Below are 53,315 nucleotides of genomic sequence, written 5' to 3' on the forward strand. Positions count from 1 at the left end.
GAAGTGGTCGCCCTGATGAGCGACAACGGTGCGGGGAAGAGCTCGCTGGTCAAGACGATCTGCGGGGTCTACGCGCCCGATGGCGGGTCGATCACGTTCGACGGGCAGGACATCGGCGGGCTGGACCCGCGCGAGGTCCAGGCGCTGGGTATCGAGACCGTGTACCAGGACCTGGCGCTCGCTCCGGAGTTGGACACCCCAGCGAATCTCTTCCTCGGGCGTGAACGACTTCGCTCCGGCGTGCTCGGGCGGTTGGGAGTCCTCGACAGCCGGTCGATGCTGGCCGAGGCGCGTCGTCTCCTGACGGACCTGAACGTGGCGATCAAGGACCTTCGTGCTCCCGTGGCGGCCCTGTCCGGAGGACAGCGGCAAAGCGTGGCGGTGGCGCGTGCGGTTACCTGGGGCGATCGGCTGGTGATCATGGACGAGCCGACCGCGGCGCTGGGTGTGCCGCAGACGAGGGCAGTACTCGACCTCATCCGTGTGGTCCGGGACTCGGGAAGGTCCGTCCTGTTGATCAGCCACAGCGTTCCCGACGTCCTGGCCGTCGCTGACCGGGTCGAGGTGTTGCGCCTGGGGCGCAGGGTCGCACGGCTGGATGGGCGGAACACGACAGAGGAGCAGATCGTGGGGGCCATGACGGGGGCTTTCGAGCAGGAGGACGCCGCATGACCGCCGTGGATACTGCGCCCAAGGGGCAGGAACAGCGCCGGCAGAGCAGCCGCAGCTCGCTGTGGCGGGTGCTCACCGGTCCCAAGGCCGACATCACGATGGTCCTGGCCGCGATGGTCGTGATCTTCGCGGCGATCGACGCGCGCGCGTTCTTCAATTCCTACAACATCTGGAACATCTTCATCGGCGCGTCCCTCCTCCTGGTGATGGCCGTGGGCGCCACGTTCGTGTTGATCACCGGCGGCGTCGACCTGTCGGTCGGTTCTGTCCTGGTCTTCTCCGGTGTGGTGTCCGCCAAGGTGATGATCGCGCTCGGGCCGGAGGGGTGGGGTGCCTCAATCATCGGGATTCTGGTCTCCGTCGCCGCCGGCGCCGCATGGGGTGTGATCAACGGGATCGTTGTCACCAAACTCCGGGTGCCTGCGCTGATCGCGACGCTGGGATCGTACGGCGCAGCGCAGGGCCTGGCCCAGGTGATCTCCAACGGCAACGACGCCAAGGACGTCCCGCCGGAGCTTGTCGACACGCTCGGCGTCGGTCGCCTCGCCGGTGTTCCCTGGCTGGTCGTTGTCGCGCTCCTGGTCTCGCTGGTGGGCGGACTGGTGCTGGCCTTCACACGTTTCGGGCGCAGGACGTACACGATCGGATCGAATGCCGAGGCTGCCCGGCGGGTGGGAATCCGGGTCGACCGGCACCTCATCTCCGTGTACTCGATCGCCGGCTCACTCGCGGGTCTCGCGGGCATCATGAGCTACTCCCAGTACGGCTCCACCACGCTCGCCGGCCATGCCACCGACAATCTCAGCGTGATCGCCGCCGTCGTCATCGGCGGGACGAGTCTCTTCGGCGGCATCGGCACCGTGTTCGGCACCGTCGTCGGCGTCCTGATTCCCGCGGTACTCGCCAACGGTCTGGTCATCGCCGGTCTCAACTCGTTCTGGCGTGACACCGCCGTCGGAGTCGTGCTCGTCGTTGCCGTCTACCTTGACCAGTGGCGCCGACGGCGCCGTCCCGGCACCTAGTCCTTATGACGTCGCCGTCCTCCGCCCGACGACGACTGGCGAAATCGGGCACCGTCGCCTCGCCCGGAAACAGAAACCATCCTCATGGCTCCGTCGTGTCGGGCGCCAGGAAAGGACATCCCATGCAGATCAACCGAAGGGCCGCGGCATTGTCGCTCGCGGCGCTGACTGCGACTATGTCGCTGGCCGCCTGTGGATCCAACGACAGTGCGAGTGCGGACGGCGGGTACGACATCGCACTGATCCCCGGCGTGGCCAACGACGCGTACTACGGCTCGGTCGCCTGCGGGGTGAAATCGGTGGCCGACGACAGCGGCGCCCGGGTCGAGGTACAGGCTCCCAAGTCGTTCTCGCCGACCGACCAGATCCCTCTTCTGGAAGCGGTGATCGCCAAGAGCCCGGACGCGATCATCATCGCCCCGACCGATTCCAAGGCGCTCTACGCCCCGCTCAAGAGAGCTGTCGACCGAGGTATCAAGGTCGTCCTCGTCGACACCACACTGGACGACCCGTCTATCGCGGAGGCCGAGGTCACCAGTGACAACGTCGAAGCGGGCAAGGTCGCGGCCAAGACGATGGCAGACTTGCTCGGTGGGAGGGCCGGAAGTGTGCTGACTGTGAACCTCACCGCAGGGGTGACGACCACCGACCAACGCGAACGGGGGTTCGCCGATGCGATCAAAGCAGTCACGGGTGTGAAGTACCTGGGGCAGCAATACACCGACAACAGTGTGCAGAAGGCCGCCTCTGTGGTGTCGGCGACACTTGCCTCCAACACGGACCTGGCCGGCATCTTCTCGACGGCCGCCTTCAACACCGAAGGAGCGGTCTCCGCGCTGAAGTCCGCCGGTGCGAGCGACAAGGTGACGATCGTGGGCTTCAACGCCAACCCGCCGGGCGTGGAGCAGATCCGCAACGGCGAGGTGGCCGCGCAGGTCGTCCTGAAGCCCTACGACGAGGGGATCGAGGCTGCCCGGCAGGCCATCAACGCCCTCCAGGACAAGGAGGTCACCAAGAAGGTGACTACCGGTGCACTCGTCGCCACCGCGAAGAACCTCGGCAGCGCCGAGGTCAAGAAGTATCTCTACAGCTTCGACTGCCCGACCGCCTGACCGACTATTGGAGAACTGATCCATGGATTCCCGTACCGGCAAGAAGGTCCGCCTGGGCCGCGTCCTCGATCCGGTCGACGGCCGTGGCGTGGTCGTGGCCGCCTCGCACGGCGTGATGAGCGGACCGCCCGCCGGTCTGCGTACGCTGCCCGAGATCCGCAAGGTGTTCGACCAGCTCCAGCAGGCGGACGCGGTGATGGTCAGCCCGGGCATGCTGCCCCACCTCGAGGACCACTTCGTGGGCCGGGACCGACCGGGACTGGTGCTGCACCTGGACTGGAAGAACGTCGGCCGCCGAACCTACACGCCGGGCAAGGACGGCCGCAGCGAAGGAGTTCTCGCCCAACTGGCCTCGATCGAGGAGGTTGCGGCGGCAGGCGTCGATGCCGTGATGACCTATCTGTACGTCGGGCAGCGCGACTCCACTCTCGAGCGAGCGGAGATCGATCGCAACGCACGGATCGTCCGCGACTGCGAGAAGTGGGGGATCGGCGTCATCATCGAACCTCGATCGGCCCTGGAGGGTGACGACGAGGCCGCGCTGAGTACGGAGGTCATGAGCCTGTACTGCCGCATCGCCGCGGACATCGGCGCGGACGTCGTCAAGGCGCTCTGGAACGGCTCCGCCGAGTCGTTCCAGCCGGTCGCCGAGACCTGCTTCGCCCCGATCCTGGTGGCCGGGGGACCGGGCGGTGAGGACGGCACCGCCACCTTGCGGTTGGCCGAGGACTCCATCGCGGCCGGGGCCGCGGGAGTGATGTTCGGACGGCGCGTCTTCCGGGCGCCGGATCCTGCCGCCGTACTCGCCGGCCTGCGGTCAGTCGTCCACGGTGGCGAGTCGGCCGAGACCGCCGGCGAGCTTCTGTGACGTTGCGAGGCAATCCATGCTGCTGATCGTGGGAGAGCCCATCGTCGCCTACCAGCGAGACGTCACCGATGACGCCGCAGCCGCCTTCTCGGGTCCGTGGCCGAGCGGCTCGCCGGCCATCTGCGCCTACGTCGCCGCCCGGCTCGGACTTGCCACCACTTTCGTCGGCGCGGTGGGCGCGGACCGCCACGGCGAGGTGATGCGGGAAGGACTTCGATCGGCCGGTGTCGATGTGAGTCACCTGGCCATCCGTGCCGACGAACCAACCGCGTGGGCGCGGATCACGTACCGCGGAGGCGAGCGCACCTTCGAGTTTCACGTCGACGACAGCGCGGCCACGACCGTCACCTCGGCGGATCTCGGTGAGCTGCCGGAACGCGCGCGATGGCTGCATCTGTCGGGAAGCGCGCTCATATTCGGCGGCACTCTTCCCGACGCAGCCTTCGAGGCCCTGGAGCGTGCCCGGCGCTCCGGCGCCCGGGTTTCGGTGGATCCCAATGTGCGGCCGGAGTCGCTGGCGCCGGAGTTGCTCGAACGGCTGCGCGCTGCGATCCGGGCCGCGGACGTCGTACTGCCAAGTGCCGGCGAACTCGGGGCCCTCGGCATCGAGACGGCAGAACTCACTGCGGCTGGTGCGGTGGTCTGTGTCACCGACAGCAAGAACGGTGCCACCGTCCACGCTCCCGGCCATCCCGACGTGCGCGTGCCCGTTGAACCGGTCGCCGCGGTCGACACGGACGGCGCCGGTGACTCCTTCGCCGCCGGGTTCATCGCGGCAGCTGCGGATGATGGCGACCCGGTCACCGCGGCGCGGTTCGGCGCACAGGTGGCCGCTGCCGCGATCGCCGAGCACGGGCCCATGACGGCGACATTCCAAGGCCTACAGGCCGTCCGATGACTCGTCGACTGCTGTGCGTCGGTGTGGCGGCCTCGCTCGACCGATACCTCTGGCTACCCCGATACGAATTCGGCAACGTGAACCGGCCCAGCCGAGTGCTCGAACTGGCGGGCGGTAAGGCGTTCAACGTCGCCCGGGCCGCAACCGGCCTGCAGGTCGCGACGCACGTCGTCGCCCAGGTCGGTGGGCACACCGGTGAAGCCCTGCGGACGCTGGTCCAGCGGGACGGCATCTGCGCGGAGCTGGTCGTCGGCTCGAGCAATACCCGTCAGTGCACGTGCCTGCTCGACGAAGCGACCCATCGTGTCACGGAGGTGTACGAACCCGTACCTCCGCGCACCGCACAAGACGACGCCCGCATGGACGCCGCGTTCACACGCGCCCTGCACCAGCTGACCCTCGGAGACTTCCTCGTGATCTCAGGCCGGCTGCCAAGCGGAGGCGACCCGCGGCTGTTCGCGAATTGGGTCCGACTCGGTAAGCAGTACGGCCTGACGGTGATCGTGGACTCCGAGGGCGAGGCGCTCGCCAACGCCTTGCAAGAATGCCCCGACATCGTGAAGGTCAACGTCGACGAGGCCGCCACCGCACTGGCTCCCCATGCGTCTCACGAACCCACCGCACTCGCAACTCGTCTTGCCCAACTGACTGGAGGCCTGGCCATCGTGACCGCCGGTGCGGAGGGCGCCTGCGCCGCAACCTCCAGCGAGGTAGGGGCCCTTTGTCCACCAGAGATAGAGAACGGGGCACCCGCCGGCAGCGGCGACTCCTTCATCGCGGGAATCGTCGCCGTACTGCAGGAACCCGGCACCAGACTGGCCGACCTCCCCAAGGTGCTACAAGCCGGAACGGCCGCAAGCCGGGTCAACGTTCGCCACTTCATCGCCGGCGACGTCACGATGGATGCTTGGCTTGAAGAGCGGGATCACCTCCGATTGACCCGCTGAAAGATTACCCGGATCGGGTGTTGACTGGGGTGACCCGGTTCGACGGAGGGACTGCCCCCGGTTTGGTTGACTCCTGATCTGTGAGGACTTTGGGGTCCTTGCTGGAAGGATGTCTGTCATGCCGAAAGCGTCTCCTGAGGAGTTCCGTCGTGACGTGGTCGCTGTCGCCCGTAAGGGCGAGGCGCCGCTGACGCAGATCGCGAAGGACTTCGGGATCTCTCAGTCGTGTCTGACCCGTTGGCTAGGAAAATGGCCGATATCGAAGACGGCAACCGCCAGGGTGCGACGCAGCAGGAGTCGGCCGAGCTGCGCGATCTGAAGAAGCGCAACCGGCAGTTGGAGCAGGAAAATGAGATCCTGCGCCGGGCTGCGGCCTACTTCGCCCGTGACATCAACCCGAAATGAGTTACCCGCTGGTCCTTGATCTAGCCGTCGACGGTATCGCTGTCGTGGTGACCTGCCGGGTGCTCGGCTTCAGCAAACAAGCCTTCCACAAATGGCGCGCATGCTCTGTCACACAAGGAGATTGGGATGATGCGCACCTGATCGACGCGGCCGCGAAGTTCACGGCGACGACCCTGGCTTCGGCTACCGGTTCATCGCCGGCGAACTCCCGGGCAAGGGCATCTCCGCGGGCGAGAACCGAGTCGCGAGGCTGTGCAGCCAGGAGCCGATCTGGTCGATCCACTCCAAGAAACGCTGCCTGAACCGCAAAGCCGGCCCGCCCGTGCACGACGATCTCGTCAAGAAGGCGTTCACCGCACCCGCGCCGAACCTGGTTCGGCTGACCGACATCACCGAACACGCCATCGCTGAAGGCAACCTCTATTTGTGCGCGATCAAGGACGTCTACTCCAACCGGATCGTCGGCTACTCCATCGGTTCGCGCATGAAAGCGTCCCTGGCCGTGGCCGCCCTGCGTAACGCAGTCGCACTGCGCACGCCCGCAGCTGGGCTGATCCTTCACAGCGACCGCGGCAGCCAGTTCCGGTCCAGGAAATACGTCCGGGTCCTCAAAACACACCAACTGCGCGGTTCGATGGGCCGGGTCGGAGCCTTCGGCGACAACGCCGCCTCGGCAAACTCACTCCCATCGAGTTTGAGACAATTCAACCCGTCGCACTCGCGGCCTGAACCACCAAACCCCGCGAGTCAACTGAACTCGGGGCAGTCCCAACCACGCCGAACGTTCACGAAACGCCCGGCGTCGCTCATATCAGCCCAAACTCAAACTTGACTCCCGGCGCGAAAGCTGGCCGTTAACGCCGACGACGTACCCGGTGCAGCTGCATTGGCGTCAGGCAGTCCTTGCTGACCGTCATCGTGCTCCGCCCACGACAGCATCCGACGATCTCGAACCCTCATGCTGTCGTGGCCGAGTTCACGGACTACGTGCGCGGGGTGTGCACGACAGCTCCGCTTCGCCGAACGGGCGGCTGGATCAGTTCGATGAGATTTCCCTCCGGATCCTTGATGTAGGCGAACCGAGCGCCCGGTTCTACCGCATCGGCCGGTGGCCACACGCCAGTGCCGCCGGCGGCGACGATCGTCGTGTACGCCGTCCGGACGTCGCGGACTGAGACAGCCCAGTGACCGAATCCAAGCGTATTTGCGGCGTCCAGTGGGTCACTGTAGTCGCGGCTCCGGCTTGCGCCGGCCCGTTCGATGAGCTCGAGGCGCACACCTGAGCTCGATTTCAGCACCACAGTGCGCACGGGCGGTTCGTCGAGTTGGAACTCCTCGATGACCTCGTGGAGTCCGAGCGCGCGCTGGTACCAATCGCGCTGCGTATCAAGGTTCGCGACGGACAGACTGGTGTGATGTACGTCCAGGCTCAGGTCAACTTCAGGCATGGTGGTCTCCCATGAAGGTTAATAGCACTAACCAGGTAAGTGGTATTAACCTTACCTCCATGACGAAGAACGTCAAGCGACCCAGCGGCCAACATCACGGCGACCTGCGTCATGCTCTGGAGCAGGCGGCGCTGGAGGTGGTGGTCTCCAATGGTGCCGCCGGGCTGACAATGGCCGAGGTCAGCCGTCGAGCCGGCGTCAGTGTGGCCGCGCCCTACAAACACTTCACGAGCCGTGAGGCCCTGCTGGCATCTCTGGCGGTGCGTGCGTACAGGCAGCAACGCGAGTACTATCGCGCGGCCATGGGCAGAACCACCGATGCCCGGCGACAACTCGCAGATTTCGCCGCCGCCTACGTTCAGTTCGCTGCCAACCAGCCAGCGCTGTTCGAACTCACCTTTGCTGCCGGCCTCGACAAGGCTCGCTACCCTGCGCTTGCCGACGCTGGTGATGCGTTGTTCGAGGAGCTGTTCACGCCAGCGCGGGTCTTGTGTGCTGATCACCAACAGGCGCGCAGGCTGGTCCTGGCCGTCGCGGCCTGCGCACACGGGCACGCAGTGTTTCTCGCCGAGGGAGTGCTCGCCGACGTTCCAGATCCGTTGTCGATAGCCAAGAAGGAGGCTGCCGAGGCAGCATCGGCGCTGGTCGTGGCCTACGCCGACTGACTTGTCGAAGGATTGCCAGACCATGCATTGACCGATCGGACACAGTCATGCGTTCCGGGGCCGAGCGCCGAGGTCGTTGGCGACCAATGCAACGTGTAGGGAAACCCGGATGTCCGGATCGTCGAGGTCGACGCCGAGAAGTCGTTCGGCTTTGGCCAAGCGGTCGTAGAAGGCCGGCCGGGAGAGGTGCAGGCTTGCGGCCGCTTCGGACTTGCTCGTCGGGTGACGCACGAGGGCACGGACGGCGTCGAGAAGTACGGGGTGGTCCCTGAGTGGGTCCAGTTCGCGCGCGACGAAGAGGCGAAGACGTTCGTCGTCGCCGAGCAGGGTGAGCAGACCACGGAGGTGGACGTCTTCGAGACGGTGAACCGTTCGGTCTGTCGCGTCGGGGTCGACAGATTCCACGACCTGCTGGGCCTCGTTGAGGGTGCGGTCGATTTCGGCGGTTTTGGCCGCCGGTCGCCCCGCGGCGATTGTGACTGGATGGCGCCGGGCGATGTTGGCCGCAAGGTTGTCCACCAGGCGGTCGGCATCGGCCGAGCGCGGACACGAGAGAAGTACGCGGACATCGCGGTCTATCTCGCACGCCAGGGCTGGGGTTTTCAGGTCGTGCGCTGTAGCCGGCTGGTCCAGCCCTGGCCGAGGTGCCTGCGTCGGATCAGTTGCTCCATCACCGCAACCGGTCCGCCGACGGCGGCGAGCCGCAGGCCCGGGCCGTGCGACTCCGAGTACTCCCTGATGTGCACGGTCTTGTCCGGAACACGGGCGCCGAGGCTGACGATCGGCGTGGTCGCGATGCCGCCGCCGAGGTCGAACTCGACCACCAGGACGTCCTGGTCCGCGAGTGCCGTGGCGAGTTCGGCGGCCCGTTCCTCGGTGAGGCAGCTGCCGGTCGGGATCTGCGCGCGCGGGGCTGCAGGAACACTGCCCGGACGCCTGCGCGGATCGCGTCCGCGAACGAGGCGCTGACAGGTCCGTCGTCCACGTCGATCGGCACGATCCGCGCGCCGGTCGCCTCGAGCAGGTCGAGTAGCGGAGGGTAGCTCGGGTGCTCGACTGCGACCCGGTCACCGAACTGCAGGAGGGTCAGCGCGATCAGGTCCAGCGCGTCGGTGGCGCCGTCGGCCATCGTCAGCATCTCGACCGGGCTCGGCCAGTCCGCCCGCAGGTGTTCGCGCAGTTCCGGCACGATCGGCTCGGCCAGGAAGCTCTCCAGCGGGCCGCTCCGCGGGACCTGTCGCAGCGAAGGCCCCAGGTCCGGCAGCAACTCCGCGTCCGGGAGGCCGGTCGAGAAGGTCGACTTCGAACTTCGCCTCGTACAGAAGGGCACGGCGATGCCGGACCGGTCCCTGCCCGGCGCCTTCCGCGACGACGGTGCCACGGGCACCGTCGGGATGGATCAGGTTCGCCCGGGCGAGCAGGCGCCAGGCCGCGGAGACGGTGGTGGGGGAGAGGTTGAGCCCGCGCGCGACCGTCCGGATCGACGGCAGTCGTTCGCCCGGGACCACGGTCCCCGCCCGATGACCGAACACGACCTCGACGAGATCGTCGAGGTCCGAAGGATGGTCGAAGTCGCCGCCGTACGCTCCATAGCGGAACGGAAACTGGTCACCGAGGCTGGTGAACTTCGAGAGCTTGCCGCAGCGAGAGGTGCGTCGGCTCAGGCGACTGGGTCGGCTTTCTGGACAACGACCGCGACTTCGACATGGGGATCCTCGCGCACCTCGGCAACCAGCGTCTCCTCGAACTCGTCGGCACCTTCCGCGACCAAAGCCGCCTCTACGGCCTGGATCGAGTCGCGGGCACCGACGTCCTCATGCAATCCACCCGCGAGCACGATTCCCTGCTCGACGCGATCCTCGAAGGACGCGGCGACGAAGCAGCACACATCATGGACACCCACCTCCGACACGCACGAGGCATCTGGGCCGGCCGAGCCGAGGACCGCGCCTTGGAGCAGTAGCGATCCCTGTCACTCGAGCGGCGCGCCCAGGCCTCCGTGACGGCGCATGCCTCTGAGTAAAGGTGCTCTACCGGCGAAGGAACCCGCGGTGCCGAGGTGCTCGTCTGTCGCGTCGCCGTAGTAGGCCGTGACCGTCCGTGCCTGACAGCGCCGTGGCCCAACCGGTGCGTTGGGCACGAACGGGTCCAACACACCTTGAGCGTCAGCTCCGCGCACTCCAGCCTCATCCGAGAGTCGAGCGAGTCGGCGAGATCGTAGGCTGTGTCCCCGGAGCAGTGCAGGGATCGGCGTTCTATGCGACACCTGATGACGCCGTTGGCGTCCCCGATCAGTGGAGCGGGTGCGGACCTGGCGCGGTTGGCTTCATCCATTTCGCTAGCTTCAGACCCGCGGCTGGAGCCTCAGGTATCCCCTGCGGCGTCGTGCCGGCTGGTTCGATCTCCGCTTCGGAGTGGTCCACCTCGCCGCCGGCGAAGGTTCACGGGTTCGAAGGCGACGATGTGGAATCCAGAGACACCGATGTCCAGGTCGCCGGTAGGGGCCTCGCCTCGCCGAAGCCTACGGTGCCGTCGGAAAATCACGTGCCAGCGGCCTGACTGTGCCGCCGGAAGCGTTCGCAGGCGAATCTGGTTGTGCCACATGCGGCTGAACTTCAGCCACAAGGTCTACGCCGTCGTGCGGCACCCACAGCCCGCAGGTCCCGTCCGGGCGGAACTCCACCCCCGCTGGCCCTCCCTGCCGGCGGCCACTACCCACTGTCTAAGCCAAGGCGTCCTTCACGGCTTGTGGTACCAGATCGCGAAGTCGCATTTGCCGAGCGGTGCGCATGTGATCAAAGGCAGCGTTGGCAGCCGCGTCGGGATCCTGCGCCGCGATGGCATCGATGATTCTGCGATGCTCTTCGAGGGTCACTTGCATGTGTTTCGGATCCGCATACCCTGCGCGGTTGAAGCGCCGAACCACGAGTTCAACCTCGCCGAGGAATCGCTGGAGATAGGAATTGTTGGTCGCTCGCGCGATTCTTGCGTGAAACTCCAGGTTGAGGTCGGCCAGTTTCAGGGCGGCATCCGGTCCATCGGTGACGCGACACATCTCCTGATGCAACTCGTTGAGTGAGTCGACCAGTTCCGTGTTGCCCGCCGTGGCCACCAGTCGTGCGGCGGTGGACTCAAGCGATTCCCGCACCGCGTAAATCGCCAGGATGTCATCGAGGCCGAGCGATTTGACCATCGCGCCCGAGCTCGTCCGCGCCACCAAGCCCTCATTCTGGAGCCTGAAGATGGCCTCTCTGACCGGAGTTCGGCTGACTCCGAGTTCCTCGCCCAGCTGGGACTCTCGAAGCCACGTTCCCGATGGCAGGTCGCCTCGCAGAATGGCCTCTCGTAACGTGTGAGTCACACTGTCGGCGATCGACCCCTGCGCCACCTCGCTGGCTGAATATCTCCGCATGCGCTGTGACGAGTACTCCCGCCCGCGCGACTTGCGCTCTCCGTTCGGCATCGTGTCACCGTTCGTCCGAAATTCTGTTGCCTTCTCGGCTCTCACCGTCTCCGCGAGGATCGGTTGCCGACTTGACCGAGCCCGGAAACCGGATGACGGCGCCCGCGTTCACCATACGCCATAGGTGGTCCTCGACGCGCCAGTTCCAGGCGTGGTCCGAGTGGTCCAGGCAGTCCCGGAACTTCGCCGAAAGTAGTTCGCGAGTCGTCGCCGAATGGTCCTGCCGTCCCAACTCTGCAGTCGCCTGGAACGACCTGCCGTCGCGGAGGGATACCTGCACGTTCGCTGGGCGCTGACGGTCACGAGGACCGGGACTGGACTCGTGCACCGTCGTACGTTCGGCGACGGCCCGCAGGTCCGGCCGCTGTACCACCTCGTCGTCGAACGTCGAGAGCGTGACGCGTCCGTCCAGAAGTGCCGCAGCGACGACGTATGCCATGGAGAACTTCGCCTGGAGCCCGGTCGGCGGATACCCGTCGATGAGGGGTGCCAGGCCTTCAGGTTCGACCGTCACTCGCACTGACTCGATGTCGTCGCCGGCAGGCTGGAACAGGCCGTGGATCTCCATCGCCGCAGTGACCCCTCGGTGCGTGTTGAAGCAACACGGGTAGAGCTTGAAGTGTGGTGGATCCTCGAGAAAGTGCCAGGGCTGAAGTTTCAGCATCTCAGTGCACAACTCCGGCCCCTGCGGTTCGCAGCCGAACAACGCGAAATACCCGCCCTTGGCTTCGAGGGCAGAGGGGTTCGCGGTAAAGCCTCGTGCCGCCAGCGACGACGCCAGTACGGCGTTGGAGGCGGCCATCCCGACATGCAGGGGCTTCGTCATCGTGCCGAAGTTGCTGCGGCTGCCACCGGCCAGTGACGCCGCTATCCCTACGGCATGGCGAGTTTTGTCCGTGTCAAGGCCGAGAAGGCGGCTGGTTGCGGCGGTAGCGCCGATGAGACCGATCGTGGCCGTGGCGTGCCAACCCAACCGGTAGTGGGCATCCACGTCGACGCCGCGAGACAGCGCATGAATCACACCGAGGCCGACGGCGTAAGCCGATCCGAGCTGTTGCGCGCCAGACTCCTCCCCGCTCGCTAGTAGAGCTGGCATCAGCACTGCGCTCGGATGCCCGTAGCTTGCGTAGGTGGCGTCATCGTAGTCAAGCGCGTGCGCTGCCGCTCCGTTCAACAGGGCGGCGATCCGCGGGGGCGCCTGCGTTGCCCCGGCAAACACGGTTGACGGGCCGGTGCCGACCTCGTCATCCAAGGTTGCCGCGAGCCGGTGGTACAGCTCGCTCGTGCCACCGGCGAGGGCGACTCCCACAGTGTCCAGTAGGGCGAGCCGCGGGATGTGAAGACTGGCGGCTTCGGGGATGTCCGCGTCACTGGTTGTGGCCGCGTACTCCGCGACGGCCGCCGTGCACTCGACCGCGGTTGCCGCTATAGGTCCAGGCACGTCGCTCGTCACATCCCTCTTGACACGGTGATTACCTCCGGTACTGTAATCGGTATACCGTCAGTATTCAAGCGGACCCGGAAGGGGAGCGCGTGTACATCGAGGTGAGGGCCGGCGACCGTGAATGGCTGGCGCAGGTAGATGCCGAAATCCCGGCCGAGTGGTTGCATGAAAATCTGCCGCTCCGCCTACACGCGGTGCAGAGTGAGTGGAGCGGCCAGGTGATGGAACTTTTCGGGAAACGGGTCGCCAATCCTGGAAAGGGCGTGGCTCCCCAGCCATTTCAGCATGCCGGCCAGATCGTTTTCAGTCCCGCCTTGCAGCGTTTCGCGATTGCCTTTGGAGACGGACGATGGCAGGACGGATTCAGTGTGCATCCGGCGATCCCGGTAGCAAGGATCGACGCCGATCTGGAGGATTTCGAGGCATTCGGAAAGTCCTTGATGTTCGTCGGCGCGCGGCCCGTGGATTTCTCTTTGGTCGCCGACTCTGCGCTGACGCACCAGAAGCTGGAGGCTCGGATCCGCGAGCAAGGGCGCCTTGTCCAATTACGGATCGGTACGGCGAGCGCACACGCAGTCCTTCTTGAGAAGTCCGCCCCGAACCTCACGGCGTCCCTGGCTCGGCGGCTTCCACTGCAAGGGAGGGCGGCGAACACCTACTCGAGCGGACCACTGACCCGGTTCTGGGACTCCCAAGGCAACGAGCAGGGTTCAACCGACCTCGAACTTGACGTCGACGAGAGCACGGTAGCGTCGTCGGGTCGAGTGCTCGCCGCACCAGGCTTCATCTACTACATGCCGAACAAGCCGTACAACGGACTTCGCATAGCCGCCCGGAGCACCACGATGATGCGCTCCGCCTTGCCTGGAGCCCGGGGGCGCACGCCGCTGCTCCCAGTCGCTCAGTTCGTCGGCGACTGGCGGGCGATTGCGGACGCGGCAGAGAACATTCGGTTCACCGGCGCGCTCCCGTTGACCCTCGCACATGCTCCGGCCGACGTCTCAGCCCAGACCTAGCCGATCGAAGGTCGCAGCCACGCACCACACAGCCACAGCAGCAGATTTCCGTTGCGAGAAACCAGAGAAGGCGATCCAGAGTGGAGCTCACCAACGGCATCCGAGTCGGTATCAGATTGCCGAACTCGGGGCCATTCGCCGGACCGCGCGAGATCTTCGATCTTGCGCGGCACATCGAAGCGAATGGCTTCGATCACGTTTGGGTGCACGATCACATCTCCTGGACCGCGGACCGGCGAGGGCATTTCTCCACCGGAGCGATCGACGCTCAGCAGGCCGCCGATCCGAACTTCTTCGAAAGTGTCACCACCGCCGCGGCGGTGGGTGCAGTGCTCGAGCGGACACAGGTGGGGATCGCGGGGCTCGCACTGCCCCTGAGGGATCCCCGGATACTGGCCAAGCAGCTCGCCACGATCGATGCTCTGCTTGGCCGCCGTCGGCTCATCCTTGCTGTCGGGGTCGGCTCGCAGCCGGCCGACTTCGACACCATGGGCGTGCCGTTCAAGCGGAGAGGCCGGATCACCAACGACTACCTCGCCGCCCTGCGACAACTCCTTCGCTTCGACGGTCCGCTCGACGTACAGAGCGATGCGCTGACCTTCTCCAGCCAGCCTTTCTGGCCGCGTGGCGACGGAGTCGAGATCTGGGTCGCGGCGCGGTCAGGTCCTGGTCTCACCCGCGCGGCGATCTTGGCGGACGGGTGGCTGACGGCCGGAATGCCGGTCGAGGAGTACGCGGAAGCCACTCGGCACTGGCATGGGGCGCTTGAGGCTGTAGGCCTCGCGCCGCAGGACCGGGTGGCAGCGTATGAGACCTTCGCCTGCATCGACGAGTCCTATGACGGCGCTGTGGAGCTGGCCCGGCCGACTCTCGAGGCAATGTACGGCGACGTGCAGACGGGACTCAGTAAGGCCCTCGTCGGTGATCCCACGGCCTTCTCAGAACGGCTCGTCGAACTCTCCGGCCTGGGAGCTGAGGTCTTCGAGCTGCGCCTGCTCGGCACATCGATGGAGCAGTTGATGCGTCAGGTCGAGGTACTCGCCGATGCGGTTCTCCCGAAGGTCCGCCCACTGAAGGCCGGCACGTGACAGGCGACCGGCCGTGTAGCTGCGCGGCTCGATCGCGCCCGAGTGTGTGCCTTCGCGGCGCACCACGTCCACTCCCAATCCATTTTCGGAAGTAATGAGTGTGGGAATGACTTTGGAAATCAACGACACGAAGGACATGCTGCGTGCTGTCCAGCACATCTGCGGGTCCTTCCCGGACGACTACTGGAGCCGCCTGGATGCCGACGGTGCGTACCCCCAGGAGTTCGTCGACGAACTGACCCGCGCAGGCTGGCTGTCGATCCTCATCCCCGAGGAGTACGGCGGCGGCGGTCTGGGCATGACCGAGGCCTCCTTGATCCTCGAAGAGATCAACAAATCCGGGGCGAACGCCGCCGCTTGCCATGCCCAGATGTACGTGATGGGCACGCTACTTCGGCATGGTTCGGCCACCCAGCGCTCGCACTGGCTGCCGAAGATCGCGGCGGGGGAGACGCGCTTGCAGGCGTTTGCGGTGACCGAACCTGACGCCGGGTCGGACACGACGAGGATCAGCACCACTGCGCGCCGTGACGGCTCGTCCTGGGTGCTCTCCGGACAGAAGACGTTCATCTCGCGGGTCGAACAGTCTGACCTGATGCTCGTTCTCGCCCGAACGCGGCCGTACGACGCCGGGCGCCGTAGCCACGGTCTGTCGGTTTTCCTGGTCGACATCGCCGGCGCCAGGGGCACGCTGCACTGGACGAAGATCCCGTTGATGTTCAACCACCACTCGTACACCGTCTACTTCGACGATGTTCGACTTCCTGAAGAGGCGCTCGTAGGCCAGCAGGACAACGGCTTTCGCTACATCCTCGACGGGATGAACGCCGAGCGGATCCTGGTCGCCTCCGAGGCGATCGGTGATGGCCGGTACTTCATCGGGCGCGCGGCAGAGTACGCGTCACAACGGGAGACGTTCGGCAAGACGCTGGCAAGTAATCAAGGGGTGTCGTTTCCGTTGGCGCACGCCTACGCCTCGGTCGAGGCTGCCTCGCTTGCCCGAAACCAGGCAGCCGAGGCATTCGACCGGGGCGAGTCCCCGGGCAGTCATGCCAACATCGCGAAGCTGCTCGCGTCGGAGGCGTCCGGCGAGGCCGCGAGAGCCGCTGTGCGGGCCGTCGGCGGCATGGCCTTCTCCGTGGAGTTCGGCATGGAGCGGAAGCTTCGAGAGGCGCAGCTGCTCGAGATCGCACCGGTGAGCAACAACCTCGTCCTCTCCTATCTCGCCCACAACGTTCTGCACTTGCCGAGGTCCTTCTAGTCCATGTCGATTGGGATCGCGCTTCCGTCACACAGCCTTGGGAGATGTCATGGAGTTTCGGAACCCCGGTAGAAGTTGGCTCTTCGTTCCGGGAAACAACCCTAAGTTCCTCACGAAGAGCCGCTCGTGCGGCGCGGACGTTCTTCTCCTCGACATCGAGGATGGAGTTCCACCGAACGACAAGGAGACGGCTCGGCGCATGGTGGCCGACGAGCTCGACGAGCCGGGCCCGGCGCCGGTTCGCTTCGTCAGGGTGAACTCCTGGCAGTCAGGTCTGACCGACTCAGACCTGGCGACGGTGGTCAGGGCCGGCGTCGGTGGCATCTGCCTGCCCAAAGCCGAAGACGCGGCATCCGTCACTCGGCTCGCCGCAGCCTTGGACGACCTGGAACACGAGCGCGGACTTCCTCCGGCCGGCATCAAGATCCTCGCCGCGATCGAAAGTGCCTTCGCACTCCGGAACGCGTACGAGATCGCCCTTGCGAGCCCGCGCGTGGTCGGCCTGATCCTGGGAGCCGAGGACCTGGCCCTCGACATGGGACTGTTCACGAACCGGAAGGAGGAGGCTTCCGACCTGCTCTACGCCCGGTCATCACTGGTGAACGCGACGACGGCGGCAAAGGTCATGTCGGTCGACGGTGTCTACCCGCACCTCCATGACCCGGATGGCCTGGTGGCGGATGCGCAGCGAACCGTGAATCTCGGGTTCACCGGCAAGTCGACTTTCAGCCCTCGGCAGATCGACCTGATCCACGAGGCATTCAAGCCGAGTACGGAGGAGTTGTCGTTCAGCGCCAGGGCAGTGGAAGAGTTCGAGCGGGCCGAGCGGGAGTCGGTAGGTTCAGTGGTCGTCGATGGGCAACTCATCGACCTGCCGATCGTCATGCGCGCCCGCACCGTACTGGCTCGCGGGGAACTTGCGTGAGTACCCCGACCCCGGCAGGTGGTCGATATCTCGAGGACTTCGAGGTCGGCGCCGTCTACCGGTGCCCGGTCGGCCGGACGATAACGGAGACCGACAACACCTGGTTCACGCTCCTGACCAACAACACCAACCAGATACATTTCAATGAGGACTACGCCTCCCGAACCCCCTGGGGCCGATGCCTGGTCAACAGCGCGCTGACCTTGTCCGTGGTTGCCGGTCTAGGTGTGGCGGATTTCAGCGCCAACGGCTTCGCTCTCGGTTGGGACGAGATCAAGCTTCCACACCCGGTCTTTGCCGGCGACACCCTCTACTCGATGACGGAGGTCTTGGAGGTCCGCCCGTCGGAGTCCCGCCCTGAGCAGGGAATCGTTCGCGTGCGAACGACAGGACTGAACCAGGACGGTGTGGCGGTCATCGAGTACGTCAGGTCGGCCATGATCTGGAAGCGGGCGCACGCCCCCAACAGCGGGCTGTTTCCTGTCCCAGCAATCCCTGGAGACAGTCATGTCCAATAGCCCACTGAAGGGAGTCCGCGTCGTCGCTCTGGAGCAGGCGGTTGCTGGTCCCTACTGTTCCTTCGTCATGGCGGAGCTTGGCGCCGAAGTCATCAAGGTCGAGAAGGTGGACGGCGGAGACGTCATCCGCGGCTGGGACAATGTCGTGTCCGGGCTTTCATCGGGATTTGTCTGGGTCAACGGGGGAAAGCGCGACATCGCCGTGGACATCAGGACGGCGGAGGGCCGCGACATCATTCGCAAGCTTGCCCTGACCGCGGACGTGTTCCTGGAGAACTTCACTCCGGGAGCCCTTGAGAGGGCAGGGCTGGGTCACAAGGAGTTGATGGCCGAGAACCCGAGACTGATCTACACCAGTCTGAGCGGCTACGGCGCCACCGGTCCCTACAAGCGGGCCAAGGCGTTTGACCTGCTCATCCAAGGCGAGAGCGGAATCCTGCTGATGAACGGCAGCCCGGCAGAACCCGCGAAAGTCGCGCTGCCCATGGTCGACCTGGTCGCCGGCACCACGGCTCTGGCCGGGATCTTGTCGGCGTTGTACGAGCGCGTTACCACCGGCGAAGGACGTTACCTCGATGTTTCGATGCTGGATTCGGTCGCGCTCTGGTTGGGCTACTTTCCGCACTATGCCTGGAACGACCGGCAAGCGCCGCCGAGAACGGGAATGCACCACCACAGCATCGTCCCGTACGGCCCCTTCCGAGCCTCGGACGACCACTACATCAACCTTGTCGCCGGAAGCGATTTTCAATGGCGCACGTTGTGCGCCGACGTGCTCGACAGACAGGACTGGACCAGCGACAGTCGCTTCTCGACTGTCGCGGCCCGAGCTGCGCACAGATCGCTGCTCCAGCAGCTGCTGACGGATCTCATCGGCTCGAAGCCGGCCGAGTACTGGATCTCCCGACTCCGTGACACTGACCTGCCGTTCGGCGAGGTGCGAACCGTCGAGGACGCGGTGCAGCATCCCCAGCTCATCGCCCGGCAGATGATCGTGCGGGCGGACACACCCGTCGGTCAGGTACCGACGTTCCGGTTCGGGCTCGCCGACCCCGGGCGAGTGCGGCAGGTCCCGGCGATGGGCGAAGACACCGACAGTCTCCTGAAGGAGCTCGGCTACGGCAGCGAGCAGATCGACAAGCTCCGGCAGACGGGAGCAGTGGCATGACCGAGCACTCATCAGAATGGAGAAGATCGTCGTGAGTGGAACAATCACCGTCAAGGTCGGCGACGTGGTCTGTCGTGCGGAGCTGTTCGACGACGCTGCGCCGGCGACGGCCGCGGCGCTTCGAGCCGCCCTGCCGATCTCGGATCGGACGATCCAGACCCGTTGGTCCGGCAACGCATGGCGGACCGAAACCGCGTACACGCTGCAGGCCGAGAACGCGCAAGCCGAGAACGTGCCGGAGCGCCTCGATGCCGGTGACATCATCTTCTACGCCAGCCACGCCTCTGGCAGCGGCGAACTCGGTGTCGCCTACGGAGAAGCGCAGTGGCTGGCCCCGTTCCGGCAACCAGTCGACGTCTGCAAGGTCGGCAGGATCGTGGAGGGCGTCGACGAGTTCGTCGCAGCATGCAACCGGATCATCTTCGACGGCCCTCTTGACGTCGAGATCACCGGCGAGAGCTGAACACTTCCGTAGCAGCCAGATGAATGGAGCACATCACCATGAGCAAAACGATCACTATCAAGGCCGGTGACGCGGTCTGTCGTGCGGAACTCTTCGACGACGCGGCGCCGGCGACGGCCGCGGCGCTACGAGCCGCCCTGCCGATCTCGGATCGGACGATCCAGGTGCGCTGGTCTGGTAACGCCTGGCGGACCGAAGGCAACTACGAGCTGCAGCCTGTTGATGCGCCGATCGAGAATGTCGCCGAAAAGCTCAACGCGGGCGACATCATCTACTACCCGGGGTATTCCTCCGGCAATGTCAAGGTGGGCATCGCCTACGGAGACGCGCAGTGGCTGGCCCCGTTCCGGGAACCGGTGGACGTCTGCAAGGTCGGCAGGATCGTGGAAGGCCTCGATGAGTTCGTCGCAGCGTCCAAGCGGATCATCTTCGACGGCCCCTTGGCCATCGAGATCACGGCCGAGAGCTGAGTCCGTATCGGCGACGCAGTAACAGGTAGGAGAGCTCAGATGATTGAGAAGAGTCAGTTGCCCGACGTCCAGGAAGCGGCGTCAACACCGGCAGAGTGGCCCATGCTCATCGACGGCGAATGGATGGCAGCCGGTGAGCGCCCACAAATCGAGGTGTACGACCCCGGTACCGAGCGCGTTATCGGGCGCATCGGTGACGGGACGGACGCCGACGTCGATGCCGCGGTCAAAGCGGCCAGAACCGCGTTCGACGAGCAGCGGTGGACTGGTTTGGCAGGAGAGACCCGCAGCCGCATCCTCTGGCGCATCGGTGAGATGCTCGAGGAGCATGTGGACGTCCTGGCTTACCTCGAGAGTCTGAACCAGGGTATGCCGCTCGCCTCCGCTCGGTCGATGGTGGCGTCGTGCGCTCGGGTCTTCCGGTACTACGCCGGCTGGGTCGAGAAGATCGGCGGCAGATCGCTGAGCCTGGATCTACCGGGTGGCCAGTACCTGGCCTACACGTTGCGGGACCCGATCGGGGTTGTCGGCCTCATCGTTCCGTGGAACGCGCCCCTGCTGATGGCTTCCTGGAAGATCGCTCCAGCCCTGGCCGCGGGGTGTACCTGCGTGCTGAAGCCTGCTGAGGAGACTCCACTGACAGCACTGTGGCTGAGCCAGATCTGTGGTTTGGCCGGCGTGCCGGCAGGTGTTCTGAACGTGGTAACTGGTGCCGGGGCCGGGGCTGGGGCCGCACTGAGCCGCCACGCGGACGTCGACAAGGTGGCGTTCACGGGGTCGACCGAGGTGGGCAAGGAGATCGTCCGGGCAGCCGCAGGAAATCTCAAGAAGGTGACCTTGGAGCTCGGCGGCAAGTCCCCGGTGGTCATCCTCGAGGACGCCGACCTCGGGGCGGCGATACCCGGAGCTGCCCGGGCGATCTTCTCCAACTCCGGACAGGTGTGTACGGCCGGATCTCGGGTCCTCGTGGCCGCCCAGCACTTCGAGCAAGTGGTGCAGGGCGTGTCGGAGATTGCGGCCCGCACCGAACTCGGCTACGGCATGCAGGCCAGCACCGAGATGGGTCCCTTGGTATCGGCCAAACAGCGGGAGCGAGTGCTGGGTTATATCCAGTCAGGTGTCGACGACGGGGCAACCGTCCGAGTCGGCGGCGGAACGAAAGAGCACGGGTACTTCGTCGAGCCGACCGTTCTCACCGGCCTGGAACACACGATGCGCAGCGTTCAGGAGGAGATCTTCGGGCCTGTCGTCGTCGCCATGCCGTTCGAGGACGTCGACAGTTTGGCGCAGCAGGCCAATGACACCATTTATGGCCTGGCTGCCAGCGTGTGGACGAAGGATGTCAAGCGGGCGCACAGCTTGGCGCGTGCGATTCGCGCTGGTCGCATCGGAATCAACGTGCACGGACTGCCGGACGTGACCATGCCGACAGGTGGCTACAAGCAATCCGGCTGGGGCAGGGAACTTGGACCGGAAGGTTTGGAGAGCTTCCTCGAGACCAAGTCCGTGTTCACAGCGTTATAAGACAGACATGCACTCGGTGGGTCGGGGCGACGGATTCAGCGTGGTCAGCTTCGTCCGAAGCTCGCTCGAGCCATATCGCCACGAGCGCCAAAGCCCAAACGTTCATTGGGCCAAGCAGTATCAGAAATGAGCCGTTGACACGAGGGTACCGTCGGTATACCGTCGGTGCACGAGAGCGGCTTTGCTTGAGAATGGGGTTTTGTCGCATGACTAGAACAGCCTCGATCGAGGGACAATCCATAGGGGAACGCCGACTCGACGGCGCCAAGAAAAGCATGGTGCGCGTCGTCGCGCCCGCTATCGCGGCGCTCCTGGTCGTCGGTCTCGCCGCCTGCGGTAACTCGGAGAAGCCGGCGGCTGCAGGAGGCAGCGGAGGCGCCGCCGACCTAGGCACCCTCAAGGTCCTCCAAGTCACTCCCAACGACGTCAGCGCGGTCGCGTTGGCCGCGACTTTCAAGCTGAACATGTGGGAAGGAACCGGACTCAAGGTCGAGACGGTCCTCGGTCAGCCGAGCACCGAGGCCGCGGCTCTGACTCGCGGGGACATGGATCTGTCGACCCGTGGCGCCAGCTCGCAGTTGGCCAACATGGCCAAGGGCGTTCCCGCCAAGCTCATGGGCGCCGTCCGACTGCCCACGAGCATGTACCTGGTGTCCTCGACGAAGTCTGGGATCAACGACCCCGAGGACCTGCGTAAGGGTGGAATCAACTTCGGTATCAGCAGCTTCGGCTCGTCCAGCGACGAGGTGGTCAAGGCTGTGGTGACGCACTACGCCCTCTCACAGGACCAGTACAAGGTCACCGCGCTGGGCGACATCAAGGGAATCTTGGCCGCCTTCAAGCGGGGCGACATCGACGCCTTCGCATGGTCGGCGGGCGATGCGTTCGCGATGGAGGGCGAGGGGCTGGGCAAGGTGCTCGGCAACGCGGAGCAGTGGCAGCAACCGTCGGTGTCGGTCGCATATGCCGTCAGTGACAAGGCAATCAAGGAGCGTCCGGAGGCCCTCAAGAAGTTCTTCGAGGTCTACTACAGTGCGGTGGAGAAGCTGAGGGCCGACCCCAAGATTGCCCTCGACATCTATGTCAACGACTGGAAGTATCCGCAGGCGGTGGGTGAGAAGGCCGTCAAGGACGAGTTGCCCACCCTTTCGACAGACGGCCAAATTCCTGCGGAGAACCTCAAGAACCTGGGGGCGACCGTGTCTGAATCCTTCGAGATCAAGGACTTGGACGCGACGAAGTACTGGGACTACTGGAAGAACCTCGAGTAGCTCATGGCCGCTCCCGAGCACACGACCGGCGCTGAGCGTAGGAGTTGCCACCGATGAAGAGGCGAATCGTTATGCGAGCGTCCTCGCCGCTACGAACGAGGGCGGCACTTATCCGCTGTGTGGTCGTCGTAGCAGCACTGATCGTGTGGGCGGGGGCGGTACGGCTCGGCTTCGTCGACCCGGTCTTCGTCTCTTCACCCGGCGACGTGGGAAGGGCGCTGGCCGGCTTCACGCGAGATGCCGAGGTGCTCTCGGCGCTCGTGGTGACCGTTCGGACCATCCTGATCGCGTTCGTGATCGGCACGGTAGCTGGCCTCGTCGTCGGGACGGTGCTGGGTCTCAGCAGGACCTTGAAGGACGCGTACATGCCGCCCATCCTGTTTCTGCTCTCGACTCCGAAGTCGATGTTCCTCCCGCTGTTCGTCCTGAGTTTCGGGATCACGACGCAGACGGCGATCGCGTTCGGCGCCTTTACCGTGTTCTTCTACGTGTGCGTCAACATCGTCGGCGGAGTCGAACTGGTCGAGGCGCATCACCTACGGCTCGCTCGTGCCTTCGGTGCCTCGCGCTTGAGCACGTTCCGCCATGTCGTCTTTCCAGCGTCGCTTCCCGGATTCTTCGCGGCCCTGTGGCACGGCATGACGCACGCGGTCAGCTCGATCCTTTTGGCACAGCTCTTCGTGGCGATCGGCGGGCTGGGAACCCTGATCTCGGTCTACTCCACCTCATTGCAGACCGATAAGGCCCTGGCCTTGACCGTCGTCATCTCCGTCATTGCTGTCGCGCTCGCAGCTTTGTGGTCCATCACCGAGCGCAGGCTGACATCGTGGAGGGCCAACCAGTGAATGGTAAGGCGCAGTCGACTGCATACAAGGCCGAACCTAGCGCGCAGAACTCGGAGCAAGGCGGCGCGGCGCTCACGATCAAGGGGGTCGGCGTCGACTATTCGACCGCCGAAGGCACGTTCACGGCGGTGGAGCGGGTGGACCTGGATATCGCAGCAGGGGAGTTCGTTTCGATCATCGGCCCCAGCGGATGCGGGAAGTCCACTCTCCTGCACAGCATCGGCGGCCTGATTCCGCCCACGCGTGGCGAGGTCGAGTTCCGTGGCGAGGTGATCGGCGAACCGCACCCTGATCGAGCGGCGTTCGTTTTCCAGGACTACAGCCTGCTGCCATGGAAGACGACCCTCGACAACGTGGCTCTTGGGCTGCAGTTCAAGGGGGTGAGCAAAGGTGAGCGCCGCGCTCGAGCGCGAGATCTGCTGAGAACGGTACGGCTGGAGGCGTTCGCCAACTCGTACCCGGCTGAGCTGTCCGGGGGTATGCAGCAGCGGGCGGCCGTGGTGCGGGCGCTGGCCATGGATCCCGACATCCTCTTGCTGGACGAGCCGTTCGGCGCGTTGGACGAGCACTCGCGCAGGCAGCTCGGTGTGGAGATGGCGGAGCTACTGACCACTACCGGCAAGATCCTGATCCTCATCACGCACAGCCTGGACGAAGCGGTGTTCTGGGGTGACCGTGTAGTCGTGATGGGGGCGTCGCCAGGGCACGTCAAGGAAGTGATGGAAATCAGTGCTCCGCGTCCTCGTGCGGTCGACTTCATGCTCACCGACGAGTTCGTGGATGCCCGTCGCCATCTCCTCGAGTTGAGCAGGCACGACCTGGACGGCGAGCCGGAGCCGGCCGAATGAGCGCGATCGCTCGAACGGCGGGGGCGAAGGGGAGCGCCGGATTCCAGTACGGGCTGAAGCTGTGGGCGCTTCGAGCATTGCTGGTGGCGATCATCGCAGGTGCGTGGTCTTATGCCGCCGGACCCGGCGGTGTGGCAGACATCCTGCTGCCGTCCATCCCCCAGGTCGCAGCCGAGCTGGGATCGCTCGTCAAGGATCCAGTCATCTGGCGCGCTGCCGGTCTGACTCTGGGCGAGATGGCGATCGCGTTCGTACTGGGCGCCTCCCTCGGCATCGTCGTCGGCCTCTGGGCAGGACGGCGGAACCTTCGGGCACGAGTGACGGATCCGTTGCTGGCATGGGGATACATCGTGCCGTCCGTGGTGTTCTACCCGCTGTTCCTGCTCTGGTTCGGTCTCGGATCCTCGTCCAAGGTGCTGTATGCGGCTGTCGGCGCGTTCTTCCCGATCGCCTTCAATACGATTCGAGGGTTGAAAAGCGTGGACCCGAAGTTCGTCCGTCTAGGCAAGGCCTTCGGCGCTTCGAAGCGACAGCTCGACGTCTCGATCAAGTTGGGCGCGGCGATGCCGATGGTCTTGTCGGGCGTGCGAATCGGTGTGGCGCTGACTACAATCGCGGTGATCCTGGGAGAGATGCTCGCCGCCTCGGCGGGGCTCGGATTCGAGCTGGCGAAGTCGTTCAACGTCCTTCAGACCGCCCGCGGTTTCGCGGTCATGGTGATACTCATGGTCTTGGTGGGCTTGGTCCAGTTGGTTGCCAATCGCGCCCTCTCGCATTTCCGTCATTAGCCACGTCAATTCTGCTGCTCGACCCTGCACATGGCGACGAACTCCTTAGGCATGCTCCCAACACAGATAGAGCCGAAACCTTGGCGATGGAGAGGCAATCATGCGAGTCGGATATAAGGCCTCGGCTGAGCAGTTCTCACCAGAAGTGTTGGCGAGCTTCGCGGTCCACGCCGAGTCGAACGGCTTCGATTCCGTCATGGTGTCGGACCACTTTCAGCCCTGGCGCCTCACCGGAGGACATTCACCGAGCGCCTTGGCGTCCCTGCCCTGGGTTGCCGCCCGGACGAGGACGGTGACCTTGGGGACCTCCGTCCTGACACCGACGTTTCGGTACAACCCCGCGGTGATGGCACAGTACTTCGCGACCCTCGCATGTCTGGCGCCCGGACGGCTGATCGTGGGAGTGGGAACCGGCGAGGCACTGAACGAGGTCGCGGTGGGCGCCGTCGACGCGAACGTCTGGCCCGCCTTCAAAGAGCGGTTCGGCCGGATGCGTGAGGCAGTGGTCCTGATGAAGATGTTGTGGACCGAGGACCGCGTGTCCTTCGACGGCGAGTTCTTCCAGACCAGAGATGCAGCGATCTACGACCGGCCGTCCACACCTGTCCCGATCTACGTCGCCGCCGGCGGGCCGTTGGTGGCGCGGTACGCGGGCCGTCACGCAGACGGTTTCATCTGTACCTCAGGGAAGGGCTCCGAGCTGTACACGGACAAGCTGCTCCCCGCGGTCGGTGAGGGTTTAGCCCTGCGAGGCGACGGCCACAATGGCTTCGAGAAGATGATCGAGATCAAGGTGTCGTACGATCGCGACCCGCGCGCCGCGCTGGAGAACACCCGGTTTTGGGCTCCGCTGTCGTTGACGGCCGAGGAGAAGCACTCTCTGGACTCGCCTCGAGCGATGGAGAAGGCGGCGGACGCGCTACCGATCGAAAAGGTCGCCTCTAGGTGGATCGTCTCGGCCGACCCTGAACACGTGGTTTCCCTGATTGGCGAGTACGCCGACATGGGCTTCGAGCACCTCGTGATCCACGGACCCGGCCACGACCAGATCAGGTTCATCGATCAGTTCGCAGAGGACATCATGCCCGGCCTGCGCAAGCTGGGCGGGTAGCGCGACCTCCCCAGCCGCCTCGTCTCGGCACTGTGACAGGTCGGCTTGACTCCTTACTCGCGGTCGCCGATGAACTCGCAGGCGACTCGGAGTGGTCGGCCCGCTTGTCTCTAGCCACGACGATGACGGCGACCTGTGGATCCGTGCTGTCGCCGACGCGTGGCCCGACGCCATCATCACCAGCGCGATCCTCTTGTTGCGATCGGCGCGAGTCACGCCAGTAGTGCGCGGGCATCTGGGCTGTGCTGATCGATCCGCCTTGATGACCTCCATCCTGACGTCGACAGGCAACCCGTCGTAAATCACTCCGGCAGCGGACAGCGGGGACGGATACCGGCCCATCGAACCAATGCTAGCCCCACAGATTTGCAGCTGAGGGTAGTCGATGATTGCTGACGATTCGCGATGTTAGCGGACCTGCAGTTTTTCATGTGGTCGCGATGTGCACTGACTCCTGTGGCTGTGGCTGTGCGCTGGTTCGCGTTGATTCAGGTGCGTCAGAGGGTGGGGAGCCCTCGGCACGATCAGGGAAGTTAGGGGCCAGATCGTCGGATCTAGGTCACAGTCTTCGTTCCTGCGGGGGTCCAGACTGCTGCTTACTGCGCACCGGGCCAAGAGGGCCTTAGCTGCAGGGAACCGACGTGACACTGGACGGCCTGATGGCCTGGTTGGAGGCACTGTGCAGACTCTCGACCTCGTGGATGCCGACAGTGGTGTGGACTTCGGGAACGGTGTCTACCTCGATACGCGTGCCGCGGGTAGCGGTGATCGGGTCGCCCTTTTGCTGCCTGGAGCCGAGCGGGCTGCGGAGAATGCCACGTTCGTGGAGTCCTTGGCGGAGGAGTTCTCCGTGGTGGTGCCGAGCCACCCCGGCTTCGGCCGTTCTGCCCGCCCGGACTGGTGTACGACGGTGGGCGACCTCGCTGACATCTACGTCGACTGGCTCGAGCGTTCGGAGGCGTCGGACGTCACCCTCGTGGGCCTCCAGTTCGGCGGCTGGATCGCCCTGGAGATCGCGGTACGCCGTCCTGCGCAACTGGCCCGCCTAGTCCTGGTCGATGCCGTGGGCGTCAAGCTCGGCGGGCCCCTCGACCGGGATTTCGCCGACATCTTCGCAACGCCGTACGCCGGCCTCGAGAGGCTCTACTACGCCGACACGGCCTTCGGCCTGGGGGACCTCGGGAGTGCGCGCGAGGACGACGTTCTCGAGATGGCGCGCAACGATGAGGCGCTCGTGCTGTACGGGTGGGAGCCGTACCTGCACGACCCCAGACTCGGCCGCGCGATCGAACGCATCGACGTACCGACCCTGCTCATCTGGGGCAGTCACGACGGCATCGTCTCGCCCGACCACGGTCGCGGCCTCGCAGCGAAGATCGCAGGCGCACGGTTCGAGGAGATCGACGGAGCGGGCCATCGCCCACAGGTCGAGCGTGCGGAGGACGTCGCCAGGTCGATCACCACCTTCGCGGGCTGACCGCACCCGAAACAGGACAGGAGCGTCCCGATGCAGTACTGGCATTTCAGTGAGTGTGCCTACCCGGATCTGCCGGATCCGGAGACCTACGACTCGGTGCGCGTCACCTTGCCGAACGGCGTCATCGACCCGGAGCGGGCGGCCGGTCTGTGGGACCGCTACATCCGCGAGTGGCAGGTCGCGGACGAGTGCGGTCTGAACGTGATGGTGAATGAGCATCACTCGACCGCGACGTGCATGAACTCGGCGGCACCGCTGATCGCGGGAGTACTCGCGCGCGTCACCACCAACGCCCGGATCCTGATCCTCGGTAACCCGGTGGCCAACCGCAACGACCCGGTCCGGATCGCCGAGGAGATGGCCCTGGTCGATCTCCTCAGCCATGGCCGCCTCGACGTCGGCTTCGTCCGCGGCGTCCAGTACGAAGTGGGTGCGACGAACTCCAAACCGTTCCGGATGACCGAGCGGATGTGGGAGGCGGTCGAACTCATCACGCGCGCCATGAGGACCCATGACGGACCGTTCAACTGGGAGGGCGAGTTCTTCCACCACCGCCAGGTCAACATCTGGCCGCGTCCGTACCAGCAGCCGAGCCCGCCGATCTGGATCGCGACCGGGACGCCGGCCAGCGCGGCTCCGGTCGCCGCTCACGGCTACAAGATCGCAACGTTCCTGGGTGGCGCGAAAGGGACCCGGAAGCTCTTCCAGGCCTATCGCGACCGTCTGGAGGAGATCGGCAAGCCGCCCGCCGGCGACGACATGTTCGGGTATGCCGCCCTCGCCTACACCGGACGGACCGACTCGGAGGGCCTCGACGGCGCTCGCAAACTGCTGTGGTACCTGCAGAGCAACAAGGTGGCCAAGCAGTTCACCTTCCCGCCGGGCTACATGCCGTACTCCGTGCGGGCGGCTGCTCTCCGCGGCCCGCAGCCGTCAGGACCGGGAGCGCCCGCAGTGTCGCCGCTTCCGGACCTGACCTCGATGTCCGTGGATGACCTGATCGACCAGGGAATCCTCTTCGCGGGCAGCGCGAAGACGGTCGCGGGGCAGATCGAGCGGTTCTACAACGAAGTGGGCGGCCTCGGTCATCTGCTGCTGATGGGGCAGGCGGGGCACCTGGGACACGAGGAGACCGTGCGGGGCATCGAGCGTTTCGCCGCAGACGTCGTACCGGCCGTTGACAGGGTCACCGGCGGCGTCACCGTCTGAGCGCCACAAGTCCGGGAAGGCTACGCAATCAGAGAGAGTGGACATGGGGTCGACAGCGGGTCGTTTGACGGGAAAGACGGCGCTGGTCACGGGCGCGGCCGGCGGGATCGGAGCGGCGACGGCGGAGCTCTTCGCTCGCGAGAGCGCGCGGGTCGTCGTCGCTGACATCGACAAGGACAGTGCCGCGGCGACCGCGGATCGGATCCGCGATGACGGCGGCATCGCGGTGCCGTTCGCCGCCGACGTGTCTGACGAGGACCAGGTTGCGAGCCTCATCGAGTTCACTGTGGATACCTTCGGCGGTGTGGACGTGCTCCAGAACTACGCTTCGAACCGGTCCGCCGTACCAAAGGACGTGTTTGTCGCGGATGCCGACCTGTCGGTCTGGCTCGCGCAGCTCAGCGTGGATCTGCTCGGGTGTGTCCTGACGTCCAAGCACGCGTTGCCGCACATGCTCACGGCCGGTGCGGGCGCCATCACCAACTCGTCGTCGCTCGCGGGCTGGCTGTCGCTGGGATCGCGTCCTGCGTACGCCGCCGCGAAGGCAGGTGTCATCGGGTTCTCGAAGACCCTGGCGACCGAGTACGGCAAGCAGGGGATCCGTTGCAATGTCATCGCCCCCGGGCACATCACCACGCCGGCGACGGAGGCGATGTACGACGAGCAGCAGACTCAGGTCATGCTTGACCATGTGTCGGCTCCCCGGCTCGGCAGACCTGACGATGTCGCCCTCGCCGCACTCTTCCTGGCCTCACCGGAGTCGGCGTTCATCAACGGACACGTGCTCGTCGTCGACGGCGGGATGTCGGCGTACGCGCCGATGCTCCCGTCGTTGCGGCGCCTGGCCGACGAGCGGTAGGGAGAGAACATGCGGTTCCTGGTGACTGGTGGACTGGGAGTCAACGGCGCCTGGGTGCTCCGCGCGCTGCTCGAGAAGGGGCACGAGGTGTCCGCCTTCGAGAACCGGTCGGACACGTCACTGATCGAGGACATCGCGGACCGGGTCGAGGTCTTCGTCGGCGACCTGCGCAACGCCGACGAGGTCAGCAGTGCCGTGGCCAAGCTCCGCCCGGAGGGCATCGTCCATCTCGCGGCCTTCGTTGATTGCGAGCGCGTTCCGCAGGGAGCGATCGAGGTCAACATCAGCGGCGCCGCCAACCTGTGTGCCGCGGCGGCCGACGCCGGCGTGAAACGCCTCGTGTACACGAGCACGAAGGGTGTCTACGCACCGGCCACGGGCCAGTACGGCTATCCGACGTACGCAGGGATCGCGGAGGACTACAGCCGCGAGCCCACCACCATGTACGGCATCACGAAGCTGGCGGGCGAGAAGGTGATCGAGTGGTACGGGCGGACCACGGAACTCGAAGTGGCCAGCCTCCGCTTCGCCACCGTCTTCGGTCCGGGCCGACTGCAGCGTCACGCCGGTACGATCAACACCTACAGTTCGATGATCGAGTTGCCTGCCACCGGGCAGCCCTTCACCGTCGAGCACGGCGGCGACGAGCGGGACGGCATGATCTACGTTCTCGACGTGGCTGACGCGATCGCGACGATCGCACTGGCGCCGGAGCCATTGCGGCACCTCGTCTACAACGTGTCCGGCGGGGATCCGGTGTCGTTGAGCGACTTCGCGGCGGCCGTCCGCAGGACCATACCGGGTGCTCAGGTCGACGTGGGACCGGGACTCGACCCGATGAAGTACGGCGAGGGTACGCCGTACTACATGGCCATCGACGGCAGTCGGTTCGAGGCGGAGTTCGGATGGCATCCTCGCTACGATCTCGAGACGGCGATCGGGCACTACCACGAGCTCGTGAAGGGTCGTGAGTCGTGAAGGCGGCGCTCTATCGCCGCAACGGACCGCCGGCCGAGGTGCTCGAGGTCGTCGAGCTCGAGCTGCCTGAGCCAGGCCCTGGTGAGATCCGGGTGCGGATTGTCGCCTCGGGGATCAATCCCACCGACTGGAAGACCCGTGCCGGGCTTGCGAACCGCGTCCCGGACGGCTTCCAGATCCCGCACCAGGATGGCGCGGGTGTAGTGGATGCCGTGGGCAACGGGGTGACCGGTGTTGACGTGGGTCGGCGAGTCTGGCTCTACCTCGCTGCGTTCGGCAACCGTTTCGGGACCGCGGCGGAGTACTCCGTCGTACCTGCCGACCGAGTGATTCCCCTTCCTGACTCCGCGTCTTTCGACTTGGGCGCCTGCCTGGGGGTGCCTGCCCTGACCGCCGCTCGCTGCCTGGGTGGGAACCCGGAGGTATTGAAGGGAAAGAACGTCCTGGTCGCGGGTGGAGCCGGGGCGGTCGGCCACTACGCGATCGAGTTGGCCAAGTACGCCGGAGCGCGGGTGGTGGCCACCGTGAGTTCGGACGAGAAGCAGGCCCTGGCTGAGGCCGCGGGCGCGGACCTGGTCGTCCGCTATACCGATGAGGATGTGGCACAGCAGGTCCTCGACTTCTGCGGTCCGGTCGACCGCATCGTCGAGGTTGCGCTCGGGACGAATCTCGACCTGGACTCGGCTGTCCTCGGCGCTCCAGCCACCATCTCGACCTACGCCGCCACGGGGGAGTTGACACTGCCGGTCGGTGAGTTCATGCGGGCGAACACCACGGTGGAATTCGTACTCCTCTACGGGCTCACTCCTGAGCAGTTGGCCGACGCGGTCCATTGGACGTCCCAGGCGCTGTCGGCCGATGCCCTCACTGCCCTGCCGATCATCCCGTTCGCTCTCGATCAGGTGGTCGAAGCGCAGGATTTGGTGGAGCAGGCGCCGGTGGGGAAGGTCGTTCTGAGGGTTGCCGAGGGCTAGGAGCACGCATGGACACCTGGATCACGCAATTGACGCCGCTGTCGTTCCTGGAGAGATCGGCGACGGTGTATGCCGACAAGGTCGCGGTGATCCACGGCGACGGCACCTGGACCTACCGTCGGTTCGCCGACCTGGTCGAGGAGCGCGCCCGCGCACTGCGCGCCGCAGGGGTGCAGCCGGGAGATCGGGTCGCCTACCTCATGCCCAACGTGCCGGAGATGCTGGCGGCGCACTTCGCCGTACCGCTGGCCGGGGGAGTGCTGGTCGCGATCAACGTCAGGCTCGCGCCGGACGAGGTTCGCTACATCCTCGACCACTCCGGTGCGTCCTTGCTGGTGGTCGATTCCGAGTACGCCGGAACGATCGCTCCGATCGCTGGTGCTCTGGAGACGGTGCGGACAATCGTGGTCGCGGTCGATCCGGTCAGTGCTGGCCGGACCGTCGAGATCCCTGGCGCTGTCGCGTTCGACGACTTGCTCACGGGTGCGGAGCGCGACCACGGCGAGCTGGTCTGGGCGGTCGACGACGAGCGCGCTCCGATCTCGATCAACTACACGTCTGGAACGACTGGCCGGCCGAAGGGCGTGGTGTACACGCATCGTGGCGCGTACCTGAATTCGTTCGGGGAGATCGTTCACTCCGGGCACGGTGCCGACAGTGTCTATCTCTGGACGCTGCCGATGTTCCACTGCAACGGCTGGTGCACCACCTGGGCACTGGTGGCGGCCGGCGGGACCCAGGTCTGCCTGCGCGAGGTGCGCGGTGACAAGGTCTGGAGCCTCATCGACCGGCACGGCGTCACGCACCTGAATGGCGCACCCACGGTCGTGACGACGATCCTGACCTCGCCGAGCGCGCACGAGCTCGAGCAGTCGGTGGTGATCACTGTCGCTGGAGCCCCGCCGAGCCCGACGACACTGTTCGAGGCGGAGTCAATGGGCTTCGGCATCGTGCACGTCTACGGTCTCACCGAGACCTACGGCCCCTACACCGTGTGCGCCTGGCAGGACGGCTGGGGTGACCTGCCGGCCGAGGAGCGGGCTGCCAAACAGTCCCGGCAGGGCGTCGGGATGGTGCAGGCCGAGCACGTCCGCGTGGTGGAGACCGAGTCGCCGGATGGCCGGCTCATCGATGTAGCCGCGGACGGACAGACCATCGGCGAGGTCGTGATGCGTGGGAACAACGTCATGCGGGGCTACTACCGGGACTCGGAGGCAACGGCCGAGGCGTTCGCCGGCGGCTGGTTCCACTCCGGTGACCTCGGGGTGATGCACCCGGACGGCTACATCCAGCTCCGAGACCGGGCCAAGGACGTGATCATCTCCGGTGGCGAGAATATCTCGACCATCGAGGTCGAGCAGGCCATCGCCTCCCATCCCGACGTCCTGGAGGTCGCCGTGATCGGCGTACCGGATGTCCGGTGGGGTGAGCGTCCCAAAGCCTTCGTCATCCCGCGGCAGGGGAAGGCTCCGGATCCGGCCGAGCTCCTGACGCACGTCAAGTCGCGCATCGCCCGCTACAAGGCGCCACGTGAGATCGAGATCGTCGCCGTCCTGCCGAAGACCTCCACGGGGAAGATCCAGAAGTTCGAGCTCCGCCGCAGAGAATGGTCGGGCGAGGACAGCCACATCCGAGGATGAATAGGGAGATTCCGATGAAGATCGGCAGCGTGCATGTCGTCCCGGTCCTGGACGGCGTGGCCCGTCTGCCGATCGAGCTCGCGGTGGCTAGTCAGCAGGGGTCGCCGTGGGATTGCGGACACCAACCGCTCGACGCCCGCGGCCGGATCCGGATGGACATCGGATCGTTCCTGGTGCGGATCAAGGACCGCACGATCCTGGTCGACCTCGGGGTCGGACCCAGATCCATCCACGAAGCCTTCGTCACCGGCGGCCTGATGGTGAATCTCAACCGCATCAGTGTCGAACCGGAGGACGTGACCGACGTCGTCTTCACCCATCTGCACATCGATCACGTGGGCTGGTCGACGGTACAGGGCAAGGCGACGTTCCCGCGGGCGACGTACCGGGTGCATGCCGCCGACTGGGCGCACTTCATGACCGGAGCGCCGGTCGATCCCGTCCTCGATTCGCTTGTCCGGGAGGTGATCGCTCCGATCGAGGGCCAGCTGGAGACGTTCGACGCGGAGACCGAGCTCCTGCCCGGCCTGTACGCGCGGCCCGCGCCCGGTCACACGCCGGGCTCGACGATCTTTGTCGTGGCTGACGCCGGCGAGCGCGCGCTGCTGCTCGGCGACGTCGCACATACGGTGGCCGAGCTCACCGATCCCGTCTGGGAGGGGGTGGCCGATGTCGACAAGTCGGCCGCGAACGCCGTCCGCCAACGAATCGCCGACGAGCTGGAAGCGTCTGGAGACGCCTTCGCGCCCGCGCACTTCCCTGAGCTGGCGTTCGGGCGACTGGTCACCGTCGACGGCGTCCGCAAGTTCGCCTGGGCATAGCCGTCAGTAGTGAACCGTGCCCCGGTTGCCGCCGGCAACCGTCACCGCGTCGCCGGTGATGCCGGCGGCTCTGCGTGAGCAGAGGAAGACGACAGCATCTGCCACCTCATCGGAGGTGATGATGCGACGCAGGCTCGTCGTCGCGCCGAGATCGGCACGCACCCGCTCCTCGGTGTGTCCCGTTGCTGCCATCCTGCCCGCGACCAGTTGAGGAGTGCGCTCGGTCTCGACGAGACCAGGATGTACGACGGTGACGCCGACACCGTGTGGGCCGAGTTCGTCGGCGAGGTTTGCGGTCAGGGCGGCGACGGAGACGTTGCGGATGGTGCCGGCGACCGACCCGGTGCGCCGGGCGTTGAGGCCGGAGATGTTGACGATCCGGCCCCATCCCTGGGTGGTCATCTGGGCGGCGACCGCGCGAGCGCAGCGCAGGTAGCCCATGACCTTGGTGTCGAAGTCGGCCATCACTTCGGCGTCGGTGAGCTCGCCGAGAGCACGGGGAGCTGAGCGGAAGGACGGCTGCGCGGCGGCATTGACCAGCACATCGACACCGCCCCAGGCGGCGACGACCTGGTCGACCATCGCGCGCACCGACGCGTCGTCGGTCGTGTCTGCCGCGGCCACGAGCACTTCACTGCCGGGGAACGCAGTACGGAGGCCGTCGGCCGCGGCGTTGAGCTTCTGCTGGTCACGCGCGACCAGCGCGACCCTCGCCCCTTCGGCAACGAGCCCGCGGGCAATCGCCAGACCCAGACCGCTCGAGCCCCCAGTGACGATCGCGCGCGCATCGTGCAGACCCAGATCCATGGAATGCCTCTCGAATCCTGTGCGTTCAGCCGGCTCGAAGCGCGGCTGCTGTCATCGCGATGTCGGCGGCCGGTACGCCTTTCAGCACGGCGAGGATCTGCTCTACCGTCGCTGAGACGTCGTCGGTGCACCTGTCGACCAGGCCTCGTACGGCGGCCTCGTCCGCGTCCCAGCGCTCGGCGCCGAAGATCAACAGCCCGGCCGAGCCGGGACCGACAATCTGCGCCAGGCGCTGGAGGAACACTGGCTCGTAGGTGAGCCCGTGCTTGAGCGCAGGAATCCCGAACTGCGACCTCGGCGAGCAGATGCGGACGTCGCAGGCGAGCGCCATACTGCAGGCCGCGCCGAAGCACGGACCGTCGATCACCGCGAGCTTCGGTGTCCGCAACTCCATCAGCGCCCGGACAGCCTGTTCCGCAAGTGCTCGGTAGCTCGCGACGTACTGTGGGTCGGGACGCTTCACCTCGGCCAGGTCAGCGCCGGCCGAGAAGCTCCCGCCGGTTCCCTCGAGGACGACTGCCGTGACGTCCGGAGCCTCCTCGATCGACTTGATGCCGGCGAGGAGGGCGCTCCACATCTCCCAAGTCATCGCGTTGCGCTTGGCTGGCCGGTTGATCGTTATCCAAGCCGTCCGATCACGCCGGTCGAGGTGAAGTAGCTCGGTCATTCCGCACCAGCGCAGACAACGTGATCGTCGAGCAGCTCCGAAATCTCCTGATCATCGAGCCCGAGCTCGCCGAGAAGCTCAGCCGTGTCCTCACCGAGGGCAGGTGCCCGCCGCTGGGCCCGCGGCGCGCCGTCCGCAATCAGCGGTGTGTTCACGATCCGTGCGTGCCCGAACCGCTCCACGTCGCTGGGAAACATGTCGCGCACGGCGAACTGCGCGTCAGTCAGCATCTGCTCGATGGTGTTGACCGGCCCGCAGGCAATGCCCACGGAGCGGAGTCGGTCGATCCAGACATCCCGCGCCGCAGTACAGAACCGCTCTTGGAGCAGTACGGCGAGCTCCTTGCGATGCAGGAAGCGCGAGTACTCGCTGTCGAAGCGCGAATTGCCCGAGAGGTCGATCCCGAGAACGTCACACAGGTCCTTCCAAGCCCGCTGGGTCACGCCGATCACCAGCATCTCCCCGTCACCGCAGGCGAAGGACTCGTACGGCGCCACGAGCCGGTGCGCCGTACCCAACGGCCCCGGAACCTGACCGGTCCCGACGAAGTCGGCCACCTCCCACAGCGACCAACCGGCGATCGTGTCCGCCAGCGAGACGTCGATGAAGGAGCCGCCGAGACCGGCCCGGACTCGCAGCAACGCCGCCAGTACACCGATCGCGCCCCACATCCCCGTGCCCAGATCGCCGATGGTGTAGCCGGCCTTCGCGATCTCGCCGGTCGGGCTGCCGGTGACGCTCATCAGCCCGCCGTACGCCTGGGCGATCAGGTCGAGACCCTTCGCGTCTCGCATCGGCCCGAACTGCCCGAATCCGGAGATCGAGCAGTAGACGAGGTTCGGGCAGTCGGTCTTGAGGTCGTCGTACGACAACCCCTGGCCCGCGATCGCGCCGACCCGGAAGTTCTCCACCAGTACGTCGGACCGGGTGGCCAGCGCCTTGACGATCGCGCGGCCGCGGCCGGACTTGATGTCCACCGCGAGGCTGCGCTTGTTGCGGTGGATGAGATCGAAGGGGAGGGGGCGTCGCTGCGGCCCGACCAGACGGCGTCGGATCGGATCACCGTCGATGGGTTCGATCTTGATGACCTCGGCACCGAGGTCGGACAGGATCGTGGTGCAGTACGGGCCGGCCAGGGCCCCGGTGATGTCCAGGACCCTGACGCCGTCCAGGAAGGGCACGCTCGGGTCAGTCATCGTCTCGGACTCCCTCGTTGTCAGGTGACTTCGTGTGTCCGAGCACGCTCGTGAGGACGGCGATCTCCTCGGCCAACTGGCGTCGGCTGATCGCGGCACCTCGCACTGCGAGCGACCCGTGGAAGGTGCCGGGGAAGACATGCAGTTCGACCGATACGCCGGCGGCCAGGAGCGCCTGCGCGAAGGCGATCGCCTCGTCGCGTAGCGGATCCAGCTCCGCGGCCGAGACGTAGGTCCGTGGAAGGTTCGCCAGGTCGGTTGCACGACCCGGAGCGGCATACGGCGAGACGGCAGTGCTTCCCCGCTCGATCGGACCGAGGTACGCCGACCAGCAGATCTCCACGTCACGCCGGGTCAGCGCGGGTGTGTCCGTGAACAGCCTGCTGCTCGGGGTGACGACCCGGTCATCAAGGGTCGGCGAGGTGAGGAGCTGGAAGCGGATCGGCGGCCCGTTGCGGTCGCGAGCCAACAGTGCTGCCGCGGCGACCAGGCCGGCGCCGGCACTCTGCCCGTGCAGAACGACGAGCGACGGGTCGATGCCCAACTCGCCGGCCTGCTGATGTATCCAGACGAGGCCGCCGTACACATCCTCGACCGGTGTGGGGAAAGGCCACTCCGGGGCCAGCCGGTAGCCGACGGAGACAACGACCGATCCGACCTCGCGGGCGAGTTCGACGTTGAGCTGGTGACTCATCTCCAGGTCGCCGACGATGAACCCGCCGCCGTGGACGTGGTAGATCGCGCCGCGGTTCGAGCGGTGGTCGGGCACGTAGACCCGCAGCGCGATCTTCTGTCCGTCGGCTGCCTCGAAGACGCGGTCCTCGGTGGTCACGCCCTCGTCGGGCGAGTCGTACCGACCGGAGGCGACGGTTCGGTCGGCCATGATCCGGCGAGCCGCGGCAACGTCGGCGCGATCCACGCGTGGCAGCGCTGCCACGATCGGACCCAGCTCCGCATCGATGCGGTAGGTGTTCAACGGCCCTCTCCTGCGTCACGAGGCTTCGGGCCCGGCAGATCTGGCTGAGGTGAGGCGAAGGTCCGCAACAGGTTCGGGTCCTCGATCCAGATCTCACGTCGGTACCGCCGGATCGCGCCGGCATCGCTGAGCTTCTTCAGTGCCCGGGAGATCACCTCGCGCACCGACCCGATCGCGTTCGCCAGGTCGGTCTGATCGGTCTGGACCACGAGCCCGTTGACCGTCTGGACCGCCATCTCCAGCAGGTGCCGACTCACCCGCTGCTGTACCGACCCGAAGAGGTTCTCCTCCAGATTCAGCACCGCCTCGTACGTCGATTCCGCCAGATAGACCGCGACCTGGTAGCAGAGATCCGCCCTGGTGCGCAGGAGGCGCCGGAACGTGTTCGGGTTCAGGATCGAGACCTCACACGTGGTGACCGCCTCAACCGAGGACGGTGCACCGTTGGTGAGCATGGCCGGTACGGCGGTGATGTGGCCGGGTGTGATGTAGCGCGTAGTCACCTCGCGTCCGTCCCAGGACGTCACCTTGGCGCGCACCTGGCCGCTGTGAACGAGGGCGACTTTGTAGTCCTCACCGCCGGTGCAGATAATGGCGCCGGCGGGATACGTCACGACCCGGCTGTCGCCCAGAAGCGCGTCGCGGATGTCCGGATCCTGCCCGGCCAGGAAGCTCTTCGACCACGCCGCCAGCGCCGCTGCCGACGGACGAGTGTTGTGGGTGACCATTGTTCGGACCTTCGTTTCCACGGTGGATGTTCCTCCCATCATGGCCGTCCTCGGTCCGCGCCGGCCGGATGACCGAGTCCGAACTGCGACGTGCCCTTCGATCTCGGGTCGCGCTCCGGCCACGCTTCGGACTCGACGCACCGGGCGAACTGCCGGGTGATGTCGTTGAACCGGCCCGGGTCTTCAAGGTTCGGGACGTGTCCGCTGTTCGGGAGGATCAGGAGCCCGCAGGTGGGAACGGCGCGCTTGAGCAACAACCCCGTGGACAGGCAGGCCTCGTCCTCGTCGCCGTTCACGACGAGGAGCGGAACCGGGATACGGCTGAAGTCGTCGATCAGGTCCCACAGGGACGGTCGAGCGCCCTGGATGCCGAGGACCGTGAGAGCCAGCCCTTCCGCAGAGTGGTCGGTGAACAGATTCACGAACTCCTGCCAGGCGGCTTCGTCGCGGTGCTTGAGCTGGATCCGGCTCGGCCCGACCGCCATCTGGGCTCCGACTTCCGCCGTACCGCGGGTGCGGAGCTGGTCCGCCACGATCCGGGCTTCGTCCAGGTAGGCGGCCCGTTTCGCGGGCTCCGAGCCGGAGCCGGCGCTGACCGCCATGATCGAGCGAAGCCGGTCGGGATGGAGGCGCCCCAGCTGCAGGGCCGTGTACCCGCCCATCGAGAGCCCGACCACGTGTGCTTGTTCGATGCCCAGGGCATCGAGTACGTCGATCGCGTCCTGGACCGCCCGCTGCCAGGAGTACGCCGCCGGATCCGCCGGAACGTCGGACGGCAGGTAACCCCGGGCCGAGTAGGTGACGCAGCGGAACTCGTCCTTGAGCCCGGCGACCTGCCCCGACCAGCTGCGGTGGTCGCCGGCGTACTCGTGCAGGAACAGCACAGGGGGTCCGTCGCCTTCAGCTGTCACGTGCAGGCGAACCCCGTCCGAGGCTTCAACAAACGCACCAGTCGTCATCGCTGCCCTCTCTGGACCTGAGTCATAGACGAAGGCAATGGTTGCGAACGAGGGTCGGGGGTGTCTGTGACACAGGTCCGGGGAAAGGCGGGATACAGGTGGTCAACGGCTTGCAGGGCAAGACGGCCGTCGTCACCGGTGCCAGTAGAGGCATCGGCTTGGCGATCGCGGAGCGACTTGTGGCGGAAGGAGCCCGGGTGGTGCTGACCGCCCGCAACAAGGACGAACTCGACCACGCCTCGGCGCGTCTGGGCGGCCCCGGCGTGGTGATCGGGGTGGCCGGCAAGGCCGACGATCCCGGGCACCAGGAGGAGACGGTCCGGCTCGCCGCCGAGCATTTCGGCAGCCTCGACTTCCTGGTGAACAACGCCGGCGTCAATCCCCGATTCGGGCCGATGATCGGGCTGGAGGAGCAGGCAGCGCGCAAGGTGCTGGAGGTCAACTGCCTCGCGCCGCTGGCGTGGACGCGGCAGGCACACCAGGCCTGGATGCGGGACAACGGCGGCGCCATCGTCAACATCTCCTCGCACGCGGGCGTTCGGCCCGCGCCGGGGGTCGGTTTCTACGGCGCCAGCAAGGCCATGCTCGTGGCGATGACCGAGTTGCTGGCCCTGGAGCTGGCCCCGGACATCCGGGTGAACGCCGTGGCTCCGGCCGTGGTGAAGACGAGGTTCTCGGCGGCTCTGTACGACGGCCGTGAGGAGGAGGCGGCTGCGCCGTACCCGCTGAAGCGCCTTGGCGAGCCGGAGGACGTCGGGAGTGCCGTTGCCTTCCTGCTGTCGGACGACGCCGCCTGGATCACCGGGCACCTCCTCGTCGTCGACGGCGGAGTCACTCTGGGAGGACTGGACGGATGACACTGACCGGAAAGGGCGTCGTCGTCACCGGGGCAGCGCGAGGCATCGGCAACGCGCTCGCGGCCCGGCTGGCCGCCGAGGGTGCACGCGTCGTGGTCAACGACCTGGATCCAGCGGCGACACGGGTGGCGGCCGCGGAGATCGGAGCGATCGCCCTGCCGGGCGATGCGGCCTCCGAGGCAGGTGTCAGATCCCTCGTGTCGGCAGCGCGTGATCAGCTCGGAGAGATCGAGGCTTGGTTCGCCAACGCCGGGATCGTCCGGGGCTTCGGCCTGGACGCCACTGAGGCCGACTGGGCGGCAAGCTGGGAGGTCAACACGATGGCGCATGTCCGCGCAGCCCGGCTCCTGCTGCCCGAGTGGCTGGAGCGTGGCGGCGGGCGATTCGTGGTGACCGCTTCAGCGGCTGGACTTCTCACAGCGCTGGGTACGGCGACGTACTCCACGACCAAGCACGCGGCGATCGCCTTCGCCGAGTGGCTCTCGGCAACGTATCGGCACCAGGGGATCGTGGTCCAGGCGATCTGCCCGCAGGGTGTACGGACCGACATGCTCGCCGCCAGCGGGCCGATGCGAGACGTACTCGCCACCGATGCCGTGACGCCTGAGGTCGTGGCGGAGGTGACCTGGCAGGCGCTGCAGGACGACCGGTTCCTGATCTTGCCTCACCCGGAGATCGGTGACTACTACTGTCAGCGAGCCGCAGACCCCGATCGCTGGCTGGGTGGGATGAACAAGCTGCAGCGAAACGTGATGCCCCGGATCTAGGTCACAGTCATCGCCTACCGCCAGGAGTCAGACTCTGGACCACCGGCGCGAGGGTCCTCGACATCGAAGCGCCGTGCCGGAACAGCCACTCCTGGAGGTTCGAGCAGAGATGTTGGTGCACATCGGCGCAGGAATGCCGCGACTGTGTTCGGCCGAGGATCTGGATGCGCTGTCGGTCGGTGTCGAAGCGAGCTCTGCCGACTGGGAAGGGCTCGCGTCGACGTTGCGTTCCGCCGCGGCCGGCGACGTGGCCGATGGGCATGTCTGGTTGGACATCTCCTGGCTGCGGGCGGCGTCCGGTGACCCTGGTCAGGCGTGGCAGGACCGCTTCGCCCGAATGCTCGGCTACGCCGGAGACCACGGCTGGCTCAGTCCTGACGGCCGCCGCGTCCGCGCGCATGTCGACTGGGGAGTGAGCCGATGACAACCCAGAATCTGCCCGACGAGCAACGACGGATCGCTGTATCGAGTGACCACTATCGCGAGGTCCTCGGCCACTTCATCACCGGAGTGACCGTGGTGACGGCGATGCATACCGATGGACCGGTCGGCTTCACCTGCCAGTCGTTCGGCGCGCTCTCGCTCGATCCACCACTCGTCTTCCTGTGTGCGAGCAAGACGTCGACGTCGTGGCCGAAGGTGGCGGCAGGCGGGCGGTTCGGGGTCAACATCCTGGCGCACGACCAGATCGCGATGGCCCGACGCTTCGCAGTGAGCGGTGGCGACAAGTTCGCTGGAATCTCCTGGTCCGCGGGATGGGCCGGCGGCGCACCCGCGCTGCCTGGCACGCTCGGGTGGCTCGAATGCGAGATCGTCACTGTGCACGAGGCCGGGGATCACTGGTTCGTGGTCGCGCGGGTGCTCGATCTGGCGGCGATCCCCGACCGGCGACCCCTGACGTTCTTCCGCGGCGCACTCGCCGGCTTCGCCGTACACGGACCCGCGGAGTCTCCGCGCGCACCAAGGAAGGGATGAGAGCGTGCCAGAAGCAGTGATCGTGTCGACCGCGCGTTCGCCGATCGGGCGTGCGTACAAGGGCTCGTTGAAGGATCTACGTGCGGACGGCCTGGCCGTGCAAATGGTCCAGGCCGCACTGGCCAAGGTCCCCGAGCTGGATCCGGCGCAGCTCACGGACCTGATGCTCGGGTGCGGACTGCCCGGCGGTGAGCAGGGACAGAACCTGGGCCGGAACGTCGCCGTCCTGCTCGGCCACGACCAGTTGCCGGGGACCACCGTCACGCGGTATTGCTCGTCCTCCCTGCAAACCACCAGGATGGCGTTCCACGCGATCAAGGCCGGCGAGGGGGATGCCTACATCTCGGCCGGCGTCGAAGCCGTCAGCCGCTTCGGCAAGGGCACCAGCGACCAGATCGAAGGGCAGGACCTGGCCAATCCCCTCTTCGCCTGTGCCATCACCCGAACCGCGAAGCGCGGCGAGGAGACCGCGGAACCGTGGACCGACCCGCGCGCCGACGGCGAACTCCCGGATGTCTACATCGCGATGGGTCAGACGGCGGAGAACGTCCAGCAGGTGCTCGGCATGAGCCGGACGGAGCAGGACGAGTTCGCCGTCCGGAGCCAGAACCTCGCCGAGAAGGCCATCGCGGACGGGTTCTGGGAGCGCGACATCAGTCCGGTGGTGTTGCCGGACGGGACCGAGGTCGTCGCCGACGACTGTCCGAGGCCGGGAGTGACTCTGGAGGCTGTCAGCCAACTGCAGCCGGTGTTCCGGCCCGACGGCACGGTCACCGCAGGCAACGCGTGTCCGCTCAACGATGGTGCGGCCGCGCTGGTGGTGATGAGCGACACCAAGGCGAGGCATCTGGGCATCACGCCGCTCGCCCGGATCATCTCCACGGCGGTCACCGGACTGTCGCCGGAGATCATGGGCCTCGGTCCGGTCGAGGCGATCCCGGCGGCGCTGCGCGGTGCCGGGCTGTCAGTCGAGGACATCGACCTGTTCGAGATCAACGAGGCGTTCGCGGTGCAGGCGCTCGGCTCCGCACAGCAGCTAGGCATTCCGCTGGACAAGCTCAACGTGAACGGGGGCTCGATCGCCGTCGGGCATCCGTTCGGGATGACCGGAGCCCGGATCACCAGCACCTTGATCAACTCGCTGCAGTGGCACGACCGGCAGTTCGGGGTCGAGTCGATGTGCGTCGGTGGCGGCATGGGCATGGCGATGGTGATCGAACGCCTGTCCTGACTCGTCGCGGAATGTCCTGAAGAGCTGAGACGGAGGAACCAATGAACCAAGCGCGCATCGCGATCGTTACCGGCGGAGCCCGTGGGATCGGCGCGGCCACAGCGATCCGGTTGGCGGCCGAAGGCCACTTCGTCGCCGTGCTGGATCTCGACCCGGCCCAGTGCGCCGGCACGACGGACGCCATCGCCGACCGAGGTGGGAAGGCGGTGGCGATCGGTGTCGACGTGAGCGACGAGAACTCGGTGGCTGAGGCCATCGAGGCCGTCGACGCCGTGCTGGGGGAACCCACGATCCTGGTCAACAACGCCGGGATCATCCGGGACAACCTGTTGTTCAAGATGAGCACAGCGGACTGGGACGCGGTCCTCGGCGTCCATCTGCGCGGAACGTTCCTGATGAGCCGGGCCGTGCAGCCGTACATGCGGGATGCGGGGTTCGGGCGGATCGTGAACTTGTCCAGCACGTCCGCACTGGGCAATCGTGGTCAGGCCAACTACTCGGCGGCCAAGGCCGGCCTGCAGGGGATCACCAAGACTCTTGCGATCGAGTTGGGGAAGTTCGGCGTCACCGTCAACGCCGTCGCGCCGGGTTTCATCCAGACCGACATGACGGCGGCCACAGCGGAGCGGATCGGCATCCCGTTCGACGACTTCGTCGCCGGCGCGGCCGCGCAGATCCCTGTCGGCCGCGTCGGGCAGCCCGAGGACGTCGCCCATGCCGTGTCGTACCTGGTCAGCGAGGCCGCGGGTTTCGTCTCCGGCCAGGTTCTCTACCTGGCCGGCGGGCCGACCGATTGAGACCTCGATGAGGCGCTTCGTGGGGATCGCCGAGCTGGAAGATGCCGTCGGCACCCATCTGGGGTACTCCGATTGGTACGACGTGACGCAGGAGCGGATCGACGCCTTCGCCGCCGCGACGGGTGACGACCAGTGGATCCACACGGACCCTGCCCGGGCCGCTAGCGGCCCGTTCGGTACCACGATCGCCCATGGCTATCTGACGCTCTCGCTCGTCCCGGTGATGCTGGATCAGGTGTACGCGGTCGACGGCATCTCGATGGAGGTCAACTACGGTGCCGATCTGTTGCGGTTCCCGGCTGTCGTGCCGGTCGGCTCCCGGGTCCGCGGCGGTGTCCAGCTCGTTGCCGTCAAACCTGTTGCCCTCGGCCACCAGGTGTGTGTCCGGGTGACGATCGAGCGTGACGGCGGTGAGAAGCCGGTCTGCGTGATCGACGTTCTCAGGGTGGCCGCGCCGTGACCGGGGACAGAGCCTCGGCAGGCCTGAACCTCGAGCGGCTGACGCAGTGGTTCCCGAGCGCGATGCCCCGAACCACAGGACGGCCGCTGTCGGGCCGCCTGATCGCCGGTGGCTGGTCGAACCTCACGTTCGAGATCGGCGACGGCGAACACGCCTGGGTACTGCGCCGTCCGCCGCTCGGACACGTCCTGGCCACGGCCCACGACATGAGTCGCGAGTACCGCGTCATGCAGGCGCTCGCGGGCACCGGCGTACCCGTTCCTGAGACGTACGCGCTGTGTACGGACGCCACCGTCATCGGAGCGCCGTTCTACCTGATGGAGAAAGTCGAAGGCGTCCCGTACCGGAGTGCGGCGGAGCTGGCGCCACTGGCTCCGGACCGGGTCCGCGCCATCTCGCAACGGCTGGTCGACGCGTTGGTCGCACTGCACGAGGTCGAGCCGTCTGCGGTCGGTCTGGAGGATTTCGGTCGTGCCGATGGATTCCTGGCCCGGCAGGTTCGGCGCTGGAGTGCCCAGCTCGACGCCTCCCGGAGCCGGGACCTGGCCCCGGCCGGCGAGCTCCGGGATCTGCTGGCCGCCAACGTTCCGGCTCAGTCCGCACCAGGCATCGTTCACGGGGACTACCGTCTCGACAACGTTCTCATCGACCAGGCCGACCGGCCGGCGGCGATCATCGACTGGGAGATGGCGACGATCGGCGACCCGATCACCGATCTCGCCGTCCTGATCGTCTACCAGCGGCTCAGCCGGCTGTGCGGGGGAGAGGTGGTCTCGGACGCCGCCGCGGCACCAGGTTTCCTGTCCGAGGACGAGCTGCGAGCCCGGTACCTGGCGGGCGGAGGCCGCCGTACGTCCCACTTCGGTTTCTACCTCGGCCTGGCCGCCTACAAGCTCGCCGGGGTTGCCGAGGGCATCTATTACCGGCATCGAACCACTGGCTCCGGATTCGAGCGGATTGGAGCACTGACCGTGCCCCTGCTGGAGATCGGCCTGGCGTCGGTGAGGGAAGAGGACTGATGGACTTCGGCTACGACGCTCGTACGACGGAGCTGCGCGAGCGGCTCCTCGATTTCATGGACGCCTACGTCTACCCGAACGAGTCCACCTTCGAGGAGCAACTCGGCCTGCTGGAGAACCGCTGGGCCTGGGACTCGGCGCCCATCCTGATCGAGCTGCGCCAGGAAGCGCGCCGGCAGGGTCTGTGGAATCTGTTCCTCCCGGGCGAACGAGGTGCCGGCCTGACGAACCAGCAGTACGCGCCGCTGGCCGAGATCACCGGCCGGAGCCCGCACCTGGCGCCGGCCACGCTGAACTGCGCCGCTCCGGACACCGGCAACATGGAGTTGCTGGCGATGTTCGGCACCGGTGGGCAGAAGAAGCAGTGGCTCGAACCACTGCTGGCCGGGGAGATCCGTTCGTCGTTCGCGATGACCGAGCCGGACGTGGCGTCCTCCGATGCGACGAACGTGGCGACGCGGATCGAACGCGACGGTGACGACTACGTGATCAACGGCCGCAAGTGGTGGATCACCGGCGCCATGAACCCGAACGCCAAGATCTTCATCGTGATGGGCAAGACCGACCCGGCCGCCGACCGGCATCGCCGCCAATCCATGATCTTGGTCCCGCGAGACACGCCCGGTGTCGAGGTCGTCAGGCACCTGCAGGTCCTCGGATACGACGACCACGAGCACGGCGGCCACGCTGAGCTCCGGTTCGACAACGTGCGGGTTCCTGGGGACCACATCATCAGCGGTGAGGGCGAAGGCTTCGCGATCGCGCAGGCCCGCCTCGGCCCGGGACGCATCCATCACTGCATGCGGTCGATCGGTGTCGCCGAGCGGGCACTCGAACTCTTGTGTGCCAGGGTCAAGGAGCGCGTTGCCTTCGGCAAACCGCTGGCCGACCAGGGCGTCGTACGGGATTGGATCGCGGAGTCGCGCGTCCGGATCGAGCAACTGCGCCTGCTCACACTGAAGGCGGCGTGGCTGATGGATACTCGAGGCAACAAAGCCGCTCACACCGAGATCCAGGCGATCAAGATCGCCTCACCCACGACCGTTCAGTGGATCGTCGACAAGGCGATCCAGGCGCACGGAGGCGGAGGGCTGTCGCAGGACTACCCGCTCGCCTACGGCTACGCGCTTGCCCGGATGCTGCGGTTCGTCGACGGTCCGGACGAGGTCCACAAGGACGCCATGGCGCGTGGCGAACTAAGAAAGTCCGGAACGGCTCGGCGGTAACGCTGCGCCAGGGAAGGCGAGGACACATGGTCACGATGGTCGATCCGGCGAAGTTCCGGCAGGTGCTCGGGCAGTACCCGACAGGGGTGGCGATCGTGACCGCGGCGAGTCCCGCCGGAGAACCGCTCGGTATGACGGTCGGCTCGTTCACCTCGGTGTCGCTCGACCCGCCCCTTGTCGCGTTCCTTCCGGACCAGAAGTCGAGGTCGTGGCAGGCGCTCCGCGATGCGGGCAAGAGGTTCTGTGTCAACGTCCTGAGTGCCGGCCAGGAGGACATCTGCCGTAGCGTCGCGAGCCGCGGGCAGGGCAAATTCGACGGTATCGACCTCGAGCGGTCACCCGGTGGCAGTCCGGTGATCAGTGGTGCCGTCGCGTACGTCGACTGCACTCTCGAAGTGATCCACGACGCGGGGGACCATCACATCGTCATTGGTCGGGTCGAACACCTCGAGACGCAGAACTCCCGGTATCCGTTGCTGTTCTTCCGCGGCGGGTACGGATCGTTCAGCCCGCTCTCGCTGGGGGCGGCCGAGGCTGACATCGTGGGTCAGATGCGGCTCGTCGACCTGATCCGTCCGACGATCGAGCAGCTCGCGGACGAACTCGCGACAGAGGTCAGCGCGCTGTGCCTCGTGGGAGATGAACTGGTGATCGCCGCGTCCGCGGGGCAGGAGCGCAGCTCCGACCTTCCGACCAGAGTCGGGCAACGATGGCCGTTCGCCCCGCCGATGGGATCGGTGTTCGCCGCCGCGGGTGACGAGGTGATCCGTGACCGGTGGCTGGGGATGGCCGGCGCGGAACGCCGTACGCACGCGGAATGGTTGCTGCGTCGGGCCGAGGCGGATGGCTATGTGCTCAGCCTCTCCGCCGCACCACCGTCAGGCCGTGGCGGCACCATCGACGTTTTCCGGAGCGGTGAAGCGACCATCACGCCTGCGTTGGTCGAGAGAGCCCTGCGCGCGGAAGAGCTGATCTACAACCCCACGAACCTGGATGCCCGGGGCGGACTCGTCCTCAGGTCGCTGAGTGTCCCGGTCGTGGCCGGCCCGAGGAATGTCGTCTGCGCTCTCACCCTCTGGGGTCCGCAGACGGTGGCAACGTCGGCCATCATCGAACGGAGCGTTGCGCGCATGACGGCCGCGGCCGCGGCTGCCGGCTTGGCCGCAGGCAGATCCTGACGGTTCCCGCCACGCTCCTGCAGTAGCGCCACCGCAGCCACAGATTGCGGACTTTGGTCACAGCGATGTTTCAGGGTGCAGACCACAGTGTTTCCAATGCGCACCGGGTGACCTCGTCCCAGGCTCGGCAGCGCTTCTCCAGCCCTACTCTCAGGAGCGAGCATGTCGAAGAGAAGAACGTATTCGGGGCTACTCGCACTCGGCGCGACCGCCGCCTTGCTGGCCGGCTGTTCTGCTGACGGCTCGGCCACCGACGCCTCCGCCGCCGATGCCCACGTGACCGGTCCGCTGGCCGATCTGTACGCCGCCGCCAAGAAGGAGGGCAAGGTCACGGTCTACGAGAACGCCAGCCCGGACGCGGTGGCCGCTCTCGCCGAGGGCTTCGAGAAGATGTACCCCGGCATCAAGGTCGAGGCAGTCCGGCTCCCGGACGCCCAGATGATTCCGCGGCTCGAAACGGAGCTGAGTTCCGGCGCTCCGACCGCCGACTTCATCGAGAACGCGTCGCCCGGCTGGCTGATCGCGCAGGGCGCGAAGGGTGCCTGGGTCGCGTCCGACGCTCCACAGGCCGGTGGCAAGGGATCGTACGACGCCGCCAAGTACTTCGATGCCAAGAACAAGGTGTACGAGGTCGGCGGGTCCGTCACCACCTTCGCCTGGAACACCGAGCTGGTCCCGGACGGAATCAAGGACTACCCAGACCTGGCCGACCCGAAGTTTGGCGGCGGCAAGGTGGGAGTGCTCGAACTCGCGAGCGCTCCGGGCGCCGTCTACTACAACTGGCTCGAGAAGACGTTCGGCACCACCTTCTACGACACTTTGGGGGCACAGAAACCGCGCATCTACCCGAGTACCACCGACATCGTCCAGGCCCTGGGATCGGGCGAGATCTACGCCACGAACTGGGTCGTCCCGACTCTGCTCGAGCAGGCCAAGGCTGACGGCGCGCCCGTCGCCTACGCCATGTCGCCGACAGGGACGTTCGGCCTGCACGGGTACGGCGTCATCAACGCCAAGGCCAAGAACCCCAACGCAGCCAAGCTCTACCTCGAGTACGTGCTCAGCCCCGAGGGCCAGGCTCAGATCTGGGCGCTCGGAGCCTCGGTCGTCTCGCCACCGCCGGAAGGTGTGCTGACCACGAACGACAAGTTGCCGCCGTGGGATCCCGCGCAGGAGACAACTCAGAAGCTCGAAGCTGCCCGCGCCAGCTGGGATGCGGCGTACCGCTGAGGCGCACCCGCCGAGGCGCCTGCCCAGCTCACGCACCGTCAAGGAACGAGGACACGATGTCACACATTCTGGTGAAGGGGCTGCACAAGCAGTTCGCGGGGAAGCCGCCGACGACGGCGATCGACGATCTCGACTTCGCCATCGAGGCGGGTGAGTTTATCGTCCTGCTCGGGCCGAGCGGCTGCGGGAAGACCACGACGCTGCGGTGTCTGGCCGGCCTGGAGACCGCCGGCTCGGGTGCGATCTCCCTGGGGGGAACGACGTGGTTCGACTCGTCCCGGCGGATCGCTCTGCCGCCGGAGAAGCGCAACATCGGCATGGTGTTCCAGTCGTACGCATTGTGGCCGCACCTGACGGTCCGCAAGAACATCGGGTATCCGTTGCAGGCCCGAGGCACGAAGGGGCCAGAAGCAGCGAAGCGGGTCGAGGAGGCGGCTGCCCTGGTCGACTGCGCGACCTTGCTCGACCGCTACCCAGCTCAGCTCAGTGGTGGCCAGCAGCAACGAGTGTCACTGGCCCGGAGCCTGGTCTCGCGTCCCGATCTGATCCTCTTCGACGAGCCGCTGAGCAACCTCGATGCGAAGCTGCGTGACGACGTACGGGCCCACCTGCATGAGTTGCACGCACGGCTGAAGTTCACCGCCGTGTTCGTCACCCACGACCAGAGCGAAGCCCTCGCGCTGGCCGATCGGGTCGCGGTGATGAGGGCGGGCCGGTTCGAGCAGATTGGTACTCCGTTCGACGTTTTCGAACGCCCGGCGACGGAGTACGTCGCTGACTTCATCGGTCTGTCCAACCGGCTGCCGGCTGCCCGCATCGACGGCGTGACCCGGGTGTCCGGGGTCGAGGTGGAAGGGCTGGTCCTCGCTTCCGCGCAGCACGACGAGTTCGTCCTGCGCATCCGGCCCGAGGACCTGCGGCTCGCGCCGGATCGCGGGTCCCTGTCCGGTCTGACGACGGTTGCCGGCACCGTGATCGATTCTGTCTTCGGCGGCCGCCATCTCGACGTCTACGTCGCGGTCGGCGGCCTTCGTCTGCACGCCCGCATCGAGGCTCGCACGACCGATGACTGGGCCCGCGCGCTGCGTGGTGGTGAGCCCGTCGTGGTGGGCTTCTGTCCAGACTTCGCCAGGGCCTACGGTCTGGAGAACGAGGGATCCCGGCTCATCACCGTCCAGCCGCTCGTCGCGACCAAGGACTGACGCCGTGGCCACCCTCACCGTCTCCGCCGGCTCCCGCACCCGAGTCGCGCTCCGCAGGCTGGGGCGGCAACGGCTGCTCGCGCTGCTCTTCGTCATCCCGCTGGCGTTCCTGGTATTGATGCCGATCTACCGGCTGCAGACCGAGGCCCTCAGCAACGGTGCGCAGGCGTACAGCACTGAGTTCGGCCGCGAGCGCATGCCTGGAACGATTCTGGCGACCATCGGCCTGGCCGTCGGATCGCTCGCCATCGCCATGGCGGCCGGCACCCTGCTGGCCTGGTCGGCCACGCTCCTACCAGCGCGCCTGCGCTGGATGCGCGTCCTGCCCATCCTCCCGATCGTCCTGCCGTTCGTCGCCGGCGTGCTTGGCTGGACGTTCCTGCTGTCACCCCGGCCGGGATACCTCAACGCGTTACTGCGGCGACTTCCCTGGTGGGACCACCTGGTAGCGGGACCGATCGACGTCTACACGCTTCCGTGGATCGTCATCATCACCGGTCTTACCCTGACCGCGTTCGTCTATCTGTTCCTCAGTGCGGGCTTTCAGAACATCAACTCCGAACTCATCGAGGCCGCCCACGTCAGCGGGTCAGGTGCCTTGGGTGTGTTCTTCCGCGTGATCCTGCCGATGATCCGCCCATCGTTGCTCTACGGCGGCGCTGTCGCCCTGCTGATCGGCCTCGGCCAGTTCACCGCGCCCCTGTTGCTGGGCCGGCAGAGCGACGTCAACGTACTCACCACCGAGATCTACTACGCGCTGTACAACCGCACCCCGCAGGACCCGGCGGCCGCCGCGGCCATCGCGTCGCCGCTGCTCATCGTCGGCGTCGCCGTCGTCCTGGGTCAGAAGTACCTGCTCGGCAACACCAGCCGCTTCGTCACCCACGGGGGACGAGGTTTCCGGCCGATACAGCGCAAGTCGAAGTTCGCGGTCGGTCTCATCCTCACCTACCTGCTGCTCTCGACCGTGCTGCCGCTCGTCGCACTTGCGGTCGTCTCCCTCTCGCCGTTCTGGAGTCGCAGGATCGCGCCTGGCGCCTTCAGTCTCGACAACTTCCGGGAATTGTTCGCTACCCCCGTTCTCGTTGATGCCGTCTGGACGAGCATCTGGATCTCGTTCCTCGCGGTGGCCATCTGCTTGCCGATCGGCTTCATCGCGTCCTCGCTACTGCTGCGCGCCAAGCAGCTGAAGGTCACTCGGGCAGTGCTGGACCTGATCATCACGTTGCCGTTGGGAGTGCCCGCGGTCGTGTTCGGAGTCGGATTTCTCCTGACGTATACCCGCGATCCGTTCTTCCTCTACGGCACGAAGTGGGTGCTCCTCGTCGCCTACGTCACGATCATGCTGCCGTTCACCACCCGGATGCACATGTCAGGTATGACCGCACTGGGCGACGCCTACGTCGAAGCATCCCGGGTGGCCGGTGCGGGTGTCGTCACGACGAACCTACGCATTGTGTTGCCCCTCCTGCGCTCCAGCGTCGGCGGGGCAGCGGCACTCATGTTCGTGCTTCTGACGCATGAGTTCACCGCCTCATTGCTGATCCGCTCCGCGCAGACGCAGGTGATGGGCACGGTCCTCTACGACACGTACGCCAACGGAAACTACCCACTGGTCGCTGCGGTCGCGATGATCATGACGGCGGTCACCTTCGCGGGTGTGGTCGTCGCCCTGTCGATCGGTGGCTCGAAGGTCTTCGAAGACCTATGACCGATAGCCCTCAAGTCACCCACCAGCAGAGATCGGCACGCAGATGAAGATCGGCCTCCATGTCTCAGACTTCGACTGGCCCGGTGGTGCACAGACCCTGGCAACCGACTTGCAGCGAGTCGCGACGGCCGCCGAGGACGCGGGGTTCGCGCGTCTGTCGGTGGCCGACCACCTCTGGCAGATCGAGGCCAACGGCGCTCCTGAGGCGCCGATGCTGGAGGCCTACACCACGCTCGGCTTCCTCGCCGCGTGTACGACGCGAGTGGAGCTGCTGACGTGGGTCACGGCTGTGACGTATCGCGAGCCGGCGATGCTCGCCAAGTGCGTCACCACTCTGGACGTGCTCAGTGGTGGACGTGCCTGGCTGGGCATCGGTGCCGGATGGTACGAGGAGGAGGCACGAGGACTGGGTCTGAGCTTCCCGCCCTTGACCGAGCGTTTCGAGCGGTTGGAAGAAGCCTTGCGAATCTGTCGTCTAATGTTCGGCCACGACACAGCACAGCCCGGCGTGGAGTTCCACGGGAAGCACCATCAGCTGGGCCGAACCCTCAACTCACCGCCTCCGCTACGCCGGATCCCGGTCATGATCGGCGGTGGAGGGGAGAAGAGGACACTACGTCTCGTCGCGCTGTATGCCGACGCCTGCAACCTCTTTGCGACGCCTGATCTCGAGCACAAGCTGGATGTGCTCCGAGAGCATTGCGAAGCCGTCTCACGCGACTACGACGACATCGAGAAGACGGTGGTGTTGCCGATCGACCCCGGCTCGAGAGGTGAGAACGTGGAGCCGATTCTCAAGGAGTTGCAGCGGCTGGCCGGACTCGGCATCACGCACGCACACACCAAGGTGCCGCATGTGGACGAAATCGCGCCCTTGGAGCTGCTCGGCGACCGAATCATCCCGGAGGCCGCGCAATTCTGACCGACGCCCGGACTGAACCACCCCGGGTTTGATGCGCACCTCCTTCGTTGGGAAGGTGGCATTCCTGCCGGGCAAGTACGACGAGCAGACCCGTGCCAAGGCGGTCCGGCTGGTCATCGATCATGTTGACGATTACGACTCTGAGTGGGCGGCGATCAAGGCGGTGTCGGCCCGGTTGGGGATGACGGCCGAGACGCTGCGCCGCTGGG

At 66.2% G+C, this 53,315-nt stretch carries 55 protein-coding genes and 2 pseudogenes; 45 read left to right on the forward strand and 12 right to left on the reverse strand.

What is annotated here, in order from left to right:
- From E1218_RS08795 to E1218_RS08825, 7 genes and pseudogenes are all read left to right on the forward strand, one after another.
- A partial coding sequence (locus E1218_RS08795) for an ATP-binding cassette domain-containing protein (protein WP_132318127.1) occupies positions 1-672 on the forward strand: 672 nt, incomplete at its 5' end.
- Positions 669-1,694, forward strand: a complete 1,026-nt coding sequence (locus E1218_RS08800) for an ABC transporter permease (RefSeq protein WP_132318129.1) — start codon at positions 669-671, stop codon at positions 1,692-1,694. The genes E1218_RS08795 and E1218_RS08800, both read left to right, overlap by 4 nt.
- Before the next feature lie 122 nt (positions 1,695-1,816).
- Positions 1,817-2,806: an ABC transporter substrate-binding protein gene (locus tag E1218_RS08805; protein WP_165949189.1), complete on the forward strand. Its 990-nt coding sequence runs from the start codon at positions 1,817-1,819 to the stop codon at positions 2,804-2,806.
- 22 nt (positions 2,807-2,828) lie between these two features.
- Entirely contained in the window at positions 2,829-3,674 is an 846-nt protein-coding gene (locus E1218_RS08810) for a class I fructose-bisphosphate aldolase (RefSeq protein ID WP_132318133.1), read from the forward strand.
- 16 nt (positions 3,675-3,690) lie between these two features.
- Positions 3,691-4,572, forward strand: coding sequence for a carbohydrate kinase family protein (locus E1218_RS08815; RefSeq protein ID WP_132318135.1), 882 nt, complete (start codon positions 3,691-3,693; stop codon positions 4,570-4,572).
- Positions 4,569-5,519, forward strand: coding sequence for a 1-phosphofructokinase family hexose kinase (locus E1218_RS08820; RefSeq protein ID WP_132318137.1), 951 nt, complete (start codon positions 4,569-4,571; stop codon positions 5,517-5,519). Before E1218_RS08815 ends, E1218_RS08820 begins: the two co-directional genes overlap by 4 nt.
- 118 nt (positions 5,520-5,637) lie before the next feature.
- Positions 5,638-6,594, forward strand: a pseudogene (locus tag E1218_RS08825) (IS3 family transposase); the annotation flags it as partial.
- 313 nt (positions 6,595-6,907) lie between these two features.
- Here the strand turns inward: E1218_RS08825 and E1218_RS08830 are convergent.
- Entirely contained in the window at positions 6,908-7,372 is a 465-nt protein-coding gene (locus E1218_RS08830) for a VOC family protein (protein WP_132318139.1), read from the reverse strand.
- A gap of 59 nt (positions 7,373-7,431) precedes the next feature.
- Here E1218_RS08830 and E1218_RS08835 point away from each other — a divergent pair, with 59 nt between their 5' ends.
- Positions 7,432-8,037: a TetR/AcrR family transcriptional regulator gene (locus E1218_RS08835; RefSeq protein ID WP_132318141.1), complete on the forward strand. Its 606-nt coding sequence runs from the start codon at positions 7,432-7,434 to the stop codon at positions 8,035-8,037.
- Positions 8,038-8,082: 45 nt separating this feature from the next.
- Here E1218_RS08835 and E1218_RS37115 read toward each other — a convergent pair whose 3' ends face one another.
- From E1218_RS37115 to E1218_RS38165, 3 genes are all read right to left on the reverse strand, one after another.
- Positions 8,083-8,670, reverse strand: a complete 588-nt coding sequence (locus tag E1218_RS37115) for a PucR family transcriptional regulator (protein ID WP_132318218.1) — start codon at positions 8,668-8,670, stop codon at positions 8,083-8,085.
- Complete coding sequence (locus E1218_RS37120; protein WP_165949188.1) at positions 8,640-8,861, reverse strand: hypothetical protein; 222 nt, start codon at positions 8,859-8,861, stop codon at positions 8,640-8,642. The genes E1218_RS37115 and E1218_RS37120 overlap by 31 nt, the downstream gene beginning before the upstream one ends.
- A gap of 243 nt (positions 8,862-9,104) precedes the next feature.
- A complete protein-coding gene (locus E1218_RS38165) occupies positions 9,105-9,569 on the reverse strand; it encodes a GntR family transcriptional regulator (RefSeq protein WP_165949190.1) in 465 nt (154 codons plus the stop codon).
- 149 nt (positions 9,570-9,718) lie between these two features.
- On the opposite strand from E1218_RS38165, the gene E1218_RS38170 reads away from it, so the two are divergent.
- Positions 9,719-10,000, forward strand: a complete 282-nt coding sequence (locus tag E1218_RS38170; RefSeq protein ID WP_132318222.1) for an FCD domain-containing protein — start codon at positions 9,719-9,721, stop codon at positions 9,998-10,000.
- A gap of 759 nt (positions 10,001-10,759) precedes the next feature.
- Here E1218_RS38170 and E1218_RS08855 read toward each other — a convergent pair.
- Together E1218_RS08855 and E1218_RS08860 are read right to left on the reverse strand one after the other, a co-directional pair.
- Positions 10,760-11,500: a GntR family transcriptional regulator gene (locus tag E1218_RS08855; protein ID WP_132318143.1), complete on the reverse strand. Its 741-nt coding sequence runs from the start codon at positions 11,498-11,500 to the stop codon at positions 10,760-10,762.
- A gap of 4 nt (positions 11,501-11,504) precedes the next feature.
- A complete protein-coding gene (locus E1218_RS08860) occupies positions 11,505-12,953 on the reverse strand; it encodes an MmgE/PrpD family protein (protein ID WP_132318145.1) in 1,449 nt (482 codons plus the stop codon).
- Positions 12,954-13,033: 80 nt separating this feature from the next.
- On the opposite strand from E1218_RS08860, the gene E1218_RS08865 reads away from it, so the two are divergent.
- From E1218_RS08865 to E1218_RS08965, 21 genes are all read left to right on the forward strand, one after another.
- The gene (locus tag E1218_RS08865; protein ID WP_132318146.1) at positions 13,034-13,960 is read left to right on the forward strand and encodes a hypothetical protein; all 927 of its coding nucleotides are present in this window, start codon (positions 13,034-13,036) and stop codon (positions 13,958-13,960) included.
- An 80-nt stretch (positions 13,961-14,040) separates the two neighbouring features.
- A complete protein-coding gene (locus E1218_RS08870; RefSeq protein ID WP_165949191.1) occupies positions 14,041-15,048 on the forward strand; it encodes an LLM class flavin-dependent oxidoreductase in 1,008 nt (335 codons plus the stop codon).
- 46 nt (positions 15,049-15,094) lie between these two features.
- The gene (locus tag E1218_RS08875; protein ID WP_202865862.1) at positions 15,095-16,309 is read left to right on the forward strand and encodes an acyl-CoA dehydrogenase family protein; all 1,215 of its coding nucleotides are present in this window, start codon (positions 15,095-15,097) and stop codon (positions 16,307-16,309) included.
- A gap of 10 nt (positions 16,310-16,319) precedes the next feature.
- Positions 16,320-17,234 (forward strand): HpcH/HpaI aldolase/citrate lyase family protein, encoded by a 915-nt coding sequence (locus E1218_RS08880; protein ID WP_132318150.1) that lies wholly within the window; start codon positions 16,320-16,322, stop codon positions 17,232-17,234.
- Entirely contained in the window at positions 17,231-17,752 is a 522-nt protein-coding gene (locus tag E1218_RS08885; protein WP_132318152.1) for a MaoC family dehydratase, read from the forward strand. Before E1218_RS08880 ends, E1218_RS08885 begins: the two co-directional genes overlap by 4 nt.
- On the forward strand, positions 17,742-18,920 hold the full coding sequence (locus E1218_RS08890; RefSeq protein ID WP_132318154.1) for a CaiB/BaiF CoA transferase family protein: 1,179 nt from the start codon (positions 17,742-17,744) through the stop codon (positions 18,918-18,920). The genes E1218_RS08885 and E1218_RS08890 overlap by 11 nt, the downstream gene beginning before the upstream one ends.
- A gap of 16 nt (positions 18,921-18,936) precedes the next feature.
- Positions 18,937-19,383, forward strand: coding sequence for a DUF3830 family protein (locus E1218_RS08895; RefSeq protein ID WP_132318156.1), 447 nt, complete (start codon positions 18,937-18,939; stop codon positions 19,381-19,383).
- Positions 19,384-19,421: 38 nt separating this feature from the next.
- A complete protein-coding gene (locus E1218_RS08900; protein ID WP_165949192.1) occupies positions 19,422-19,853 on the forward strand; it encodes a DUF3830 family protein in 432 nt (143 codons plus the stop codon).
- A gap of 39 nt (positions 19,854-19,892) precedes the next feature.
- A complete protein-coding gene (locus tag E1218_RS08905; protein ID WP_132318160.1) occupies positions 19,893-21,377 on the forward strand; it encodes an aldehyde dehydrogenase family protein in 1,485 nt (494 codons plus the stop codon).
- A gap of 206 nt (positions 21,378-21,583) precedes the next feature.
- Positions 21,584-22,648 (forward strand): ABC transporter substrate-binding protein, encoded by a 1,065-nt coding sequence (locus E1218_RS08910; protein ID WP_165949193.1) that lies wholly within the window; start codon positions 21,584-21,586, stop codon positions 22,646-22,648.
- A 53-nt stretch (positions 22,649-22,701) separates the two neighbouring features.
- On the forward strand, positions 22,702-23,493 hold the full coding sequence (locus E1218_RS08915) for an ABC transporter permease (RefSeq protein WP_132318164.1): 792 nt from the start codon (positions 22,702-22,704) through the stop codon (positions 23,491-23,493).
- On the forward strand, positions 23,475-24,341 hold the full coding sequence (locus tag E1218_RS08920) for an ABC transporter ATP-binding protein (RefSeq protein ID WP_165949194.1): 867 nt from the start codon (positions 23,475-23,477) through the stop codon (positions 24,339-24,341). Before E1218_RS08915 ends, E1218_RS08920 begins: the two co-directional genes overlap by 19 nt.
- Entirely contained in the window at positions 24,338-25,129 is a 792-nt protein-coding gene (locus tag E1218_RS08925) for an ABC transporter permease (protein ID WP_132318168.1), read from the forward strand. Before E1218_RS08920 ends, E1218_RS08925 begins: the two co-directional genes overlap by 4 nt.
- 100 nt (positions 25,130-25,229) lie before the next feature.
- Positions 25,230-26,240, forward strand: coding sequence for a glucose-6-phosphate dehydrogenase (coenzyme-F420) (gene fgd, locus E1218_RS08930; RefSeq protein ID WP_132318170.1), 1,011 nt, complete (start codon positions 25,230-25,232; stop codon positions 26,238-26,240).
- A gap of 679 nt (positions 26,241-26,919) precedes the next feature.
- Entirely contained in the window at positions 26,920-27,717 is a 798-nt protein-coding gene (locus E1218_RS08935; protein ID WP_202865863.1) for an alpha/beta fold hydrolase, read from the forward strand.
- A gap of 30 nt (positions 27,718-27,747) precedes the next feature.
- Positions 27,748-28,926, forward strand: a complete 1,179-nt coding sequence (locus E1218_RS08940; RefSeq protein WP_132318172.1) for an LLM class flavin-dependent oxidoreductase — start codon at positions 27,748-27,750, stop codon at positions 28,924-28,926.
- A gap of 64 nt (positions 28,927-28,990) precedes the next feature.
- Positions 28,991-29,785 (forward strand): SDR family NAD(P)-dependent oxidoreductase, encoded by a 795-nt coding sequence (locus E1218_RS08945; protein WP_202865864.1) that lies wholly within the window; start codon positions 28,991-28,993, stop codon positions 29,783-29,785.
- Between the two features lie 9 nt (positions 29,786-29,794).
- A complete protein-coding gene (locus E1218_RS08950) occupies positions 29,795-30,763 on the forward strand; it encodes an NAD-dependent epimerase/dehydratase family protein (protein ID WP_132318176.1) in 969 nt (322 codons plus the stop codon).
- A complete protein-coding gene (locus E1218_RS08955; RefSeq protein ID WP_165949195.1) occupies positions 30,760-31,737 on the forward strand; it encodes an NADPH:quinone reductase in 978 nt (325 codons plus the stop codon). The genes E1218_RS08950 and E1218_RS08955 overlap by 4 nt, the downstream gene beginning before the upstream one ends.
- An 8-nt stretch (positions 31,738-31,745) precedes the next feature.
- Positions 31,746-33,377, forward strand: a complete 1,632-nt coding sequence (locus E1218_RS08960; RefSeq protein WP_132318178.1) for a long-chain-fatty-acid--CoA ligase — start codon at positions 31,746-31,748, stop codon at positions 33,375-33,377.
- A 14-nt stretch (positions 33,378-33,391) separates the two neighbouring features.
- A complete protein-coding gene (locus E1218_RS08965; protein WP_132318180.1) occupies positions 33,392-34,198 on the forward strand; it encodes an MBL fold metallo-hydrolase in 807 nt (268 codons plus the stop codon).
- A gap of 3 nt (positions 34,199-34,201) precedes the next feature.
- Here the strand turns inward: E1218_RS08965 and E1218_RS08970 are convergent, their stop codons facing one another.
- Genes E1218_RS08970 through E1218_RS08995 form a run of 6 tightly spaced genes read right to left on the reverse strand, consistent with a single transcriptional unit; the run spans position 34,202 to position 39,483 of the window.
- Positions 34,202-35,005 carry an SDR family NAD(P)-dependent oxidoreductase gene (locus E1218_RS08970; RefSeq protein WP_132318182.1) on the reverse strand — a complete coding sequence of 268 codons (804 nt, stop codon included), beginning with the start codon at positions 35,003-35,005 and terminating at the stop codon, positions 34,202-34,204.
- A 25-nt stretch (positions 35,006-35,030) separates the two neighbouring features.
- Complete coding sequence (locus tag E1218_RS08975; RefSeq protein ID WP_132318184.1) at positions 35,031-35,672, reverse strand: enoyl-CoA hydratase/isomerase family protein; 642 nt, start codon at positions 35,670-35,672, stop codon at positions 35,031-35,033.
- The gene (locus E1218_RS08980; RefSeq protein WP_132318186.1) at positions 35,669-36,868 is read right to left on the reverse strand and encodes a CaiB/BaiF CoA transferase family protein; all 1,200 of its coding nucleotides are present in this window, start codon (positions 36,866-36,868) and stop codon (positions 35,669-35,671) included. The genes E1218_RS08975 and E1218_RS08980 overlap by 4 nt, the downstream gene beginning before the upstream one ends.
- The gene (locus tag E1218_RS08985; protein WP_202865869.1) at positions 36,861-37,844 is read right to left on the reverse strand and encodes an alpha/beta hydrolase; all 984 of its coding nucleotides are present in this window, start codon (positions 37,842-37,844) and stop codon (positions 36,861-36,863) included. The genes E1218_RS08980 and E1218_RS08985 overlap by 8 nt, the downstream gene beginning before the upstream one ends.
- Positions 37,841-38,572, reverse strand: coding sequence for a Crp/Fnr family transcriptional regulator (locus E1218_RS08990; protein WP_132318188.1), 732 nt, complete (start codon positions 38,570-38,572; stop codon positions 37,841-37,843). Before E1218_RS08990 ends, E1218_RS08985 begins: the two co-directional genes overlap by 4 nt.
- A 38-nt stretch (positions 38,573-38,610) precedes the next feature.
- A complete protein-coding gene (locus E1218_RS08995) occupies positions 38,611-39,483 on the reverse strand; it encodes an alpha/beta fold hydrolase (protein WP_202865871.1) in 873 nt (290 codons plus the stop codon).
- 146 nt (positions 39,484-39,629) lie between these two features.
- Between E1218_RS08995 and E1218_RS09000 the strand changes: the two genes are divergently transcribed.
- From E1218_RS09000 to E1218_RS09070, 15 genes and pseudogenes are all read left to right on the forward strand, one after another.
- Positions 39,630-40,388, forward strand: coding sequence for an SDR family oxidoreductase (locus E1218_RS09000; RefSeq protein ID WP_132318192.1), 759 nt, complete (start codon positions 39,630-39,632; stop codon positions 40,386-40,388).
- Complete coding sequence (locus tag E1218_RS09005) at positions 40,385-41,155, forward strand: SDR family oxidoreductase (protein ID WP_132318194.1); 771 nt, start codon at positions 40,385-40,387, stop codon at positions 41,153-41,155. The genes E1218_RS09000 and E1218_RS09005 overlap by 4 nt, the downstream gene beginning before the upstream one ends.
- A 109-nt stretch (positions 41,156-41,264) precedes the next feature.
- The gene (locus tag E1218_RS09010) at positions 41,265-41,579 is read left to right on the forward strand and encodes a hypothetical protein (RefSeq protein ID WP_132318196.1); all 315 of its coding nucleotides are present in this window, start codon (positions 41,265-41,267) and stop codon (positions 41,577-41,579) included.
- Positions 41,576-42,130, forward strand: coding sequence for a flavin reductase family protein (locus E1218_RS09015; protein WP_132318198.1), 555 nt, complete (start codon positions 41,576-41,578; stop codon positions 42,128-42,130). Before E1218_RS09010 ends, E1218_RS09015 begins: the two co-directional genes overlap by 4 nt.
- A 4-nt stretch (positions 42,131-42,134) precedes the next feature.
- Positions 42,135-43,361: an acetyl-CoA C-acetyltransferase gene (locus E1218_RS09020; protein ID WP_132318200.1), complete on the forward strand. Its 1,227-nt coding sequence runs from the start codon at positions 42,135-42,137 to the stop codon at positions 43,359-43,361.
- A gap of 41 nt (positions 43,362-43,402) precedes the next feature.
- Positions 43,403-44,158, forward strand: a complete 756-nt coding sequence (gene fabG, locus E1218_RS09025) for a 3-oxoacyl-ACP reductase FabG (protein ID WP_132318202.1) — start codon at positions 43,403-43,405, stop codon at positions 44,156-44,158.
- A gap of 7 nt (positions 44,159-44,165) precedes the next feature.
- Complete coding sequence (locus E1218_RS09030) at positions 44,166-44,618, forward strand: MaoC family dehydratase (RefSeq protein ID WP_132318204.1); 453 nt, start codon at positions 44,166-44,168, stop codon at positions 44,616-44,618.
- Positions 44,615-45,637: a phosphotransferase family protein gene (locus E1218_RS09035; protein ID WP_233712109.1), complete on the forward strand. Its 1,023-nt coding sequence runs from the start codon at positions 44,615-44,617 to the stop codon at positions 45,635-45,637. The genes E1218_RS09030 and E1218_RS09035 overlap by 4 nt, the downstream gene beginning before the upstream one ends.
- A complete protein-coding gene (locus E1218_RS09040) occupies positions 45,637-46,863 on the forward strand; it encodes an acyl-CoA dehydrogenase family protein (protein WP_132318206.1) in 1,227 nt (408 codons plus the stop codon). Before E1218_RS09035 ends, E1218_RS09040 begins: the two co-directional genes overlap by 1 nt.
- A gap of 26 nt (positions 46,864-46,889) precedes the next feature.
- Positions 46,890-48,041 (forward strand): flavin reductase family protein, encoded by a 1,152-nt coding sequence (locus E1218_RS09045; protein ID WP_132318208.1) that lies wholly within the window; start codon positions 46,890-46,892, stop codon positions 48,039-48,041.
- Between the two features lie 162 nt (positions 48,042-48,203).
- On the forward strand, positions 48,204-49,271 hold the full coding sequence (locus tag E1218_RS09050) for an ABC transporter substrate-binding protein (RefSeq protein ID WP_132318210.1): 1,068 nt from the start codon (positions 48,204-48,206) through the stop codon (positions 49,269-49,271).
- A 56-nt stretch (positions 49,272-49,327) separates the two neighbouring features.
- Positions 49,328-50,473 carry an ABC transporter ATP-binding protein gene (locus E1218_RS09055; protein WP_132318212.1) on the forward strand — a complete coding sequence of 382 codons (1,146 nt, stop codon included), beginning with the start codon at positions 49,328-49,330 and terminating at the stop codon, positions 50,471-50,473.
- Between the two features lie 4 nt (positions 50,474-50,477).
- A complete protein-coding gene (locus E1218_RS09060; RefSeq protein WP_165949196.1) occupies positions 50,478-52,184 on the forward strand; it encodes an ABC transporter permease in 1,707 nt (568 codons plus the stop codon).
- 43 nt (positions 52,185-52,227) lie between these two features.
- Positions 52,228-53,106, forward strand: coding sequence for an LLM class F420-dependent oxidoreductase (locus tag E1218_RS09065; RefSeq protein ID WP_132318216.1), 879 nt, complete (start codon positions 52,228-52,230; stop codon positions 53,104-53,106).
- A gap of 64 nt (positions 53,107-53,170) precedes the next feature.
- A pseudogene (locus E1218_RS09070) lies at positions 53,171-53,315 on the forward strand (IS3-like element ISMyma10 family transposase); the annotation flags it as partial.

Source organism: Kribbella turkmenica, from assembly GCF_004348725.1.
GTDB classification, from domain to species: domain Bacteria; phylum Actinomycetota; class Actinomycetes; order Propionibacteriales; family Kribbellaceae; genus Kribbella; species Kribbella turkmenica.

What these genes read in the sequence shown, in the direction of transcription:
- E1218_RS08800 (WP_132318129.1), top strand. Translation starts at nt 669, where the DNA reads ATGACCGCCGTGGATACTGCGCCCAAGGGGCAGGAACAGCGCCGGCAG.
- E1218_RS08805 (WP_165949189.1), top strand. Translation starts at nt 1,817, where the DNA reads ATGCAGATCAACCGAAGGGCCGCGGCATTGTCGCTCGCGGCGCTGACT.
- E1218_RS08810 (WP_132318133.1), top strand. Translation starts at nt 2,829, where the DNA reads ATGGATTCCCGTACCGGCAAGAAGGTCCGCCTGGGCCGCGTCCTCGAT.
- E1218_RS08815 (WP_132318135.1), top strand. Translation starts at nt 3,691, where the DNA reads ATGCTGCTGATCGTGGGAGAGCCCATCGTCGCCTACCAGCGAGACGTC.
- E1218_RS08820 (WP_132318137.1), top strand. Translation starts at nt 4,569, where the DNA reads ATGACTCGTCGACTGCTGTGCGTCGGTGTGGCGGCCTCGCTCGACCGA.
- E1218_RS08830 (WP_132318139.1), bottom strand. Translation starts at nt 7,372, where the DNA reads ATGCCTGAAGTTGACCTGAGCCTGGACGTACATCACACCAGTCTGTCC.
- E1218_RS08835 (WP_132318141.1), top strand. Translation starts at nt 7,432, where the DNA reads ATGACGAAGAACGTCAAGCGACCCAGCGGCCAACATCACGGCGACCTG.
- E1218_RS08855 (WP_132318143.1), bottom strand. Translation starts at nt 11,500, where the DNA reads ATGCCGAACGGAGAGCGCAAGTCGCGCGGGCGGGAGTACTCGTCACAG.
- E1218_RS08890 (WP_132318154.1), top strand. Translation starts at nt 17,742, where the DNA reads ATGTCCAATAGCCCACTGAAGGGAGTCCGCGTCGTCGCTCTGGAGCAG.
- E1218_RS08895 (WP_132318156.1), top strand. Translation starts at nt 18,937, where the DNA reads ATGGAGAAGATCGTCGTGAGTGGAACAATCACCGTCAAGGTCGGCGAC.
- E1218_RS08900 (WP_165949192.1), top strand. Translation starts at nt 19,422, where the DNA reads ATGAGCAAAACGATCACTATCAAGGCCGGTGACGCGGTCTGTCGTGCG.
- E1218_RS08905 (WP_132318160.1), top strand. Translation starts at nt 19,893, where the DNA reads ATGATTGAGAAGAGTCAGTTGCCCGACGTCCAGGAAGCGGCGTCAACA.
- E1218_RS08910 (WP_165949193.1), top strand. Translation starts at nt 21,584, where the DNA reads ATGACTAGAACAGCCTCGATCGAGGGACAATCCATAGGGGAACGCCGA.
- E1218_RS08915 (WP_132318164.1), top strand. Translation starts at nt 22,702, where the DNA reads ATGAAGAGGCGAATCGTTATGCGAGCGTCCTCGCCGCTACGAACGAGG.
- E1218_RS08925 (WP_132318168.1), top strand. Translation starts at nt 24,338, where the DNA reads ATGAGCGCGATCGCTCGAACGGCGGGGGCGAAGGGGAGCGCCGGATTC.
- fgd (WP_132318170.1), top strand. Translation starts at nt 25,230, where the DNA reads ATGCGAGTCGGATATAAGGCCTCGGCTGAGCAGTTCTCACCAGAAGTG.
- E1218_RS08940 (WP_132318172.1), top strand. Translation starts at nt 27,748, where the DNA reads ATGCAGTACTGGCATTTCAGTGAGTGTGCCTACCCGGATCTGCCGGAT.
- E1218_RS08950 (WP_132318176.1), top strand. Translation starts at nt 29,795, where the DNA reads ATGCGGTTCCTGGTGACTGGTGGACTGGGAGTCAACGGCGCCTGGGTG.
- E1218_RS08960 (WP_132318178.1), top strand. Translation starts at nt 31,746, where the DNA reads ATGGACACCTGGATCACGCAATTGACGCCGCTGTCGTTCCTGGAGAGA.
- E1218_RS08965 (WP_132318180.1), top strand. Translation starts at nt 33,392, where the DNA reads ATGAAGATCGGCAGCGTGCATGTCGTCCCGGTCCTGGACGGCGTGGCC.
- E1218_RS08970 (WP_132318182.1), bottom strand. Translation starts at nt 35,005, where the DNA reads ATGGATCTGGGTCTGCACGATGCGCGCGCGATCGTCACTGGGGGCTCG.
- E1218_RS08975 (WP_132318184.1), bottom strand. Translation starts at nt 35,672, where the DNA reads ATGACCGAGCTACTTCACCTCGACCGGCGTGATCGGACGGCTTGGATA.
- E1218_RS08980 (WP_132318186.1), bottom strand. Translation starts at nt 36,868, where the DNA reads ATGACTGACCCGAGCGTGCCCTTCCTGGACGGCGTCAGGGTCCTGGAC.
- E1218_RS08990 (WP_132318188.1), bottom strand. Translation starts at nt 38,572, where the DNA reads ATGGTCACCCACAACACTCGTCCGTCGGCAGCGGCGCTGGCGGCGTGG.
- E1218_RS09005 (WP_132318194.1), top strand. Translation starts at nt 40,385, where the DNA reads ATGACACTGACCGGAAAGGGCGTCGTCGTCACCGGGGCAGCGCGAGGC.
- E1218_RS09010 (WP_132318196.1), top strand. Translation starts at nt 41,265, where the DNA reads ATGTTGGTGCACATCGGCGCAGGAATGCCGCGACTGTGTTCGGCCGAG.
- E1218_RS09015 (WP_132318198.1), top strand. Translation starts at nt 41,576, where the DNA reads ATGACAACCCAGAATCTGCCCGACGAGCAACGACGGATCGCTGTATCG.
- fabG (WP_132318202.1), top strand. Translation starts at nt 43,403, where the DNA reads ATGAACCAAGCGCGCATCGCGATCGTTACCGGCGGAGCCCGTGGGATC.
- E1218_RS09030 (WP_132318204.1), top strand. Translation starts at nt 44,166, where the DNA reads ATGAGGCGCTTCGTGGGGATCGCCGAGCTGGAAGATGCCGTCGGCACC.
- E1218_RS09040 (WP_132318206.1), top strand. Translation starts at nt 45,637, where the DNA reads ATGGACTTCGGCTACGACGCTCGTACGACGGAGCTGCGCGAGCGGCTC.
- E1218_RS09045 (WP_132318208.1), top strand. Translation starts at nt 46,890, where the DNA reads ATGGTCACGATGGTCGATCCGGCGAAGTTCCGGCAGGTGCTCGGGCAG.
- E1218_RS09050 (WP_132318210.1), top strand. Translation starts at nt 48,204, where the DNA reads ATGTCGAAGAGAAGAACGTATTCGGGGCTACTCGCACTCGGCGCGACC.
- E1218_RS09055 (WP_132318212.1), top strand. Translation starts at nt 49,328, where the DNA reads ATGTCACACATTCTGGTGAAGGGGCTGCACAAGCAGTTCGCGGGGAAG.
- E1218_RS09065 (WP_132318216.1), top strand. Translation starts at nt 52,228, where the DNA reads ATGAAGATCGGCCTCCATGTCTCAGACTTCGACTGGCCCGGTGGTGCA.